Here is a 54537-nt window from a genome sequence, read left to right as displayed (position 1 = left end):
AGCGACCGCGGTGCGGACTCGGAGTACAACTTCGAGAACCCGGCCTACCAGCCGGCCTACGACAAGGACGAGCAGAAGAAGAACGGCGCGTCGAAGCTGGTCTTCTACCCCCGCGTCCCGGCGCTCGTCTGACGAGAACCGAGAGCAACCAGCCCGCGCAGAACCGTCTGCGCGGGCTGGTCTCGTCTGAGGAGAACCCATGACATTCACCCCTGAGATCGGCCAGATGGTCTCCGGTGCCGCCTGGTCCCCGACACCCACGCCCGACTACGTCACCGACGGCCTCGAACGCCTCGATGCCGCGTACGCCCAGCGCCGGGAAGCGAACGTCAACCCCCACGCGCGCACCAGCAACTACGGCGGGAGCATCGAGACCGACACGTTCACCGTGACCGCGTACTGCTGGTGCGACGGCGAGCGCTCAGGCCACGAGGACGGTTGCCCGCCGAACTTCTCCCACCCCGCCAGCGGCTTCAATGCGACCTGGTACAAGCACGCCCGGCGCGGCCAGAGCTGCAACCGGCCCATCACCGAGGACGAGTGGGCGACCATCGAGGCGGACTGCCTCACCGCGATCGCCGCCCTCGAACCCGCGTACGTCGTCCTCATCACCGGCAGCCGGGAGTTCGGCCTCGACGTCTTCGACCGCAAGCGCCTACTCCCTGACTGGAAGACCGTCCCGTCCCCGCAACGTGACGCCATGGTCGCCGCGTTCCGAAGCGCACGCGATCGCGCGGGGTCTCGCCCCCTGGTCATCCGCCACGGTGCGGCCGCCGGCGCCGACAGCCTCGCCGGCGCCCTCGCATTCAACGCCGGGGTCATCACCGACGTGTGGCCAGCGCTCTGGCGTCGCCCCGACGGGGATGCCGGCACGGGCTACGACCTCGAGCTCGCTCGGCAGATGAAGAACGTCTACGACTCCTCCAAGCCGTACCGGCGGGAGGCTGGCCCCGAGCGGAACAGTGCGATGGTCGCCGCTGGCGCGGATGAGTGCCTCGCGTTCCTTGCTATCGGCGCGGGCAACCGAGGCACCCGGCACTGTGCATCCGCTGCCAGTCGCGCGGGGATCCCCGTGACATTGGTCGAGGCATAGGCCGCCTCGGGCGTCAGCACGTGAGAAGGCCCTCCGGCTTGATCGGAGGGCCTTCTTGCGTGATGGCGAACGTGGCGGGATATGCCGCCGTGACGTCCGTGACGGTGCAGTGCGCGACGAGATGCCGCGGGGAGGCGATGAGGGTGTGAGCGGGGCTGTGGGGCCCGGCCATCACTACGAATGCCCCCGGCATGTGCCGGGGGCATTCGAGGCGGGCGTGCGAGCGCAGCGAGGGCGCCCGGGGCACGCAGAGAGGGCCAGGAAGTTGCCTCCCCGGCCCTCTCAGAGGTCCGTTACCTGAGTGGCTCAGGTGTCAGACGTTGGCGTCAGAACTCGACGTCGTCCACAGCCGGGGCGGCGGGAGCCGTCGCCTGGGCGGCAGCCGCGACCGGGGCCTGAGCCTGGGCCGGGGCCTGCGCGGGGGCCGACTGCTCGACCTGCGGGCGCTCGGCCGGAGCCTGGGCGCCATCGCCCTTCGACGCGGTGCGCGTCAGGGCAGCCGTCGCGTAGCGGAGCGAGGGCCCGATCTCGTCGATCTCGAGCTCGATGGAAGTGCGGTTGTTGCCTTCCTTGTCCTGGTAGGAGCGCTGCTTCAGGCGGCCGGTCGCGATGACCGCCGTACCCTTCGTCAGCGAACCAGCCACGTGCTCCGCGTACTCACGCCAGATCGACGCGCGCATGAAGAGCGCCTCGCCGTCCTTCCACGAGTTCGACTCGCGGTCGAACGTGCGCGGGGTGGACGCGATCGTGAAGTTCGCGACGGGCAGGCCGTTCTGCGTGTACCGGAGCTCCGGGTCCGCGGTCAGGTTGCCCACGACAGTGATGATGGTTTCGCCAGCCATGATTGGTTCCGTATGTCTTTCCGTGTGTGCCCTTGCGGGCGGCGAGTCCGTCCGGGAAAGGTTCCCGTCCGGGGTGTTACAGGCCCCGGTTGAGGCCTGCAGGTCTTCTATGCGCGGTGCCGAACTTTTCGTGTGACACCTGCATCCCGTCCGCTTCTCGCGGTCGGTGATGCCTCTATGCGCGAGGGTTCGGGGTTAGTGAACGCCTCAGCGAACGTCCGCACTGGCTTCCAGGAGCGCCCCGCGGACCCCTGCGACGACGTCGGAGGGCAGCACGTCCTGGCTGGCTGCCAGCAGGCGCACGAGCTGCTCGGCCATGGACGCGAACCCGGCGACGACCTCGATGGCGGGGACGCCTTCCAGCAGGGACTGGATGACCTTCGGGGGCGCGACGGTGAGAACCTCGTCGCCATCGCCGTTGAGGAACGTGTCGTGCTGGATGTACTGCTCGGTGATGGCCAGGGCCAGCAGCTGCCGGGCGACGGGGTCGGTCGTGCCACCTTCGGTGATGGCGCCGGCGTAGAGGTTGTCGAATGCCCGCTGGTGACGGATGTCGTCCTCGACGTCGGCGATCGCACGGTGCGTCTTGGACGGCTTGGGCGGAACGATGGGCATGCCGACGATGTGCTGGTAGCGCTTGCGGGCCGAGGAGATGTCCTGCTCGTCGTAGGTGAGACGTGCGGCCAGGCGCTTCATCTGCACCTGCACCTGCGGCTTGTCGTAGCGGGCGACGCCGGTGCCGGCGATGGTGACTTTCTGGCCTTCCGGCAGGCGCTCGTCCAGCAGGGCGAGGACGCCTGCCTCTGCCTCGTCGAGGGTGGGGAGCAGGTGAGCGTCGGGGCCGGTGAGGACGTCGTACAGGCCGCTGGCCTTGTGCATGTCGAGGACGAACGGGATGGCGCGAAGCTCCTCGAGGGCTTCCTCCGTCGGACGCACCACCGTCTCGTATCGGCCGAGCTCCTGGCTGAGGTCTGCGGTCATGAGGATGGCACCCACCTCGAAGATGGCGGAGTTGGCGACCTCGGTCGGGCCGTCGGTGTCCTTGACGCCGGGGCCTTCGAAGTCGATGTAGAGGAGAGGGGTGCTCATGGGAGGGGTTCTTTCGTGTGGTTCGGGGGCAGGCTGACGCTCACCTTCGCGGGCGTCCTCCCCTACATGCGCGGGCGGGGGCGGGTGGAGTGACCATGCGGGTGCCGCCAGGGCGGAGTAGAGTCCGGCCATCACAACGACGTGATGTCGGGGACACGAGCTTGGGGGCTCAGATGGACGAGGTCATCGCAGAAGACAGTGGGCTGCGCACACGGCTGACGCCTGCGGACTGGGCGGCGTACGACCGGTGGAGTGCAGTGGCCGACTCGCCGCCCCGCGAGATGCTCCCGGGCTTCCTCCTGGCGCGGCAGATCGCATGGGTGATCGCGACGCTGTACGGGGCGGGGCTCGTCTTCAGCCTTGCGCTGGGCCTCACCGACGGGCTGAACGCGGAATGGGTTGCCGCAGTCTCAGCCGTCATCTTCGGAGGTGCGTGGCTGGTGCCTGAGTGGGTCCGCCACCGGGAAGAGAGCGCGGTTCGCGCTGGGGCCGAGATGCGGCGCGACGAGGTTGCGTCGGCGGCTGAGGCTGCGGGACCTTCGGAGCAAGAACAACGGGAGGAGCATCTTCGGCGCGTCCTGCCACGTCTGGCTGCCGACCCCGGTGAGCACGATCGCGGGCGAGGCCGCTTCTTCATGACCGGGGACTATGACCCCGGCCTGTACATGGCACGTGGAGGGCGACAGGAGCAGGACCGGCTGATGTCTCTCGGCTATTCCTCATACGACGAGTACGAGGCCAACCACCCCGATTGAACGGCGACGGGCACCTGTCCGGTGGATCAGGTGCCCGTCGTTTGAAGCAGGTATCAGGCGTGCTGGGCCTGACGTGGTGCGTTGTGCACGGACGGGCAGCGGTGCTCGGCGCCGGCGTAGAAGTAGTTGCCGCACTCTTCGTGCTGGGTCACCTCGAACTTGGGGGCGACCTTCTTCACGAGCGCGTTGTAGGCGGCGCCGATGGAGTACGACGACATCATGTCCTCGTACGTCTCCCGGTCCACGCGGTAGCCGTAGAACCGGCCCTGCAGGTTCATGACGAGCTGCTCGTCGTTGGGGTTGTAGCCCACGCCCTGGATCCAGGAAGAGTCCACCGCCTTCATGCGGACACCCTGGGAGGCGAGGCGTTCCCGGCGGCGGAGGAGGATGTCGCGAACGTCGCTGAGCGCGCGGGACGGCCGGCGAGCTTCGAGGGACGCGAGAACGGACTCGGCGACGTACTCGGCGTGCTCGGCGGGCATGCCGACGGCCGAGACGGAGTATCGGCCGTTGCCGTTATGGGTGACACGGACGTGGCCGGTGATCGGGCCGTGAGGCGTGACGGCTTCGACAGGGACGTCGAAGGTCTGGCCGCTCGCAGCATGACGGCGGACGGCGCTGACCGACGGCATCCGGACCTTGGTGTCGGTGCCCTCGTAGGTGCGAAGACGAGCGGATTTGCCTGTCTCGTCTCGACGCGGCATGAGGTCGTATCGGCCGCCTTCAGCGATGGACTCGGTGCGCTTCCACCACAGGTCTGCGCTTTCGGTGTCGGCGAGCTTCATCTGCGGCTGCGCGGGAACGAACCCGAGGGCTGCGAGCTGGGCCCGGCGGGACTCGAGGAGGGACTCGGTCGTGACGGGGAGCACGGCCTCGGGGGCGGAGTGCTGCTGCCCACCGAATCGTCCGGTGGCTCGGGAACGAGCAGCCTCGCGGGACTGCTCCGACTGCGCGCTGATGATGTGCGTCATGCCGTCCATGTACGCGGCGATGCGAAGAGATGGTGGGACGGGCCTCTCTCCTTGCCCGCCCCACCGGGTCACCTACACGACCTCGAACTGGGCGATGACGCGCCCGTCGGCCGCGGCGTAGGTGAAGTGGGTGTTCCCCTGGACTCGGCCGGGGGTGAACGTGGCGTTCTTTTCCTTCCACGATTCCGGCATCAGGAACAGCAGGTCGCTCTGCCTGCGGGCGTGACCGCGCTCGATAGTGAACGTGCGAGGGGCGTGCTGCTCCGTCTCCGGCGCCTCGTCGGCGTAAGGGTCGGCCGGGACGTCGAAGTCGGGCATCTCGTCCTGCGCAAGGAGCTCTTCGAGGGTGAGGGGCGCCTCAGGCACCGGCATGTCGAGCGCTTCCGGCGCGGCCGGCACCTCGAGCACGCGGTTGAGGACAGGGACGACGACATTGGCGGGAAGGCCCCCGGTGATGGGGTCGTCGAGCCGGATGGTGTCGATGCGGCGAACGGTGAGCTGGCGGACCTTGACGATGGTGATGTTGCCTTCGTCGTCTTCCTGCTCGTACTCGCGGATGCCGACCTTCGCGGTCACAGCGACCGGCCAGCCGATGGGCGGGATGCCGATCTCTCGCTGTTCGGTGAGCTCCTTGTCCCACATGATCCCGTCCACGCGCTCCTTCGAGCCTTCGAGGACGATGGACGCCTTGCGGCCGCCCTTGTAGGAGCCCTCGGAGAACGCGGCGAGCAGGCCGATGACGGTCACGACAGCGCCGGACTCGTTCGGGATACGGCCGATGGGGATGCCCTTCTCCTCGACGACGCCGTACGGGGTCTCTACGACCTTCGACCAGTTCTTGATCTGCCCAGCGAACACCACCAGCGGGTGGGTGCCCAGGCTCACGCCGAGGCGGTGACGCTGCCGTGCGGAGCGTTCGATGACACCCCACTCCATGGCAGGCACGGGCCCGGGCAAGGCGGGCGAGGCGAGGCGAGCGACGGTGGCAAGGCCCAGCCGGGGGCCGAACGCATCCATGGCGCCGGACTCGATGAGACCTGCGACCTGGTTGGCGGGCAGTCCCTTCCCCTCGACGTCGACCCGGCGGACGAGGTCGGTGATGTTGGCGAACTCCCCCGATTCCTTCCGCGCGCGCACGACGTACTCCCCGGATCCGGAGACCCCCGCGACCTCGGCCAGGCCGATGCGGACCTTGTCCATGCCCTCAGGCTTGGAGTGCACGTCGGAGAGGTTCACGTCCGGCGGGAGGACCTCGATGCCCTCTGCGGGCAGGGCCAGGAGCGCCTCGACGCGGCGGTCGTTCTCGGTGGTGTTGGCGAGGATGGCGGCACCGTACGCGCCGGGCCAGTTGGCCTTGAGGTATGCGGTGTAGTAGCCGATGTACGCGTAGGCCATCGAGTGCGACTTGTTGAACGCGTAGGAGGCCGCGCCCTCGAACATCGCCCAGATGCGCTCGGCGGTGTCCTGGCGGAAGACGGGGCTGATGAGCGTGCCGTGCTCGTCGTGGAACTCCTTGGGCGCTCCCTCGAGGAAGTCGCCCTTGATGGAGGCCATCTTCTCCTTGTCCTTCTTGCCGATGGCGCGGCGCAGGGTGGAGCGCTGGCCCGCGTCAAAGCCCGCGATCGTCGTGCCCAGGAGCATCATGGATTCCTGGTAGGCGAGGATGCCGTACGAGGCGCCGAGCCGGGTGGCCAGCCATTCCGCTTCGGTGGCGTCGGAGGTGTACAGGTCGTACGAAACCGCTTCCTTGCCGTTCTTGCGCAAGCCGTAGTGCTCGGGCATGCCGGCGGAGATGGGGCCGGGGCGGAAGAGGGCGTAGATGGCGCCGAGGTGCTCTTCGTTCTCAGGCTGCACGTCCTGGATGAGCTGGGTCATCGCCGCACCCTCTGCCTGGAAGATGCCAGCGGTCCGGCCGTCGCGCAGCAGCGCCCAGGCCTTCTGCACTCGCGGGTTCGTCAGGTCGGACGGGTCAGGAATCGACGTCATCGTGATGACCTCGCCGGTCTGCTCGGCGATGTAGTCGAACGCGGTGTGCATGATGTCGAGGTTGCGGAGAGCGAGGACGTCGAGCTTGAGGAGACCGAACTTCTCGCAGTCCTTCGAGTCCCACTGCGTGACCAGGCGCACACGCTCGGTCCCGTCGGGGAGGGTCTTCTTGTTCTGACGCAGCGGGATGAGGTCGGGGAGGTAGCGATCTGAGACGACAAGGCCGCAGGCGTGGATGGACGCGCCGTTGATGACCATGTCGAACTGCATCGCGAGCTCGACGACTTCGAGGGCTTCCGCGCCTCCCTTGTCGAGGATGCGACGGAACTCGGCCGACTGCGGGTTGTCGACGTCGAGGAGGTCGTTGAACCCCATGGGGTTACCCATCTCGACCGGGATGACCTTCGTCAGCTGAGCGCCGATGCGGCCGGCGCCCAGCAGGCGTGCGGCGTCCTTGACGGCGCGGCGGCTCTTGGAGACGCCGTAGCTACCGATCTGGGCGACGTGGCCGACGCCCCACTTGTACTCGAGGTAGTCGATGATGTCGTCACGGCGGTTGCGCTCGAAGTCGATGTCGAAGTCGGGCCAGTCGGAGCGACCACGCTCGATGAACCGCTCGAACAGCAGGTCGTGACGCAGCGGGTCAAGGCCCGTGATGCCGAGAGCGTACGCGACCATTGAGCCCGCTCCCGAGCCGCGGCCGGGGCCGACGAGGATGGGCGCTTTCGACCCGTCGCAGCCGTCCACGTCGCACGTGACGGGGCCGGCATCGCGGACCTTCATGTGGATGCAGGCAGTGGACTTCGCCCAGTCGCAGAGGTCCCAGACGATGAGGAAGTAGTCCTCGAAGCCCATGAACGCGATGACCTCCCACTCCTCGTTCAGGCGGTCACGGACCTCCTGCGGGAGCACGTCACCGTAGATGACCTTCGCTCCGTTCAGGACCTTCTGCTTGAGGTAGCGGCCACTGTCGGTGATGCCAGCGGGGAGGGGGTAGACAGGCAGGAGGGCGTTGCCGTCGGGGACGACGTCTTCGGCGACGCGGTCGGCGATGACCTGCGAGTTCGTGCACGCCTCCGCCCACCACTTGCGAGGGTGGTTCTCGGTAACGGCGGGGCGGCCGAACGTGTTCAGGTAGAACGCTTCGCGCTCGACGCGGAGGATGAACTCTTCCACGGCGGGGTCGTCGATGTCGCCACCCTTGAGTGCCCAGTTCAGGGCTACGGTGATGTGGTCGGGGTCGACCTCGGCCGGGGCGAGCATCTTGGGCAGCAGGGGGTTCTCGAGCGCGTCGCGGAGAGCGACCAGTTGCGTACCGCTCATGGTGAGCGTTCCGTGGCCGGGGCGGTCCGGCGCGAACAGCCCGTACATCTCCTCGGTGGTGCGCAGGTGGTACCCGGTGCCGGTGAAGCGGTAGCGCTTGGGGTCGTCGAGGGGGCGCACGCCCTCTTCGGCGGTGGCCTTGCCGCTGAGGGTGCGAAGCGCCAGCCACGCATCGTGGGCGTGCGCGTCGCAGTCGTTGGTGAAGTGGGAGTCGTTGGTGGCGACGAGGGCGACGCCGTGCTTCTTCCCCAGGTCGTACATCTTCGGGAGGGCGGCGGTTTCCACGCGGATGCCGTGCTCCATGACCTCGAGGAAGAGGTTGTCCTTGCCGAACGTCTCGACGAGCGTGGTGAGGTTGCGCTCCGCCAGGTCGATGTTGCCGCCGGCGACGGGTCCGAGGATGGGCCCCCCGAGGCAGCCGGAGAGGGCGATGATGCCCTCCGAGTGCTTGGCGAGGAGCGCGATGTCGGCCATGGGGTACTTCGACCAGCGCGTCTGCTCCGACGCGTTCGTGATCTTCACCAGGTTGTCCCATCCAGCGCGCGAGGTCGCCAGGAGGGTCAGGTGGTAGTAGTTTTTCCGCTTGACGGCGCCTTCGTTCTCGTCGGAGTCGTCTGCGAGGTCACCGCTGGTCTCCATGTAGGAGCGCTCGAAGCGGTTACCGAACGTGCCGTCCGCGGCGACGGAGAGGTAGATCTCCACGCCGGGGGCGAGCTTCACGCCTGCGGCCTTGGCTGCTTCCTTCGCCTTCCAGAGGCCACCCATCGAGCCGTGGTCGGTCACGGCGAGGGTGTTCTGTCCGTTGGCGGCCGCGACCTTGAAGATGTCCTTCAAGCGCGCGAGGCCGTCGAGCAGGCTCGCTTCGGTGTGCACGTGGAGGTGCGAGAACTGAGTGTTCATGGTCGTCATCCCATTCATCCGCGGAGGAGAGAGGTTCCGCGGGACAGTGCCTCTATGCGCGGTGGCTCGGAGTGCGAAGGACCGTGTACCCGCAGGCGACGAGGTCGGTGAGGGTGGCGTAGCCGCCGTAGGAGTTCGTCCAGAACACGTCCCCGAGCTCGCCGTCGTAGATGAACGACGGTGCGTACGTGAAGGTCTCAGGACCGTGCGGGCCGTTGAGGCGGATGACCGTTCCCTCTTCCAGTACGTCCTCGATGTCGAGGTCGGGGTCAGTGGCGGGGATGGTGTCGGCGAACAGTTCGGGGTTCGCGCCCAGGATCGCCTCGGCGGTGAAGATGTTCGCCTGGTCGTCCGGATGGTCGATGGTCGCCGATGCCCACACGGCGTCGTGGACGATGCCGGCGTCGTCGACGTGCCCGGCGATGAGGGTGGCGACAGCTCGGTAGCGGATCCCGTCGCTGTCCTCGGGGAGGTCGAAGGTGACGATCGCACCGAGGGAGGTGGGGAGCGTGTTCATGGGGTCAGGCCTTCAGGTCGCGGAGCGTGCGGGCCCTTCCCGTATGCGCGAGAACGCCCCACGTGATTCACGTGGGGCGTTCTGGTGTCGGAGTCAGGCTGCGCGGCGGCGCGCTTCCGTGGCGACGTTGTCCGCGTCTTCGAGCATGGCGACCAGCCGCTCAGCGGTGGAGGTGCTGTACTCGGCGATCGCTTCCTGCATCCCGGAGAACGACCCGAAGTGCTTGCGGACGACCATCTCTTCCAGCTCGCCCCGAAGGCGAACGGGGAGGACTGCCCGGAGCGGACCGCGGACCGCACCGACGTTCGTGGTCGCGGAGCGGACCCGGCTTTCGATGTAGCTCTCGAGCTCGTCGGCGTCAGCACTGTCGGTGCGGCCGAACTCGGCGGTCGCGATGGAACGCCAGCGCGCCTCCCCCGGCTTGGGCTGGTAGGCGAGCAGCTTCTCGGCGAAGGCGGCGTCCGCCTGCGTGCCGTGGTGGTCTCGGAAGTCCTTGTGGGCGTCGAGGGCGGCAGCGTGTTCCGATGTGCCACCGTTCTGGACCCGGCGCCGGCGGGTTCGCTCGGCCTCCAGGGGTGCGAGGTTGCCGGCGATCGTCTTGGCCAGGGCGTCGGCGTCTTCCATCTCTGCGACGTTCTGGGCGTACTCCGGACCGTATCGGTGAGAGCGCTTCTCTGCAGCACGTCGCCTGTCGGACTCGACATTCCACTGGGAGCGTGCCTCGTCGATGCACTCGTCCAGGTCCTCGTCGTAGAGGTACGGCGCGCCGTCTTCTACTTCCTGCGGGGTGAGCTCAGCGAGGGGCTTGGAGAAGTGGAGGAAGATGCCGTTCTGCGCGTCGGCGCGCTCGGCTTCGGCTGCAGCGAGGTCGAGGAGACCGCTGTCGGGTGCGCTGTGAGCCTGGTTGCCGAACTGGCCGTTGCGCCGGCGTGCGGCTTCGCGGTTCTGCTCGTCCAGGGCGTTGATGTCTGCCATGACCGCTATGTACGCGGCATGGCGCTTCAGACCCAATCGCGCCTGGTTAGCTCGGCGCGAAGCGCCCCGATGATGAAGCCGATGTGGTCCTGCCTGTCGCCGGTGGCGTCACGGTGAGCGGTGCTGGCTTCGTGGATGCAGTCGTGGATGTCCTCGACGGCAAGATTGCGCGCGATGGTCAGCACGTCCGCCACGGCGAGCTCGCTGAGGGGCTTGTCGAACCCGAGGAACACGTGGGGGTTGGCTCTGGGCTGCCCCCAGGCGTCGAAGGCGGCCGCACTGTCAGCGAGGAAGTCCGGGGTGCTCAGCTGGCTGCTCTCCTCGCTCATACCGTCAGATTATGCGACCTCAGCAATGTGAGCGGGGCCGCCATCGAGCCTGAGCCGTCGCGAAGTGGCACTGCCGCCCTCATCTCAACAGACGAGAGCACCCCGCGGATATCCGCGGGGTGCTCTCGTTTGGACGCTGTAGTCAGCGGACTTGAACAGCTGCCGAGCGCAGAACGATCGCCTGGAACGCCTTGTGACTGTAGCGGACATCGACCAGTACAGCCTTGCCCTTGTCGGCGTCTCGGCTCTTGTACGTGGCCGCGGTCGCTCCCTTGATCAGCTTGCCCCCGGAGTACCACTGGTAGGCCAGGTCGGTGCCCCCGGGCTGGGATGTCTTGGCCGACAGCACGCGGCCTGCCACGGCGGTACCTTCGATGCGCGGCGCCTCGGGGCGGAACGTGCCCTTCCCGATAGTGACCGCGGCGCTGGTCGTGGTTGAGACGTTGGAGTAGCCCGGGTGGCGGTGGCTGACCTTGACGGTGATCTTCTTCGTGAAGTGGGCGACCTGCGGGGTGAACTTCGCCCCGGTTGCACCGTCGATAGCCTTGCCGTCCGCGAACCACTGATACGAGTGCGTCATACCGGCGACCTTCGTCCGAGCCGTCGAGGTGAGGGTCTTCCCTACCGCGGGAACCCCGCTGACTGTGGGCGCTTCCGCCTGCAGTGTGCCCTGGCCGACGGCGACGGGTGCACTGGTGGCGTACGACGCGTTCACGTATGCCGGGTGCCCGTGGCGGACCTTTACCGTGACGGGCTTGCCGAAGTCGTTGAGCTTCGGAACGAAGGTCGCCGAGGTGGCCCCGGTGACGTCTCGCCCATCGACCTGCCACTGGTAGGCGTAGGTCATCCCGCTCATCTTCGTTCGGGGAGTGGCGCTGAGCGACTTTCCGACTGTCGCGGATCCCGCGACGACGGGTGCCTCGGCCTGCAGGTTGCCCTTGGCGACGTCGGACCCCGCTTTCACGCCCCTCTCATTCGGGAGCCACGCGCGGTTGCTCACGAGCACCCTAGCCGAGATGCGCTTGCCGAGGTGATCAGGGGTGAGACGAAGCCGCTCCCCCGTCCCGACCACCGTGGAGTTCGCGTACCAGGTGCGAGAGATGCTGCTTCCCGCGGGTGCGCCGGCGACCTCGATGCTGAGGTGTTCGCCGACCTTCATCGTTCCGACGAGCTTCGGGGCGTGGAAGCTCAGCGTCCCGTAGGTGATGTACTCCGTGGGTTCGGAGGTCACCGTGACGGGCCGCTTGCCAGGTTCTGCGACGGTGACGGCGACAGTCAGCCTCTTACCGGCATCCGCGTCGCGGGTCCGGTAGTCCTTGCCGTCGGCAAACGCGGTGACCTCGGTAGTGCCCGCAAACCATCGGTAGGTCACGAGAGCGTCGAGGGGCCACAGCCTGGTGATGGCGGTGAAGGTCCGATCGACCAGAGGAACGCCGTAGGTCTCGACGGCAAAAGCTGTGCCGGCTGCCTGTGTTGCCGGCGTGGCGGGCGTCGCGGCGTGGGCGATGGTCGGGACGGCGCTGAATGCGATCGCGCTGGCGGCGATAAGTGCGACGGCGCGCGCAGTGCGGGTGCGGGGGTGGACGATGGGACGTTCGGTCATGTGATGCCTCCGCATTCTCACCCTGCGGTCTGCGGGGTATGCAGAAGGGCCCGCCCCGGGTTATGACGACCGGTGGGGCGGGCCCTTCTGTGTTCTCTTACTTACTCATCCGCGCCGTGAACGGCAGCGAAGAGCTTCTCCGCGAGCACCGGGATGCCCGAGATGCGCTGCGAAACCTTGTCGGTCCCGGCGCTGTCGCCGAGCGTGGTGCGCAGCGCCAGCGAGTCCTTGCGTGCGGGCTTGCCCAGGGCGAGCTCCTCGGCGTACACCGACAGCCACGACTGCTGCGCGGTCTGGCCGTGCGGGATGAGCTCGGGGTACACGCGCTGGGCGGCCTTGAACGCTGCGGACGTCTCGAACAGAGCGATCTCCTGGTCGTCCTTCTTCCCGAAGTACCCGATGGCGTCACCACGCGGCACCCAGGTGGACTGGCGCAGGTCGTACTCCCAGCCGAGCGCCTGGTTGAGGCCGGCGACGTCGACACCGCCGACGTCGGCGGACCCGTCACGGACCGAGAACGGCGGAGCGCCGGGGGTCGTTGCGTTGCGCAGGTGCGCCTTGCCGGTGCCGAGCAGACCGCCGAGGGCCTTGAGCAGTGCGGAGCCGGGCGTGGTCGAACGGGCGCGGGTGATGCCTTCGGCTGCCAGGGCGTACAGCTCGCGGATGTAGCCGTCCTCGCCGCCGAGGCTGTCGAGGATGGAACTCGACTGGTCGATGCCAGCCCAGCGCGCGAGTTCGTACATGATGCTGAGCGTCAGCCCGAGCGAGGAGATCTGACCGACGAAGCGGCTGGCCTCCCCCGCGGGGATGTCGTGCTCGTCGCGCAGGACCGTGAGGGCGTTCTCGCGCTCTTCCTTCCAGGTGCGCTCGAGAGCGTCCTGGCGGTCGGCCCACGACCCACCGAAGCCGGTGTCGTCCTGGTGCCAGAAGCGGATCATCGCGGCCGACAGGCGGGCGGGGGCGCCGTCCTCATCGCAGAGGTCCACGAGCGCCTTCTCGCGCCACCGCTCGGCGGGGCCACCCTCCGCGGTGTCGTTGAACGCGCCCTTGGGGACGTTGAACACGAGCGTACGGTCCTGGATGGAGGGCACCGTCGGCGGGTTCTCCGCGGTGACGGCGAGCATCGCGATGGGGTTAGCGACCTCGCGCTGACCCATGGTGCGACCGTCCAGGCGGCGCTTGGCGGAGTTGTTGAACATGGCCCGGATGATGTTCTCCAGGTCCGATGCCTGCTGCTCGGCCTTGCGGCGGTCCGACTGCGGGGCGAGGTCGTCGATGATCCAGATGGGCGCCAGCGACACCGAGCTCTCGTGCGCACCGAAGGTGTCACCGGCCGAGCCGGGGAGGGCGGTGCCGGTCCACGTGCCCGGCTTCTGCTGCCAGGCGCGCATGATGAACGATGCGGAGTACGACTTGCCCGCACCCTTGGGGCCGACGAAGTACAGCGTCGTGCCGGGGTGCTTGGGGATAGTGGGTCGGTACATGGCGCAGAGGACGGCCACGGCGGTCGCGCGGTTGCGCCAGAAGCCGTTCTCGACGAACACCTGCAGCACGTCGGTGATGTCCTTGCGCACCTGTGCCTTGTAACCCTCGATGTCAGAGGCGTCGTAGTCGTCGATGACACCGAACTTCGTGGCTCCGGGGAGCACACGCTCGGTGACGCCGAGGCGGGTCTGCTTCGCGTCCTTCTCGTTGGCGGCGAGGATCTGGTTGCCGACGATGAAGGCGGGCTGGCCGTCGGGGACGGGCACCCATCCCATCGTGTTCCACGCGACGGCCGTCTCGACCTGGTCGCGCTTGTTCGCCTTGATGGCGCCCAGCCACTCGCGACCGTTGCGCGGGGGCCAGTCGGGGTGGGCAAGCACCTCGTTGGGCAGCTGCACCGCGTGGCGGGTCCAGTCACGGGGGTCTACGGCCATGAGGGTGGCGGGGCCGAACACCCGGTAGGTGGTGGGCTCGTCGTCGATGTCCTGGTTGCGGTCCAGGAGAGCGATTTCCACCTCGCAGGACGAGTCCTCGAGGAGGAGCTGCTGTCCGGCGTCCACGACCCCGTTGAGGATCTCGTTCTCGGTGGGGCGGCGGCTGGCGACGGTGGAGACCAGGCGTCCGCCGACGCGGGAGCGCGTGATCCAGTTGCCGCTGACGGAACCGGTGTTGGCGTTGGTGCTCTCGACGTACTCCTGCGCGATGGCGTCGTTGGAGGGGTGGATGCGCCAGTCGCCGTTGATGGCGTTGACCTCATCGGACTTCGGCTTCGCGGGCATCTGCGGGTTGGCGAGGTCGAGCAGGCTCTTCCAGTCGCCGATCTGGTCGAAGTAGTCGTCGATGCCGAGCTTGTCGTCGGGGTCCATCCCAGCCGCGAGCTGCGCCGTGGCGATCTCCGGACCGAACAGCGAGAGCAGCACCGGGGCGCCCTTGGATTCGCGGACGAACTTGAACATGTTGTTCGTCTCACGCCACACGTTCGCGTTGTCGGCGAGGTCACCGTCGAAGGCGACGACCACGCGCTTGTCGCGGAGGTTGATCTTGCGCCAGTCGGCGTCCTTGCCTGCCCAGGTGGTGACGGAGGCGGCGGACGCCACGACCGTGCGCGCCTTGGCGGGGACGCGGAGCATGAGCTGCTGGAGGCTATCTCGCGCCTCGTCGGTGGTCAGCACCCGGCCGTCGTCGTGGCGGATCTTCGAGAGCTGCTCGGTGGCATCGGCGCCGCCGTACGCGATGAGGTGGGCGGTCAGCGCGGAGTCACCCTTGAGCAGGCCCTCGGTGACGAGCACCTCCCCGGAGGACTCCATCCACTCGATGGGGGTGGCGGGGTGCACGTCGATGACCATGGGCTGGTTCGGGAAGAACTTGTACTTCGCCGGCTTCCCTCCCTCGGTGTAGACGGGGGTGGACGGGCGGTACTGGTAGACGGACGCCTTGACGGCGGACCCCTCATCGGCGACGGCTCGGGCGGAGAACCACGGCATCGCCAGCAGGTCCTCGTCCTCGGGGGCCACCAGGCGCACGAGCCCGTTCTTGATGGTCTGCACGCCGGCAGCGCCGCGGTACAGCATCGCGAAGGTTCCGGCGGATTCCTTGTCCGCGACAGTCCAGTAGCCGCGTGCGAGCGCGATGAGTGGGGCGACGCGTGAAGAGGTGAGCTTGCGGGCTCCGGAGCCGGTGATGCCTCCGTAGCTGGTCGCGTTCCAGGGGTTCGGGGTGTGGGTGTTGGTCGTCATGTGGCCGCCTATGCGCGAGCTCTGAGAGGTCTCTCGCGCGCGCGTACGTGCGCCCTGCGATGACAGGTGAGGGTCTGAGCACTTCGCGCATAGGGCGCGTATGTCCGCAACTCCCTCCCCCACCGTCGGTGTGGTCGGCGCGCCCGATGTCGCCGCCGCCCTCCGCGAGATCGGCTACACGGTCATCACCGGGGACACCTTCCGTGCCACGGCGATCGCCATCGCCAACGCCCTGAAGCAGTCCAAGTTCCACGTCGTCGTCGAGACGATGACCGAGCCGGGCCTGAGCCCCTGGGTTGCTGTCCAGCACACGAAGTCGCTCGGCGTGATCCTGCTGCCCACCGACCCGTCGGTCATCGGCCCCCAGATCCAGTCGGTCCCCCAGCTGGCCCTGCCGGCGAAGGTCAACGACCTGCTCGTGATGATGGGCGACGCGCCCGCGATGGCAGATGCCGGTGAGCGCGTCATCGCTGCTGGCATCAGCACTGCTCAGGCCCCGGTGGCCCCGGCTCCCCAGCCCGCCCCGGTCGTCTCGGCTGACCCGTTCGAGTCGCTCATCGCTCAGGCCTCCGGGTCGGGCGTCCCCGCGCCTGCTTCACCGGTCGCCCCCATCGCTCCGGTCGTCTCCGACCCGTTCGACGTCGCCGCTCCTGCAGCGGTGACGGACCCGTTCGAGGCCCCGGCCGTCTCGGATCCGTTCGACGCTGTCGCCGCCCCTGACCCCCTCGCGGTGGTCGCCGACGTCACTGACCCCTTCGACGGCCGTGACGACTTCACCTCGATGCTCGCCCAGGCGACCCTCCCGGACGCTACCCCCGGGGTAGAGGTCGCCGCGGACGCCCCACAGCTCGGCGCGCCGAACCCCGTCGCCGAGCGTGCGGAGGCGCCGGTCTTCGACCCGTTCGCCGCCGAGAGCATCACTGGCGCAGATGAGGGCGCCCCGGCCGGCGACCCCGACGTTCTGGCCGCGTTCCTCGGAGGTGCGGCCGAGCTTCCTCTCCTCGCTGTGGAGCCCGCCCCCGAACAGGTGACCGAAGCGGCGCCCGTTGAGGTGACTGCAGAGGACCCGGCCGCCCCGGAAGCCACGGACGACATCTTCGAGCTCGCTCGCGGCCTGGTCGCCACTGAGAAGCCCAAGTCGTTCGCCGGTCTGCTGCGCCGTCGCCGTCAGGTTGCCGAGCAACCCGAGACCACGGAGCCGGCAGCCGCGGATGTCCCGGAGCCAGAAGAGCCTCCCGCGCCGGCCGCTGCGCCCGTCACAGTCCCGGAGGTCATCTCCATGGCCCCCGCTGCCGTGGACGCGCTGGACGTCGCTGACCTGATGTTCAGCGTCCCGGCCGCTGAGGCTGCCCCGGCGACGCCTCCGCGGGAGCTGTTCTTCTGCGCGGCCACCGGTGGCGCCGGGACCACCACCCTCGCTCTCCTGACGGCTCAGACCGCAGCGGTCGCCGGCCTTCGTGTCCTGCTCATCGACGCGAACAGTCAGCAGGGCGACATCGCATCGGCGCTGCGAGTGTCCCGGGCGGGTTTCCCCGCCGTCGGGAAGGCCGAGGTCGGGAACCTCATCGTCTCCGCCGCTCAGCTCAACGCTGCACGCCCCGCATCCGCACCCGACGTCGCGTTCGACGTCATCCTCGCCCCCGCGCGCGGAGAGGTTGCCGTCGCGGCCTCCTCCGCTTACCGAGCCGCGATCGCTGACGCCCGCCAGGCATACGACCTCATCGTCGTGGACTCCCCCGTCCTCGTCGGCTCGGGTGAGTTCGAACGCGAGCTCATCCTGCCCGCCGTCACCGACGGCGCGTGGGCGGCAGGGCTCGTCGTCCACGACTACTCGGCCATCGCAGCCACCCGCTCCACCTTCGCGGCGCTGAACGCTCGCGGCCTGCCCGCAGAGCGCACCGTCATGCTCGGCTCCCGCTGGCCCGCCCGCGACCGCAACGCCGAGCAGTTCACCGCGATGTTCGGCGCCTACGGCATGCACGCCGGGTTCGCCTTCGACGACCCGAACGTGTCTGCGCAGAAGTCCGCCGGCAACCTCCTCGTCGGCTCACGCGCTCTCGCTCCCGCCCTCGCCGCGCTCCTGCGCCAGGTCACCGGCAAGGACGTCTTCACCGCGGGCGGTGAGGTATGAGGCACTCCGCGATGCTGACGCTGCCGCATCCCGACACCATGCGTGACCTCATCACCGAGGTCGCCTGGGGCGCCGCAGCCGCAGCCCACGAAGGCAACGGCCTGCTCATCGCCCTCCCCCACGCGGTGCAGATCAGCAAGTACGCCGCGGCGTATGTGCACTGGTCCCCGGGCATCGTCGTCACCCCCGGCACCGAGGTCACCTGGCACTACGTCGAGCGCAAGCAGAAGACCTCGGGGACCTTCATCGTCCACGACGTCGACGACATCGAAGGCGACTACCCCGCCGGCGCCGAAGCGCCCGTTGCCGCTACCCGCGGTCGCCTCATAGCGACGGGGAAGACCTCCCAGTTCACCCTCGTGCAGGCGCTCGAGAAGCACGTCACCCGTCTGCTCGAGGCCAGCAACCGTCTCGTCGCGCGCGAAATCGAAGGCCGCATCGGAGACGAAGCCGAGACGTGGGCGCCGACCCTCAACCACGGTGTCGCCGACGAGGTCGCCCTCGAGAGCCTGTCGACCGAGCTGCTGTGGGGCACCCCCGAACAGCCCGACTCCACCGTGCTGCGAATGGTCGAGCGCGCAGCGACCACCTCCATCAACAACCAGCCCCTCGGCTCGTGGTTCGACCGCAACCTCAGCGCACGCTGCGAGGAGGCCATCCGCCGGTACATCGACGACCCGCACATCGGTCGGAAGATCCGCCGACTGCAGCGCGAGCACCAGCCGGCCACCGTCGATGAGCTCATCGAGCTCTACCGCCGGGTGAACCCGAAGGAGTCCGTCGGCCGGGAGCGGGTGTTCAAGGCCCTCTCCGCGGACAAGACGCTCAACGCGGTCTCGCACTCGCTGTCGCTGGTCGTGAACGTCCGCGAAGGCGACGAGAGCGCCGATGTAGAGGTTTCCGACGAAGAGCAGGCCGCCGAGTGAGCCTCGCTTTGGCGAATGCCACGAAGAAGGAAGCTTCGCGCATCAGGGCGGAGCAACTGCTCTCTCTGCAATCGGGGCTCACCACGATCCCCGACCTCATCCTTGCGGCTTCCAGCGAGGACTCCCGCGCTCTCCGGCGCATCACCCTACGTCAGCTCCTGATCAGCCAGGAGGGCTGGGGCGAGGCCCGGGTTCACAGCGTCCTGTCCCGCACCTCCTCCCTTCTCGGACTCGATCCGACCAGCCGTCTCACCGTGGCGTGGCTCATCGACGCCCGCGCGGGTGGTCGGCGACTCCGAGCGTTCGCTGACGCGCGATCCGCGCGCGTCACGCCGTGGACCGGTTTTCCGTACGCCCCCCTGCCCGCAGGAGGGGGCAGCGCATGACCGATATCAACAACGCAGAGTTCAACGCCATCGTCATCCGTGCAATCGGATCTGACACCCCTGAGGCCAAGAAGCGGGCGGTGAACGAAGCGCTCGCGCTGCTGTACACGACCGACACGCTCAAGAAGTGGGCCCAGTCCATCTCCACCGGTCGCGGCTACCGCGACACGCACGGTGTCCACGACATCGAGCAGGTCATCGCCGAGAAGGTGCTCACGAGCCTGCGGGAAGCGACCCCGGACCGCAGCAACCGCATCACCGACTGGTTGCGGTTCCTGCACGGTCTGGCGGTGAACGCGGTGAAGGACTACCTCGCCTCGTCACAGATGACGGTGGCCTCGAAGATGAGCGGGCTGGTCAAGCGCCGCGACATCATCCGCCGCACCTCGAAGGAGCTGCTGGCCAAGACCGGGAGCGAGCCGACCCGACAGGAGATCATCGACGCCGCCAACGCGTGGGCGATCGAGCACCACAAGGACGCCCGCAAGCAGGGGCTCCTCATCAGCGAGGAGGACTTCGCTCCCGCTGGCATGCACGCGATGTCGCTGGACGAGGAGCCGTACGCCGGCCCCGCCACCGAAGGCGATGCCGAGTCCTCCGCCGAGGCGCAGCTGGCGCTGGACCGCGTCAGGAAAGTCGCCGAGGACCTCTTCCCCGGTGACATCTCGCTGCGAGCCGTCGTCGACGCGTGGGTGGGATGCATCGCGGCGGCCGAGCGCCCCTCGCAGGCCAACATCGTCAAGGTGACGGGCCTGTCGGCGACCGTCGTCCGTGGCGCGCTGGCGAACCTGAACGACGTCCTCGACGAGGTCCGCGACCTCTTCGCCTGAGGCCCATGAACGGCAACACCGCCGGCGCTCCTGCCCCGGCGGTGTTTGGTGCGCCTGCGGTCAGGTGCGAACGGGCTTGGCGAGGGCGTCGAACCAGTGCCCGTCGACCTCCACGAAGTTGCGGATGCCGTTGCCGCCCATGACCGCTTCGGTGGCGGCGTCCCAGTCGATGTGACGGTACGGCCAGCCGTCGAGCGGGATGTGCGGGGAGTCCATTCGAAACAGTGCACGAGCGAGGTCGCTGAGGGAGTCGAACTTGCCGAGGTAGCGATCCATGAGCTCGCCGTCGTCGGGGACGCGCGGGCCGATGGTCAGCTTCTCACGTGCCTTCTCGATGGTGGTGTCGTCAAGCAAAGTCGTGCACCTCCTGGGGCTGGCGGGTGGCCGGGGCGTCGAAGTCCGGCATGTCGTCGAGGTCGGGCTCCACCGTCGGCTGGACGGGGGTGACGTCGGGGAAGGAAGCAGGGGTGGGGTCCGGGGCGGGCTGATCCTCAGTGGCCAAGCCGCCGTCGTCTTCGTCCTCTTCGTCGCCTGCCATCGAGGGCAGCCCGAGCATCGCGCGGACGACGTGCTCGTCCTCTTCCGACCACTTGGAGCGGTCGCTGTTGAGGTAGGCGATGACGTTGGCGGTCTTCATGCTCTGCGCCTGCGCGAGCCGCGAGAAGATGGCGGCATTCGCGTCGTGACGTTCGGCTGCCAGAGGGTTGGCTCGACCGGCCTGGTCAAGCTCGGAGAGGGAACGGGCGACGAGGTCGGTGACCTTGATGGGGCTGCTCATGCTCGGACTCCTGCCGGGAGAAGAAGGCTGGTCGTGGGTCGGGGCGCGGGGGTCTCAATGACGGGCTCGGGCTCGGGCGTGACCTCGGGCTGAGCCGCGGCCTCGGTGGGCTCCGGTTCAGGGAGCGGGGGTGCCGCTGGGATGGGCTCCTCCTCCTCCTCCGCGAAGACGGACGGGCGCCCGAACAGCGCCTCGAGCTTCGGGTCGGGACCCTCCTCGTCTCCCGCTTCGGGGTGTGTGGCGCCGAGGGCGTCTGCGACGTCGGCCTGGGCGAACTGGTCGCCCTCTTCGTGGTTCATGAACACCAGGCGGGTGACCTCGTGGGCCGCCAGGAGCGCGCCGATGGGGGCGACTGCGGCCATGGCGATACCGCCGTAGACCTCCGGCATCCCCCACTGCCACTGCCATCCGCTGCCGACGTGAAGCGTGTTGACCGAGACAGACAGCCCGGTGAAGAAGATGAGCACTCGCATGGCGTGGTGAGCGAACTTGTCGATGCCGCGCCAGCGCCAGATGGCGTAGGAGGCTGTGTAGACGAGGATGGGCCCGTCGATGATGACGGGCGCGAGCCACCAGAAGTCCTGCGGGTTGTGGGTCCACTCGGCTGCCTCGTAGAGCGCGATGAAGCTGAATGCCATCGCGGCGAGCATGACGATGAGGACGAGGACGATGACGAGGTATCCCACGAACGGCCGGTCAGGGCTGACGCGGGCACCGCGGGGCGCAGGGGGCGCTGGAGTAGTCATACGAACCCTATGCGCGGTGCGGGGTCCGGGAATGTGACAGGCCCCGCCGAAGCGGGGCCTGTGGGTCAGCCGCGGGAGCTCATCCGAAGCTGCCGGATGAGGGCATTCTCGCGGGAGTAGAACATGTCCGGCATGAGTTCTTCCAGCTGGTAGCGGTCCCAGAAGTTGTGGGCCGTCCACCGTGAACCGTCCTGGCTCTCGTGGAGCTCAGTGTTGGCTACGGACTCACGGTCGTGCTGGTCTCGGAGGTGAATCCGGTTCTGCATGATCTGCGCCGCGCGCGCAACCTTGCGTACCAGCCCACCGGGGATGCGGTCTGGTCGACCCCGCCGGAGCTCGTCCATGAATCGGTCGTGCTCGGCGAGCCGTGCTTTCCTCAGTCGATCGTTGTCACCGGCGGCCTCAGCGATCGCGGCACGCCCCTCGTTGCTGTTTCCCCACAGCTCCAGATGCTCGCGAACGATCGGCACGGCCCACGAGTCCCACTCCTGGGCATAGCAAGAAGCGAAGTTGGTCAGCGCTTCGTCGGAGATGGGCTGAGTGGTCCAGAACTCGACGTACTGCGCGGCCCCTCCGGGCCACTCGCTCGGCGGGAAGAGGAATGAACCATCGACGGTTTCAGCCAAAACGACCTCCGGGTAGCTGTGGGGCTTCTCCCCATACTGCCCGTTGTTCTCGCGTGGCTGCATATCGCTCATGTTCAGGTGCCTCTTTCAGCGTCAGATGTCACTCGCGCGCAGAACCGGCGGCGCGGCGCTCGTCATGGATGTACTCGGCTTGTTCATCTTTCGCGACGCCACGCGGGCGGTGATGATGTCGTTGAGCTGAGCCTGCTTGGCCATCTTGCGGCTGGCGGCCTGCTCGCGTGCCTGAGTGACGCCTCGCTTGGCGGCCACGGCGACCACAGCGGTGCCTACGACCGGGTTGCCGAGGGCTGCCAGGGTGACACCGGCGGCGACGGCTGCGCCCTTGGTGACGGTGCGACCCTTCTCTGTGCGGGTCTTCGCGATCGCGGCGGCCGCGACCTCGCGGGCCCGAGCGGTGCCCTCAGCCGTGCGGTGGGTGGCCAGGCGCGCAGCGTCCACGGTGGCGTGCGCAGCCTTCTGCGCGGTGGCCTTTGTCGCCTCGGCTGCCCCGAGCGCAGTGGTCGCAGGGTCAGCTCGGAACTCGAGCACCTTGGTCTTCGCTTCGGCCCATGCGAGCTGAGCGCCCGCTGCGGTCTTCGCCTTCGCGTCACCGGCTGCGGCCACGGTGGCACGGCGAGCGTTGACGTGGGTGTCGCCGACCTTCTTCACTGCGCCGACGACGGTGGCCTTGGTGCGCTCAGCCAGCGGGGGCAGCTCAGCCTTGGCGGCCGCTCGTGCTTCATTCTTCTGGCGGGTGGCGGTCTGCTTCTCCGTCCGCGCGGTCACCTTGGCCTCGCGACGCTGCGCAGCGGCGAGCTTGGTGGCCTGGACCTTGCCCTCTGGGGACAGGTCCTTCCACTCAGCCATCGGGGTCGCCGCGCCCAGGGCGCCGGCGGTGTCGCCCGGGGCGACCATGAAGTCGTCCATGGTGGGCCGGTTGATGAATCCGACCTTCCCGCGGGCCTCGGGGGTGAGCATCGACTCGCTGTCGACCTCGCCGGAGGCGACGGCAGCCTGCAGCGCCTCAGCGCCGGCGGTGTGGCGGGCTTCGAGCTTCCCGCGCAGGTTCGCGATGCCGCGGTCCAGCGCGCTCGGGTTCTCCTCGCGCCACTGACGCTTCGCGTCACGCTGCAGCTGCCGCTTCGACTCCGCGGAGAGGTACTTCGTCGCTTCGTGAGCTCGCTCTGCGGACGCCTCAGCCTGCTCCGGGGAGAACGTCACCGACTGGCGGCCCGGGGCGAGCAGGCCACCCAGCAGGCCGCCGCCGGCACCGCCGGAGGCGAGGGTCCCTGCACCACCCGTAGCGGTGGGCGCCGAGGACGAGGCAGCCGCAGACAGGGGTGCACCGGCGTCGCCAGCACCCATCCGCGGGGCGTCGACCCCGGCCGCGGCGTCGGACGCGGTCAGCTGCGAGCTCAGGATGTCGTTGCCTGCCTCGGCGGTCTCGCTCTTCCGGTCCGAACGGGTACCGGCGTTACCTGCGCCCTTGCGCTGGGGGCCCTGGCCAGCGCCGCGCTGGAACTGCGGCGGGACCATCCAGCTAGTGAAGCGGTTGCTGCCGAGGGCCTTGTTGCCGGCTGCGGACATGGCCTTGTTCTGCAGGCGGTTCATGAGGCCAGCACCGACCGCGCCGCCGATGGCCCCGCCCGCGGTGCCCCAGGCGAGTGCGCCCTTCGGGGTGACCGGGGAGGGCATCTTGAACACCTTGGTGAACAGGAAGTGCACCGCGACAACCGCGATGATCGGGGACATCGAGACCCACATCATGGCGCCGATGGATCCAGCCGAACCCCAGATTGTCGCGAGCGACGAGATGATGAGAGCGACGGTGGCGAGGATGGCCAGCAGCAGCGTCGAACCGAACGCGAAGATCGTGACGCCGAGGAAGCGCTGCAGAGGGGAACGCATCGTGTCGCCGACCGAGTCGTTCTTGAACAGGCTGACCGTCAGCAGAATGAACATGCCAGCCACGAGGATGAGCATGAAGATCTTGCTCGCTGCCACGGCGAGGGCCATCAGGCCGAAGATGCCTGCGGCGATGACAGCACCGATGACGAAGACCATGCTCGAAGAGACCGAGCCGAGCGCTGCTCCCGCGTCCCGGCCGTGCAGGGAGCTGAAGAAGTTGAGGACGGCATCGTTGCTGGTCTTCGCTCGCGCGGCGTCCATGCCGTCGATGTTGAAGGCGCCGCCGGCGACCGACTTCATCTCGTCAGCGTTCTTCGCACCGAACGCCGCCTGGCACGCCTCGGGCGTAATCCACGTCTGGCCGTCCTTACCGGAGAAACCGTTGCGGACGGTGAAGCTGGTTGCGTTGGCGTTCGCCGGGGCGCAGGCGGCCCAGGCGACCATCGCGGCGTCGTTGGCGTCGTTGTCGGTGGTGTCCTGCAGCATCGGTACGTCGAGGGCTGCGAACGGCGTGTTCCGGCTGATGTCGTTCCACGGGATCGAGTACATGTCCCCGTGAACGCCCTGGGACATCAGTCGCGCGCGGCTGTAGGGGCTGGCCGAGGTGGTGCGCTCGAGCTGGCGGCAGGCGACTTCCTTCGCGTACGGGTTGGAGTCACCGAACTGGACGACGGCGTAGGTGTTGTACGCGGTGGAGATCCACATGGAGTTCATCGCGAGGGCCACGGCCTTCGCGCCGGCGGTGGGGACCGCTTCGTCCGCAGCGCGGAAGGTGCCGCTGATGAGGGCGGCGCACGACCAGGACTTGGTGGCCTTGGCGCTGTCGGTCGAGCTCGTGAGGATGGGGACCATGCCGTCCATGACGGCGGCAACGGCGGTGGAGGCCATCCCATCGACGGTGCCGGTGACTGCCCCGGCGATCCACACAGGCGACCCAGCTCGGGGCTTGTAGCTGTCGGTGGGAGCCCCGGCGGTCCCGGCGGCAGCCTGGGTTCCCATCATGGTGATGAGGCCGAACACGACGGCGGCCTGGAAGAGCTTGCCGAACGGCCGGGTGCCCGGGCGACGCATCGCGCGCCACATGACGACGACGATGAGGAACACGATGATGAGGGCGAACAGGACGGGCTGACCGGTGATGGCCTTGCCGATGACACCGGATACCTTGTCGATCTGGAATCCGAGCTGCGAGTCGAGGGGGCTGAAGCCCATGGCCTGTCGGGACCAGTCGGAGGCGAGCTTCCAGGCTTGGTTGCCGGAGTTCATCATGATGCCGGCGGTCGCGCGGGACATGGCCGCGTTGGAGGACTCGATCGGGTTCCACGCGTTCAGGCGCGAGTGGTAGTTCATCTCCGTCCACCGGTTGGTGGGGAGGTAGGTGCTCTCCGCGTACTTCTTGTCCCGCGCGTCAGGGTCCGTGTTGAAGCACCCGGCGTAGGAGCACTGGTCGTCGGGGATGGCGCGGACAATGTCACCGGCGACGATGCCAGCGGGGGCCGCAGCGGGGGCCGCAGCGCTGACGCTGACGGCGGCCGCCTGCGGCGCCGCGGTGCCGTACAGCGCGGAACCCATCGTCGTGAAGGCGACGATGGGCAGGAGCAGGAGGATGAGCAGCTTACGCATGTGCTGTGCTGGCCTTTCCGGAGCCACCGTTCACAGGGTGGCCGTCAGGAGCGGAGAGTGACTCGACGGGCGCGGCGAGCACGTACTGGGGCGTGAAGAAGCTGACCTGCGGCTTAGGGATGGGCTGGCCGCAGATGTAGAGGGTCCGCTTCTCCTCTTCGGCGGAGCGCCGGTCGAGGATGGCGCGGTAGTTCCGCAGTTGAAGACCGCGCTTGGAGCGCTGGTCGATGAGGTAGAGCCCGGCGGCGACGCAGATGACCGGCGCGACGAGGGATGCCAGCGCGTACGCGGGCAGGAACATCGCGATGATGGCCCACAGTGCCGCCGTCACGGGGAGGCTCACCACCAGAGATGCACCGATCACATAGGACGTGAAGAGGTTCAGCTCGTAGTTGCGAACGAAGAACACGCGTTCGGCGTTCTTCTTCCTCCCCGTGAAGGAGGTCAGGTCATACGCGGCAGGCGCGGTCGTTTCCTCGGGCATGGCACGACACCGCGCCTCAGCTGAGGGTCTGGGTGACCGTCTTGAGGATCGTGTCGACGAGGCCGATGATGGCCTGGATGACGCGCAGGACCGTCGGGATGAGGAACGCCGGCGCGGTCAGGAGCAGGCCAACGCCCATCGGCCACCAGGGGAAGCCCTGCATGGCGTTGCCACCGCCGCCACCGCCGCGGGTCTTCTTCCAGAACCACGAGAACAGGAACCACGCCATGATGGCGCCACCTGCGATGGCCAGGAGCGTGCTGACTCCGGCGGAGTTGGGGACGGCGTTCCAGAACTTGTTCCAGCCGTCTACGAGCTGATTTCCCATGTGAGTTTCCTTCCTCGGTGAGCGCAAGGGCGCTCAGCGGTTACCCTGCGGCGAATGGGTTGGGGTCAGGCGGCGTCGCTGTTGCGGGCCGTGGCGCGCGCTTCGCGGCGCTTGAGTGCGCGGAACTTCTGGACGTCGACGGCTGCGGTCATGGCGGAGTCCCAGACCTTGGCGGCGTAGTCGGGGTTGCGCAGCAGGAGGCTGGTGACGTCCTCGCGGTCCTTGTCGCTGAGGTTCCCGAACGGGGCGAACAGCGCGTCGTTGACCGGGTCGTCCTCAGCCGTTTCTGCGTTCTGCCACGCGAGGGCGACAGCTGCGGGACCGCCGAACTCCTCCACGGCCGCGCGGTGAGCACGATCGTCGGAGAGGCTGCCGATGGCGACGACGGGAGCGTTGCCGTCGGCGAGGATGTTCCAGATGTTCTTGCGGGCGTCTGCGGCCTTGAACGAGCCGCCCTCTTCGAGGGCGTCGTTGGCCGCTGCGGCCTTGGAGGTGGCGGTGGCGTAGCTGGATCCGCTCTCGTCCGCTGCGAGCAGGTCACCGAGAGTGGTGTCGCCGATCTCGCCGACGGGGAGGTCGAGGGAGATCGGGACGTTCTTGGTCTCGAAGCCGACCGACGGGCGGTTGCCAGGGGCGAACGACAGGCGGATTTCGTCTGCCAGTGCCTTGCGCTCCACGGGGTTCAGTGGGCGACCGAGCTCCTGCATGAGCTCTTCGGAGCGCTCGTTGAAGATGCGCCGGCCCTTGAGGGTCGTGTGGTGAGCGTCCTTGTCGATGTAGCGCGACGAGACGGCACGGGTCGTGAACTGCTTGAACGCACCATCGTTGATGTGCTTCGTGCCTCGCTTCTGCTGGGCGAGGATGTCGACGATGGTGTCCCCGACGATGTCGTCGCGGTCATTGAACTGTCCGCGACGGGTCGCGTACATGTTGGCCGCATCCTCAACTCCGGACAGGACCTCGCCGTAGAACTGGCGCTCCTGGCGGGCGACGGAGACGGCGTCTTCGCCGCGCTCGCGGAGGTCCTCGCGGGCGTTCAGGTCATCGACGGTGAGGAGGGCGGCCTCGGGAATAGTGTTCGCGTGCGCACCGAAACGGCCGGTGGTCTTCTCGCGGGCGTCCTCGCGGCGGGCGGTTGCAATGGTGCTGATGTCGCTCATGACCGCCATGTACGAGGCGGCCCGAAAAAGTGCGCGTGGGCGTCAGCGTGCGATGAGCGTGGCGGGGAAGGCGATGTCGGAGGTGGCCTTCTCGCCCACGAAACCGGCCTCCAGCCACCCGCTCTCGCTGCGAAGGTAGACGCTGCCTTCGTCGGTTCGGAGGACGCATCCGACCCAGAGCTTCTCGGCGTCCTCAGCGGACGCTATGTGCTCCCACGGATCAGTCAGCGAGAGCCGGTCGAGGCGTTCGACGAGCTGCTCGATGCCGGATGCTGCATCCGCCGCGGTGAAGGTGCCGCCTCGCATGCTGGGGCGGTCTTCGGTGACGCTGACGTAGATGCTCGCGTAGTGGTGCGAGGAGCAGACGCCGTAGTCACCGTCGCCGATGAGGTCCAGATGGTCGTCCTTCTCGCAGACGTGGCCGATGAGGATGCGATCGTCGGCGGTCATGCGGCAGCCTCCTGCCTCGGGGTGCGTTCCATGGCGACGTCCGTGCGGCCCACGGTGCAGACGATGGCGAATCCGTAGCGGCTGTAGAGCCCGATGAGTCGGCGGATGTCGGATCCGAAGTTCGGGGTGGCCTCGAGGGTGATGGTCTCGTCGTGGCGGTCTGCCCACGCGGTGATGATGTCCAGCGCCTGCCGCGCGCATCCTCTCCCCCGAAGGTCGGCAGGAACGGAGATGAGGTCGATGCTCACTGCACCGCTGTAGTCGTCACGGCTGAGGTGCACGGTGCCGCTCAGTGACGCGAGCTCTCTGCGAAGGTCTTCCAGGGGCATGCCCGGTCTATGCGGCGAGCTGCTCCTGCGATGCGGTGGCGCGCGCTTCTCGACGCTTCTTGGCTCGGAGCTTCGCCACATCGACGGCGGCCGTCATCGCCGAGTCCCAGATACGGTCGGCGTAGTCGGGGTTTCGGAGGAGGAGCGCAGTGACCTGCTCGCGTTCCTTCTCGCGCAGCGCCCCGAACGGCGCGAACAGTGCTTCGTTGACGGGGTCGTTCTCACTGGTCTCGCCCAGCTGCCAGGCGCGCGCGGACGCGGCAGCGCCGCCGTACTGCTTAACGTGGGCGCGGTGAGTGCGGTCGTCGTCGAGGGAGGCGACCGCAACGGAAGGTGCCTGGTCGCTGGCGAGGATGTTCCAGAGGTTCTTCCGAGCGTCGGCCGCCTTGAACGTGCCGCCCTCCTCGAGGGCGTCAACAGCGGCTGCGGCCTTGGACCGGTCGGCGCTGAATCCGCTGTCAGGGTCAGCCACGAGTGATCCTCGGATGTGTTCGTGCTGTTCGTCGTCGAGGGAGATGGTCTCGACGGGGTTCTCGTAACCGATTGTGGGACGCTGGCCCGCGGGCTGAGCGAGGCGAATCCGGTCCGCGGCCTCGGTGATCTCGCGCTGGGTGGGGTCTCGGTGCTCGGTCTGCAGGAATACGTCGTACCAGGCGTCAATCTTCTTCCGCGCGGCACGGTCGGTGTGGTGTCCCTCGCCTCCGACGCGCTGGGAGGCGACCTGGGAGACCTTCATGTATGCCAGCGCCGTGTCAAGGCTGATGCGCTTGTCCCGGGCTTGCTGGTCGAGGATGGACACGACCGCGTCGCCGACGATGTCGTCACGGACACCGCTCAAGCCGTTGCGCGACTCGAAGCTGTCCGCTGCCAGTTCGGCGGCGCGGAGGAACTGAGCCTCGCGTCGCCGGTTGCCTGCTGCTTCCTCCCGGCGAGCCTGCTCGGCGTCGAAGTCGGTGCTGCCGAGGGCGACCTCCGGGGCGGTCCGCGCGTGATCGCCGAAGCGCCCGGTGTCCTTCTTTCGGGCAGCTTCACGGCGGACGTCGGTTGCAGTCTGAATGGCCATGACCTGGATGTACGCGGCCCACCCGCGCGCATAGGGCTCTCGTGCCCACTGCCTCCATCTCCCTCACCGACGCGCTCGACGGCATCCGCGAGCTCCCCGACAACTCCGTCGACGCCGTCGTCACCGACCCGCCGTACGGGCTCACCGACATCTCGGACAAGAAGCTCGTCGAGGCGCTGACGAAGTGGGCGTCCGGTGACCGGGCGTTCGTGCCGGCCGGCCGCGGGTTCATGGGGAACCCGTGGGACAAGTTCGTTCCGCCGCCCGCGCTCTGGGACGAGGTGTTCCGCGTCCTCAAGCCCGGCGGCTACCTCGTCAGCTTCGCCGGCTCCCGAACCGTGGACCTCATGGGCCTGTCTATCCGGATGGCAGGGTTCCGCGTCAAGGACACGATCGCCTGGATCCGCAGTGACAGTTTCGCCAAGACCAAGCAGAGCTTGAAGCCCGGCCACGAGCCGATCGTCATGGCACAGAAGCCCCTCGCGGGCACCATCGACGAGAACATCGCCGCCCACGGGACCGGCGGCCTCAACATCGAGGACTCCCGCACCCCGTACCGGAGCGAGGCGGATGAGGCTGAGACGAAGACGAAAAACGCACACGGGAAGTTCGGCACCCGCCACGGCGGCAACGACGTCTTCGGCAACTTCGGCGATGCGCTCCGCGACGACTACAACCCGCCAGGACGCTGGCCCGCCAACACTCTTCTCTCCGCCGACGCCGCCGACGGCTTGGACGCCGCGTACCCGGCCTCGAGGTCCCGAGCAGGCAAGCCGCGCTCGGGCGCCGCCGGGGACGGGTGGGGTATGACCAAGGGCGGCACCGAGCACAACGACGTCGGTGGACCCTCCCGCTTCTTCCCCCTCATCGAGGAGACCTACGACGAGGTGGACGACGCGTTCGAGGAGCTCCGGTTCGCCTACGCCGGCCGCGCCCCGGTGAAGGAGCGTCCGGTCGCCGAAGACGGCACGAAGCACGTCACCGTGAAGCCACTGTCCGTGATGCGCTGGCTCATCCGGCTCGTCGTCCCCCACGGTGGCACGGTCCTCGAACCGTTCGCCGGGTCCGGCACGACGCTCGAAGCCGCCATCCTGGAAGGCCGCGACGTCATCGGGTTCGAGTCACACGCCCCGTACCTGCCGCTCATCGGCATCCGCCTGGACCGCTGCGGTGCCGAGCGCGTCACGGACGCGGCCTGACACTGCGCATGTCATCGGTAGCCAGCCACGAAGGAGCCCCGATGACCAGCCGCCTCGCTGACGGATCGACACTGCCCGACTACACACCGGGTGGGAGCCTGCACCGCCTCGAAGGGCGTGGGGTCTACTACCCGCCGGCTCCCGATGACCTCGGCACGACGCGGCTTCGTGGGACACTGCCCGATGCCGCAGCCGTGGGCGGACGCATCGAGTACACCGGACGCGTCAACACCTACGAGACGAACGACGCGGAGTTCCTGGCCGACATCTGGGGAGTACTCCACGACTATGAGCCGCTGACGCACGCTCTCGGCATCCGACTGCGCACGTTCATCGAAGACCATGTCGGAGCGGACGCCGTCGAAGCGCTCTCGCTCCGATCAAGCGCACGGTACGAGAACCGCGAGGCGTCCACTCGCGAGCAGGCCGACCCGCTCCACGTGAACCGGTACGCCTACGGGCACACCGGGGTGTGATGGGGCGTCACCAGCCGTAGGCGAACTCGATGCATGGGTCCGCGTCCCCGAGGACGCGAACCTGAATCGAGTGTCCCCGCACGACGTCCTCGGTGCCGGCTGGGCGCCCCTCGATACTGGCTGACCAGACCTCGGCACCTTCGGGGTTACCCTCGCCGTTGTCGTACTGGCTAAATGAGGGCTTCACACCGTCAGCTACCTCCAGCTGGCTGATCTCCTTGTCCGCGTTGCTCTCCGCAGTGTCCTCGCACCAGTTCGGCGTCTTCCCGTTCTTGACGTCGTCCATGAAGGACGTCAGCTCTGCCTCGACCTGCTCCTCGGGAGAGGCAGGGGCGCACCCGGCGAAGGTCAGGGCCGCGAGGGCGGCGATGGCGATGGCGGCGGTGGGGCGAGCGAGATGCAAGGTGGTTCCTCCAGGTAGTGGACCCCTCAGCGTATCCAGGGTTCCGACATCTCCCCTGCGGCGGGCCGCGCATAGGGAAGGCATGACGGACTCCACGGCATTCAGCACCATCATCCGCACCGCCGCGGGCACTGAGCTGCTCCTCGAGCAGCAGGACGGCCGGCTCTTCCTGACGCGCAAGCCCGGCATGGCCAAGCCCACCGGCGGCTACCGCGAGGAGCGCCTGCCGGGTGACTTCGAGCCCCTCCCCCTCGGGAAGGCCCCGACCGTTCCGAATGTCGGGCTCCCCGCGAAGTTCCACGTCATCGTTGGTGGGGAGACCGTGAAGCGGATCACCACACCCGTCACTGAGGTCGTGGCATCGTGAGCGCCCAGGAGCATCTCCTCCGCTCCACCTTCGCCGGGGACTACGACCTGCAGCGCGCGTACGACATCGCGAAGTACGCCCACGACGGGCAGAGCCGGTGGGCTGTCGGCGGCCGCATCCCCTACATCTACCACCCCGTCGACGTCTACTTCCGCCTGCTCACGTGGGGCGTCAAGGACAAGGCGACCCTCGTCTCAGCGCTCCTCCACGACTCGGTCGAGGACGCCCCCGAGCGCGTTTACGAGCGCGCTCACTCGCCGCTTCGGAACTGGATAGACCTGGGACCCACCCGGCAGGGGTCGTTGAACGCGCTCGGCGGCGTGTTCGGCGACGACGTGCAGCTCACCCTCGACGGGCTGACAAACGAAGACGGCGTCCCCTACCTCGACCACGTCATCCCCGCCGTCCAGAGCAACCCGCGCGTCCTCATCGCGAAGACCGCAGACGTCTGGGGCAACGGGATCCGCCTGTCGCCGAAGCACCCTCGCTACGCGCACCTGTCCACGAAGTACGTGCCCCTCTACCCGGTTCTCGCCGCAGGGTTTCGGCAGAGCGCAGAAGCACAGGCGCTCTGCCCGGCATGGCCGTCTATCGTCGAGGTGCTCGACCTGAGGGCGGCTCGCGCGTAACGGGCTCTGATCGTCAGGAGGCGACCCCCATGTCCACCATCCGCCGCCTCCCCCGGAGCATCTTCCGCATCGGTACGTGCCTGGCGCTTGCTGGCGCCCTGGCCATCCCCACCACGGTTGCCCACGCGGCACCGGCAGCGCCACCGACACAGCTGGCGGCGGCGGCCGCACGGCCGCAGCCCATGTCCGCGATCGCGGCAACAGGCGGGTCGTGGACCCCCAGCGGTTCCACTGTCACAATTTCCTGGCCGAAGGTGGCGGGTGCGACGCAGTACGAGGTCTTCACCGCGCTCGACTGGCATGGGATCACCTCTGTCACCACCCCGACGATGACGGTGACGGGCACCTCCGCGAAGCTCACCCGCCTCAGCCCGGGCACGGAGTACACGATCCGGGTCTTCCCGGTCAACGACGCCGGCCGCGGCACGGTATCCGGTCGCATCCGACACGTCACCCTGAAGCAGGGCGAGCGGTGGTACGCGGCCGCCCCACCGGTCACGGGGCAGGTCACCGTCGTAGATGCCGCCTGGACGAAGAGTGGGTCAAGCATGAAGCTCGACTGGGCAGACGTCGCACGCGCCAACTCCTACGACGTGTTCGTCAACACCGACCCGGATGCCGTGTTCACGATGCTGACCCCAACGAAGAACGTGGCCCGGTCATCAGCGCAGATCACCGGACTCAAACCGGGCGTGAAGTACACCGTCCGGGTCGCCGCCCGGAACAACATCGGCCGTGGCCCGAGCGCGAACCGCGTCCCCCACATCACCCGCACCCAGGCCGACATGAGGGACCCCTGGTACACGTCCCGGCCGGAGGCGACAGGCCTGGTGACCTTCGTCGGGGCGTCGCTCGAGCGTGACGGCGCGACCCTGACCATCGACTGGCCAAACGTGAAGCGAGCCACCGCCTACGACGTCTACGCCTCGACGTCGTTCGAGGGGGTGGCGAAGATGTCCAAGCCCACCATGACGGTGCGCGACTCGTCCGCGAAGATCTCCAAGCTCCGGAAGGGCCAGGACTACTTCGTGCGCGTCGTCGCGACCAACAACGCTGGCCGCGGGGTCGGGTCCGCCCGCGTCGCGCACAAGACCATCGCCGCAGAGACCACCGCCGGTAAGGCGAAGGCGTACTCGCTGATGACGTGGAACGTCTGCTCGAACGCATGCTCCGGAATCGCGAAGCGGAAGCCGATCATCGACTCCCGCATTCGCGAGCTCGCTCCCGGCATCGTGGGGCTGCAGGAGGCCTCGAAGTACACGAAGGCGCCCGCTGGCTACTCGTTCGCCGTCAACGGGCAGAACGACATCCTCGTCCGGAACGGGACATTCTCGAAGGTCACCGTCAAGGGCAAGGTGCAGACCAGCGGCAGCGGGAAGTTCCGGAGCCGGTACTCATCCGCCGGACAGGGCGTGGCATGGTCGGCACTTCGCCACAGTTCGGGGCAGCACGTCGTTGTGTTCAACACCCACCTCGTCGTCGGCAACTCTTCCGCCCGCACCCGGCAGCGTCAGTACGAAGCTGACCAGCTGGCGACCTACGTGAATCAGACGATGAGCCGCCTCGGGAAGACCTACCCCGCTCTTCGTAATGCCTCACCCGTCATCCTGGGCGACCTGAACGTCAGCAAGGGTCGGGAAGGGGACGCCACGGCATCCGTCCTCCTGCGGCGCGGATGGTCGGACGCGTTCGATCAGGCCCGAGCTCTCTCCGGCCAGCACCACAACTCCGCCAACCCGACGATGAGCACCAAGCCTGTGATCGCCGTGACGTGGGGCGCGCATGTCGACAAGGTCCTGGTCAAGCCCTCGCGCACCATCATCACGTCGTGGGCGAACGCCGGGAAGATGAAGAATGGCCGCTATGTCGCCCCGCTCGGGTCAGACCACCACCCGATTCTCGTGAAGGGCATCTTCCGCTGAGGTGGTCAGCCTCGGCGGCGGCGGGCGAGCTCGACGCGGAGGGCGGCAATCACCGCACCGATGTCCTCCTGTCGCTCCCCTGACGCCTCCCGGTGAGCGGTGCTGGCCTCATGGATGCAGTCGCGAATGTCTACCCCTGCCAGCTCCGGCACAGCGTTCAGCACGTCGATGACGCTGAGCTCGCTGAGCGGCTTGTCGAAGTGGATGAACACGTGCGGGTTGGCGCGCGGCTCACCCCATGCGTCGTACGCCGCCGCACTGTCTGCAAGGTAGTCAGCCATCGCATCCGCCCTGTCATCGCCCACGCAACCCGCCCCTCTCGTGCGCTGAAGCCTACGCGGACGACGCGCCGCGTACATCGAGGGCATGACGCAGCAGAACATCAGTGACGAGTCCGTCCAGCGCCGTGAGGCCGCCCGCATCCAGGGCCGGTTCGGCGCGCAGGAGCACACCTCCCCCGAGCTTGCGCTCGAGAACATCCACCTGACGGAGATGGCCGAGGGCACCACCCGGGTCATGCCACTGAACGGTGACGGTGACCGGGTCTGGTTCAGCGAGGTGATCCTCGACACAGCCGCAGCGATCGCAGAGCGCCACGATGTGCGCGGCATGGTCACCCGGCAGCACCTTCCCGAGGAGGTTGCTGACCCGGCAGCCCGTTACGCCGTGACCCTCAGCGCCAGTGAGGCCGGCGTCGGTTTCATCTACGAGACCGGCAACCAGGACTTCGAGCTCCAGACGCCCTCCGTCAACGAAGTGCTCGCGCAGGCAGGCTTCGAGGCGAACGCGCAGCGCGGCCGGGTCGGAGGCGACCCCGTCGAGACCTCCCTTGACCGTCTCATCCGCCTCGTCGGTGAGGATGACGCCCGCGAGCTCCTCGCCCTCAGCTACCTAGAGCACGGCGCCGATGCTTCGCAGCCGTCCTACGACGACACCTACACGGTGCGCACCGCCGGCGGCCACGAAGCGACGGGCATCCCCCGCTACGAGCTCGACGAACACCGTGGCGAAGGCGTGGTCATCTTCAACGAACGGACCCTCGCCTCCGCGTGACACCGCCGGGTAGTGACCCGTCGTCAGTGCACGTTGTGGCACGCTTCTGAGTGCGCACCGCGCATGGAAGAGACATGACAGGCATCGAATCGCGACTCACCGCTGGCTACCCGACCCTCATTGAGGACTACCAGGAGGCCGTCGCGACCGCACAAGCCGCTGCTGCGGCCTACTACACCGGCTCCGACTCGCCCCTCACGGACGCTGAGTACGACACGCTGCTCGACGCCATCTCCTCCGCGGAGATGGCGCTCATCCCGCCCGGCGACATCATCGAGCATGGCCTGTTCGACGCGGTCGCCGCCGGTGTCGTTGTCGCAGGCGACGTGCCGCACCCGACCCCGATGCTGTCGCTCGAGAAGGTGAAGACCGACGAGGACATCGAGAAGTTCCTCGCCCGCCTGGTCGCCGAAGGTGAGACCGAGGTCCTCGTCCAGCCGAAGCTCGACGGCCTCGCCCTCCGCGCCGTCTACCGTGACGGGAAGCTCGTCCAGGTCGTCACCCGTGGCGACGGTCGCGCCGGCGAGGACATCACCGACCGCATCACCCGCGCCCAGGTCACCGTCGCAGGTCTCCCGGAGTACGTCGAGAGCCGCTACGGCGTCCCGTCGCACAGCGACTTCGAGGTGCGCGGCGAACTGCTGATGAGCACCGACGACTTCCTCACCACGAACGCGAACCGCATCGCCTCCGGCAAGCCCGGCTTCGCGAACCCCCGCAACGCCACCGCCGGATCCGCGCGCGTCGAGACCCTCAACTACGAGGTCGAGATGTCGTTCGTCACCTACGACCACACCATCACGAACCCCGACGACACCGACGCGTTCGACTTCGCCGACGAGCTCACCGGCGCCGCCGTGGTGGACGCCCGCGACCCCGCCGCCGTGCTCGCCGCCATCGAAGCGTTCGGCGCCATGCGAGCCGACTACGAGTTCCCCACCGACGGCATCGTCCTCAAGGCCGCGACCGCCGCCGTCCGCGACGAACTCGGCACCGGGTCCCGCGCCCCGAAGTGGGCCGTCGCCTACAAGTACGAGGCCCAGACCGGTGAGACGGTCATCCGCAACATCGTCGTGGAGGTCGGCCGCACCGGCAACCTGTCCTTCACCGCGGTGTACGACCCGGTGAGCGTGGACGGGAGTGTCATCAGCCGCGCGTCGCTGCACAACACGTCCCTCATCGCCGAGAAGGACATCCGCATCGGGTCGAAGGCCGTCGTCTACAAGGCGGGCGACATCATCCCCCAGGTGCTCTCCGTCACCAACGACGAGACCACCTCCCCGTGGGTTCCGCCGACCGAGGACGCCGACGGCTACCCCTACGTCCAACGCGGCAAGTTCCTGACGTCCACGAACCCCGCCGACTCGGTCGGCGCACTCATCCGCTACGCCGCGTCCCGCGACGTGCTCGACATCGACGGGCTCGGTTCGGAGATCGCCGACGCGCTCGTCAACGAAGGCCTGGTCGGTGCGCTCGACGACCTCTTCCGCCTGGACGCCACCACGCTGACGGCTCTCCCGCTCGGCGAGACCTCGACCGGCGGCATCCGTCGCCTCGGCCAGAAGAACGCGCAGAAGCTCGTCGATGGCATCGAGGCGGCGAAGCGCCAGCCGCTCAACCGCATCATCACCGCTCTCGGCATCCGCCTCACCGGCCGCACGTTCGGTCGCCGCCTCGCCGCCCACTTCGGGTCGTTCGACGCGCTCCTGGCCGCCAGCCGCGACGACCTGCTCGCCGTCGAGGGCGTCGGCCCCGAGCGTGCAGACGTCATCCACGCGGGTGTCCAGCGCAACCGCGACGTCATCGAGAGCCTGATCGCTCTGGGTGTCACCAGCGAGGTCGAGCGTGACGAGAACGCGGGCGCCGCGGTCCTCGCGGGCATGTCGGTGGTCGTCACCGGTTCCACGAAGGGCACGAAGCTCGAGGCGTACGGCCGGAACGAGATGAACGAGCTCATCGAGCGTCACGGCGGCAAGGCGTCCGGGTCGGTGTCGAAGAACACGTCCCTGCTCGTCGCCGGTGACGGCGCTGGCTCCAAGCTCGCGAAGGCCACCGATCTCGGCATCGAGACCATCACGCCCGACGAGTTCGCGGAGCGGCTCGGCCTGTGAGCGACAGCGCGTACGACCACGCGGCATCCGAGCGCGCCACCCAGCGACTCCGAATTGAGCACCGCGCGGACATCGCGTGGCTTCCCGGCGAGGTCGCATGGTTCTGCTCCTGCGGGGCGCGCTCGGTCGTCAGCGGCAGCTACCGGACCGAACGTCAAGCCAACGCGTCACGTGACCGCCACCTGCGGGGTGAGCGGCGGCGGATCTACGACGAGGAACGCGGCATCTTCGTGCCGATCGCCATTCGACGCGATCGGACGTTCACCTACCGAGGGAAGCAGTACCGCGTCGCCCAGGACAGCACCCGCGGCACGAAGGAATGGGACGGCTACTCGATCGTCGCGGTCCTCTCTTGCCACCCAGGGCACGAGGCGGATATCCAGGAAGGCTTCTGGTCCATCGCCGACGTCCGCGCGTACCTCGCGCGGGCGCAGGCGGAGGGCTGGGAGTACCTGCCCGACGTCGACGGCGCGAATCCGCACACACGAGCGTGACCGGCCGGCGGGGGCGGACCGCGCATGGAGTAGCCATGACGACCACGGGACGCCTCCGCCGCTTCTTCTCGCGCCCTCGCCAAAGCCGCGAGCAACGCCTGTTGCACCTCGTCGGCGAGCTGTCACTGGCGCAGGGCGTGGTCGTCGGGTTCCCCGGCGAATGGCGGATCATCCCTCCCAAGGATGCGCCCGACCTCCTCTACTGCCAGAAGGCCGCTGAACACAACGTCGAGAAGATCGCCGAAACCATCCGAGAGGAGGGGTACCGGCGCGCCCGACAGGTCATCCGAAAGCTGCGACGTGAGAACACCCTCCTCGTCGCTCGCACCGCGGCTCTCGCCTCCATCGAGCAGAGCGTGCTGGCCGCTGAGCGTGGTGCCGCGCTGACCGAGCTCATCCGGCTCGACTTCGACGCGGATCCCGCGTTCACCGCCGTCGCCGCGGCGTCCACGCCCAATGAGGTCCGGCTGGCCCTTCTCGCCGCACGTCGGCGACTTCAAGAGCGCGAGCGCGCCAGTCTCATGCTGGACGCACCGTCGACGAGGTGACGACTACACGAGGCGCACCGCAGAGACGGTTTCCCGACGCTCACAGGCCGAAGCTGCATCCGTAGGACGTGTCAGCCGCCGGCGGCCGACGCTCAGTGTGTGCCGAGGCCGCGGAGGCGGTACTGCCCGGTGAGGTCGCTTCGGATCATCTCGCTGAGCCCCGGCTCGTTGATGTAGGCGGCGATGGTGTTGTAGCTGCCCCAGTCCTCGATGCAGGGCACCTCGCTGCGTCCGTCCTTTCGAATGATCGCTGCCAGGGACAGGGTGCGTGTCGCCTGGTCCCAGGCGAAGTCGAACGCTTCGATGTCCTTACCACCGTGGTTGCGGATCGCCTCGATCGCGACGCCCTGCCGCTTGGTGGCTGTCCGCTTCCACCTCTCGTACGCGATGGCCCGCTCGAGGCGTGCCTGGTTGTCGCGAAGCGGGTCGTATTCTTCCTCGCGCTCCCACCCGAAGACGTCGAGGCTGTTCATGACGAGGTCACCATCGAAGTCGACGTACGGCTCGCCGAGGAGCCGGAGCGACTCGCCGATGTGCTCGTAGCCGGTCTGCGGGATTTCGAGTCCGTAGTCTCCGAGCACCTCGCGGATGACGAGGTGGTTCGTGTCGTCCAGCTCGTAGTTGACGAAGTCGGCCTCAGCCGGCATCGTTGCGTCGATTTCGTGGACGATGGCCTCGTTCAGAGTCTGCAGCGCCTCCTCGGTGTCCACGATGAGTTCGAGGATCTCCTGGGGCACGAGGCCTGGGAGCTGCAGCTCCGGAGGTGTGCCGGGGTCGCTTCCGAAACGCCCGTCCTCCTGTCGCGCGATTTCCCGCCGTACTTCGACTTCACCGCTGCTGTCCATGCGTACGATGTACGCGGCTTAGCAACAAAGTGCTCACGACGCCAACTTCTGGCGTGTCGAATTGCTCAAATAGCGTAGGTGGGCCGGTCAGTACTGCAGGAGCGTGGCGTCCAGGAGGCGGCGGAGGGCGTCCTCCCCCTGGTCGCCGGCTTCGATTTCACGCATGGCTTTGACCGCCGGCCAGTTCGCCTCCAGCGGCACCTTCTGGACGCGGCTGCCGCCGGCCCACGCGGAGGTGACCGTTTTCCGGTGACCGGTGTAGGTGATCGTGATGGTGACGGCCACCTCGTACTCGACGTCGCCGTGACGGCCAAGCGGCGCGGTTGCGGCGAGTCGGGTTCCCGACGGTGTGCGAGCGGCTTGGAGATGGCCGGATTGGATGTGCCGCTGGAGTGTCGCGTTCAGGGTCACGACATCTCCTTCAGGAACTCGTCGAGCTGGTGAGCGCTGGCGTAGAAGGAGCCGTTGAACTTCTTCATCTGGTCTCGGAGGACAGCGTTGGTGGGCACGGACGCTGGCACGGCAGCGTGGGTGACGAAGTCGACGGTGGCGCGGCCAGGGAGGATGCGAACGGTGGCGGAGGAGTTGTGCTTCTCGCTGGCGACGTGGAACGTCGAGTCGTTCATCCGCTCGATGCGTCCGGTGCGTTCGTGCTTCTCGAGCACCACGTGGAGGTCCATGGTCGGCCTATGCGCGCGAGGTCACTGGGAGACGAGCTCGGCGACCCGCTCACGCTCCTCGTCGCGAGCTTCGACGCGGCGCCACACCTCGTTCATGACGTACGGGGAGCCGAAGGTGCCCGGGTCACTCTCGTTGGTGTGCTTCGCCAGGAGCGGGGCGATGTCCTCGAAGACGAGCGACTCGGTGAACCGCTCATACGGGACCGTGGTGCGGAGCGAGACGGAGGCGTAGCCCCAGTTCTCGGGAATGTCGATCTCAGCGTTGAACCATTCAAGGTACACCGCCCGGACGATGTCCTCGTTCTCGGTCAACCACGCGTCGTAGCGCTGTTCGGCGGCGGGGCGGTCATCGTGCGGGTCGAGGTCGCTGTCATCTTCGTACTCGTCGTCGGGGAACTGGGTGTCGGCGTTCCAGAGGAAGTTCTCATGGACGCTGACGTCCACGTGGCGTTCGCCGGTCTCCTCGTCGCGGGTGGCGTAGACGGTGGCCACGTTGTAGTCGGCGTCTCGTGCCCACTGGGCGACGTTGTTGAGGTCACCTTCGTTGTACGGGCCGAGGTCGATGAACGGCTCAACGCGAGGCGATTCAAGGTCGTCGAGGGTCAGGCCGCGCGCGTCGAGCTCCTCAGCGGCGACCGCGTCTCCGAGGTGATATCCGACGATGCGGCCCTGGTCCCCGTATGGGACGGTGACGGTCGTGCCTGCCTCGTCGGTGCGGATCTCGAACGTGGGCTTGGCCTTGTCCCGCTCGTAACGGGTCGTGTTCATGATGACGTGGGCCTGGTGCAGCGCGTCGGTCATCGTGGCGATACCAGTGGCACCGGACACGGCTGCGCCGTCCTTGAGCACGGTGTACGTGGCTGCGGGTGCATCCACCGTGGCGAGGGAGCATTCGGGTGCGCTGTGATCCTGCGTGCCGAACTGGCCGGTGGTCTTGCTGCGGGCGTTCTCGCGGGCGGCTTCGTCGGCCGGGTTCATGTGCGTCATGCCTCCCATGTACGAGGCACGCCCGAAAGGTTCGCAGCGGGAAGGTGATGCGGCACGGGAGAGCTGTGGGGCTGTCAGTCCTCTTCGGGGTCGTAGCTCTCGAAGCTGCTGGCGAGGTCGCCGAGGGCTTCCGCGACGACGCTCCGCGCCTGCATCTCGGCGTCGTTATCTCCGTAGTGGTCGTAGACGTTGGTGATGCTGTACGCAGCGTCGCGGAGCATCTTGGCGACCCGGCCGGCGGGGACGTACACCACCGGCTTAGACTCCTCGGGCTCGGCATTCTCGGGCTCGATAGTTACCGGCTCACCGGGCCACGCAGACTTCCGCACGGCGTCGCGTCGGACGAAGTACTCAACGCCGCCGCCCCGGTCGATCTCTCGCACGCTGTCGAAGGGGTACTTCGTGGACTCGACCACGTCGACCGCTCGATACTTGGAGGGCGCCACGACGGGGATGGCGCGCTCCCAGTCGTATGAGGGGACGTGCCTATCCATCCCGTCGAACAGGTCGCGGCTACCCTCCACCTCGCGAAGGGTTACGTGGGGCCAGCGGGGGTCCCGCGTGTGGATCCTGAAGATCGTGCCGACCTCGTACTGGTCGAACGGCGAGGTTGCGGGCATTCGGGCTCCTAGGTGTGCGGGCAGCGCCGCGGGCGCGGCCTAACCTACATGCGCGGCTTGGGTCAGGCGGCGGCCCGCGAACGTGACCAGTCACCTGACGCGACGCGCTCCTGGAGCTCGACGAGGGTGAACCAACCAGAGACCTGCTTGTGCCCGTGGGGTGAGTAGTTCAGCCAGAACCGGTCGACACCGTCGCGACGGTTCGGCGAGCTGAGCGCGAACAGGTACCCCTTAGCGGCGAGGGCCTTCCGGATGGGCTCGGCCTTCCGGTTCTGCTTGCGGGCGTACGCCGCGTGCGTGAGGGAAGCCTCGACGGTCTCGTTCGTGAGATCGCGCTCGTCGTAGATGGTCGCGCCGCGGTCGAAGGGGCTCGCGGAGCCGCCCATGCGAAGGTGTTTGCCGGAGCCGGCGAGGATGCGGAGGACAGCGGTGATGACGGGCCGAGCGGGCACCATGATGAGCACGTCCCCGTTGTGGAACTCCCCGATGTTCGACAGCGGGTGCTGCTCGCGGACGCGCTCAGCGAACAGGGCCTGCAGCTCGACCTTCGTGCGCGGCAGCGGCCCGGTGACGCCGGCATCGCGGAGGCCCTGGCGGAGCTCGGCGACCTTGAGGAACCGGTCCCGCCAGTGCTCGTCGCGTGCTTCCTCGCGGGAGCGGCGGAGAGCGGTCTCGATGACGCGGTAGTCGCGCTCATCCGGCTGCCAACGGCGTATGCCGCGGTCTGCGCGGAGGCCCAGGAACCAGACGCCGTCCCGCTCGCCGGAGAACACGCGGTCCTGCTCCTCGGCGCGGAGGGCTTTGGCGATCTCAGGGATGCCCCATTCCTCTTCGGCGCGGAAGTCACCGCCGTAGGAGACACCGACCAAGGGCAGGTCGCTGCCTTCCTGTCCGGCCAGCGACAGGCTGATGCGCCGGTTGTGGGCGTACTGGTCGTGCTCGGCTGCGATGTCCTCGGGAGTGAACCCGAGCGCGAGGAGCTGGTGATAGACCGTGCCGGCGCCCTGGCGGAGGTCGCGGAGGGTGCGCTGGGACTTCGAGATGTGACGGAACGGTGTCGGCATGTTCTCGCTATGCGTGGTCATCGTCCCCGTCCCGACATGAGGCGGCCTGTGATCTTCTCGAGGAGGTGCTGCTGGACGTCGCGGTTGACGGTGAGCCCATCGACCTGTCCGAGGCGGAACCGGTGGATGACCTTGGGGGTGCGGTCGGCCGTCTGGGGGTCGGTGATGAAGTCGAGCTCCCACACCCGGCCCTGACCGTCGGCGACGCCGGTGAGAGCGAGCCTGTGGGTGTGCACGCGGTGCATGAACGCCGCACGGACCAGCTGAGTCTCAGCCTTCGACCGGTAGCAAACGACCGGGCCGCTCTCCTCGTCGAACTCGAACCAGTCGGCGAACAGCTGCTCGGGTCGGGTTGCTGCGTTCAGCCACGCGTCGAACCGGGCGAAGACGGAGTCAGCGAAAGACCGGCCGATGTCCTCGCGCCAGTCCGCCTGACTGTCGGCGTAGAACGTCTCCGCGCGGTCCCCTGCGGTGACGGTGAAGTCCGTGGCGATCTCGCGCGTGTACGAGGAGTACCCGCCCTCCGTTGTCGTCTCTGTCATGGTGACGTTGTCGTCCGGCGCCGCACCGAGGCGCGCGCGAATGCGATCGGCGAGCTCGCCGGCCAACGTGTGAGTGATGACGGTGGGCTCGGGCGGCCAGGCGTCGCTGGTGTCGTAGCTGATGCGGGTGCGCTCGAACGACTCGTCGGCGTTCAGGCTCGGGTCGAGCTCGCTTGTCGGTGTGAACATGTCTCGTTCATGCGCGGTCCCAAGAATTGGCCAGCTCTTCCGCAGGGTACGGGGAGGTCGCGGGTCATCCGACACCGGCCTCCCGATCCACAGGAGATCTACGTGGCAAACCCGTACCTCGTCCTCGGCGGCATCGCTGTCGGCATCATCGTCGCCGTCTTCGGCGTCCTCGCTGTCCCCGGGTGGGTGAAGTCCGCACAGGACGCCTCTGCCGTGAACGACCTCTCCCATGTCTCCATCGGCGAGGCGGCCGCCAGCGCTAAGGGATTCGGGTACCTGAACGGTCCCGGTCTCATCGACCGCGCCTCCGACCTCGGGGTGCAGTTCACCCCGTCCAGCAACGTGAAGCTCTGCGTCACCGCCAGCACCGACGGGAAAGCGTACGCCGCCGTTGCCCTCTCCCCCAGCGGCGCGTTCTTCGCCCGTACGCACACCGCCACCAAGGCGATGGAGGCATCAACCAGCGCTGCCGCCCTCACCGCCGTCGGCGGGCTGCCCACCGGCGTCCCCAACCCCGTCGTCAGCGGCGACTGCGCGCCCGGCGCGCTCGTTCCCGGAAGTGGGACTGCCTCGGGGCCCGTCGGCCCGGCGCCCATCGTCGCGAAGCCCGCTGGCGCCGTGGTCGCCTTGAACGACCCCGCGTACGTGGCCTACACGAGCCACGGCCTGTACACGCTCGGTGCGGACAACCAGATCACGCGCATCGTCGATGGCGAGGCACGGCTCGTGTCATGGACCGGCGCCATCGAGAGCCGTTACAGCCCGATCAACTCCTCGGCGCAGATGGCTGTAGACGCGAAGGACAACCTCTACGTCGTTGCTGTCGGGCCTGACGGTGGCGGTGTCGCGCACCACACGGTCTACCGCCTCGCGCCCGACGGGACGTCAGAGGTCGCCACCCGCTTCCCGACGAGCGGCCCCCCTCCCCTCGTGGCCAGCAGTCCCGACGGCAACGTGTTCGTGGCGATGGCCGGCACGGTCTACCGGCTGGCGACAGATGGCACTCGAACAACCGTCGGGACCTACAGCGACTGGGGAGTCATCGCGATGACCGCCGACAACGCTGGTGTCGTCTACCTGAAGGGGTCGTCCGTGTACAAGGTCAAGGACGGCCAGCCTGCGGTGGCCATCCCCACGACTGCGACCATGCACACCATCGTCGCCACCCCTGATGGGACTCTGTTCGGCCAGAACAACACGGCTTGGATCGCCCGTATCTCTCCGTCCGGCGCCACGGATGAACAAGCCATCGAGAACCCGTTCGACGGAATCAAGGATCCGTACGGCCCGAGCGCTCCGCCGCGTCCGACCGCGGTCGGTCCTGACGGCACCCTGTACATGGTGTACCAGTTCACGACGGAGACGCCGATAGTCGCCTCGGTCGCCCCTGACGGGACGTTCGCCACGCTGACACCACGGAGCTGACCGCAACCTTGTAACTTTGCAAGTTGCAAGGTTGTCGGTGGGTCCCGCTGGTCACGCGGTCCGGGAGCACCGCGCATGGAAGGGCCATGACAGATGTTCTTGAGCCCACGCCCGCCGCGCCCACCCAGGGTGACCTGCCCGTGATGACAGAGCAGGAAGCCAACAGCTACCTCGACTCCGCCGTCGACACCATCATCCAGTTGCAGGACGAGCACGGCCAGTCGCTCGAGCTGACGGCCAAGGAAAAGCTCCGACGGGTGTTCGGTGACGTTGCTCCTCTGGTCGCTCACATCGCCATGTTCACCGCCGTTCACGCGTTCGAGGCCGGGCAGCTGTCCGTCGCGGCAAGCACGGACCGCACCGACATCCTGGTCAACGCGCTCCGAAAGGTGCACGTCCCCGAGATGTACGGCGACTGCGTCTCCGACGGCGACGTCTATCCCTGCACGACGGCGCGTGCACTCAACCTCGTCCAGGGGCACGACCCGCACCGGCCGTCGATTGACGACGAGCTGGCCGCGCTCCTGTCAGACGAGGTTCCGGAACTCGACGCGCCGGAGGACCCGGCGAAGGCCTGACGACGCGGCGGCCGCGGCCACCTCAGGATCGACGGGCAGCGGAGGCACGGGGACGTCCATCCCGTTTGCGGTGCAGAGTGCGTACGCGAACAGGTCGGCTCCGGCCTCTCCCCCGGCCGCTCGGCCAAGGTCTCGTGCGAGGCGCATCGCCTTGGTGCGATCGTCCTGCCCGTGGATGAGTGCGAACACTCGACGCTGCGCGGGTGCTTCGTCGCGTCGCGACTCGACGGCGTAGCCGATGGCGGCGGCGGCAGCTCGCATGTCGTCGATGAAACCATCTCGCGGCTCGATCTGCGCAATGGTCCAGGGCGTCTCCATGACGGCGCCGGCGGTCTGCGAGTAGTCGAACACGGTCGCGGGTCGGTGGCGCACTTCCTCTACGACGGGTCGCCCCCCATCCCAGACGGTCAGCCCGTTCACGCGCTTGTAGAGGACGCTGGGTCGGAGGATGGCGATGCCTCGCTCGACGGGTGTGCGCTGCAGGCATCCCCATCCGAAGTGGCTGTCGATTCGACGCGCGAGAGGGTGCTGGTCGAGGACGAGGAGCACGTTCGCTGGGCTCAGTGTCGGGAACTTCGCCAGCCCCGCCGCGAACGCCGCCCACGCGGCCGGTTCGGCAAGCCGAGCTGTCTCGGATGCGACGAGCGCGGTCATCGCGGCAAGGCGCTCGTAGCGGTCGGCGACGTCGTTGAACGAGTGCCGGGGGCGCGTGGAAAGATACTCCGCGCGCAGCGGAGAAGGGGAAATCGTCGCAGTCACATCGGTTCCGTATCACTCGTTCGTACCCTCTACCCTGCGGCGGAGGTGGTGAACGGTGATAGTAGACCGGGGTGACGACACCGTTCTCTCGCCGCCCGATTCTTCTCCGAGAAGAATTGCGCGGCGAGAGGAAAGTCAGGCTGCGGTCGGGGCGACGGCGACCTTCCCGTTCGGGAGGAAGACGGGACCGGCCTGGACGCGGTAGCTGTCGTAGCCCGCTGGCAGATGAAGCTCAGCCATCCGCATCGACGGGTACGGCTGTGCGTCCCGGTCTGTTGTGCGGGTGTTCACGATGTAGTGCCCGATGACGACGTCACCCTCGCCGCGCTCGCAGTACATCTGGGCGGCTTCCGCGGCGGTCTGCGGCGGGGTGATGAGGGGGTCTGTGGCGCCCTCGGCCAGGCGGACGTGCTCCCGAGCGAGCTCCGCCGCGTCGGCGCCGTACCTCGACTTCGTGTGCAGGTCCCAGGCGATGCGGTCTGCTCGCTCGACGAATCGTGTGGGGTCGGCGTACGCAGGCACGCGCGTGCAGAAGCTGAACGATTCGGGTTCCCCACCCTCGCGCTCCGGGTCGACCTCGATGCGGATCCGTGCGTACGGGGTGTCTTCCTCGTCAGTGGGGTCGTACTCGCCATCCTCCCCTTCGTCGAGGAAGGAGTAGTCGACGGCAACGCGACCGTGCTTCGAGTACGCGATCGTTTCGGCGAGGTAGATGGGTTCGGCGTGCTCGCCGGTCAGGGCCGTGTGCTCGCGGGCCGCGTCCTCCTCGCTACCTGCACGGACTCGGTGGACACCGGTGGCGGTGCGGAGGAAGTGGACGGGGAGCGTGAGGCTCATCTCGGGGTCGCTTTGAGGCTTGTCGGTGAACGTGCCAGACGCGGCGCGGGGGTGGTCGTCTTCGGTCCAGGTCATGAGGTCAGTCCTTTGGGGTGACGGTGGGTCAGGCCCAGCTGTCGCCGAGGTCCATGAGCTCGGACTCGTAGCCGGCCATGTACTCGTCGGCGTAGTAGCCGGGGCTCGGGGTGCGGAGCGCGCGAGCATCCGAGATGCCGCGGTCCTCGGCCTGCTCGCGGGTCTCACCGTCGGGTTCGAGTGCGAGCTCGGGCTCGGAGTGGTCGTGAGAGCCGAACTGACCCAGGTCGGTACGGTGGGCCTCACGGGTCGCGGCGGCATCAGAGATGGTCATGCTCGTCATGTACGCGGCGGTCGCTAGGTTGGCCGACGTGACGACTCCCCATCTTCCGTCAGCCGCAAACCCGTGGAGCACCTCCGGACTGTGGAAGGCGCTGGCTTACCAGGCCGTCAAGAACTCGCAGTCGACCGTGGGGGAGCTACGAAACGCGATACACGCCGCGGATGCCGGCGACCAGGACTTCCATTCGACGTTCGTGGGCCAACTCGTGTCCCGACCTGGGCTCGCTCGCGCGATCGTCGAGGGGAACGAGGACACTGCTCACCTAGTGGCGGACTCGATCAGCACGCACGGGACAGACGCCCAGTACGAAGCCATCATCAGGGACATCGAGATTGACGGCATCTGGCCGGACCTCCGCCTGCCCAGAGTGTGGCTGCGAGGCGCACTTCTCAGTTAGGCGTCGCGGTCCGCGTCGAGGATCTCGGCAACCTTCCGGAGCGCGGCGGTCGAGTAGTCACGCAGACGGCCGTAGTGGTTCTCGAACCCAAGGGTCGACAACCGCGCCAAGATGGCCTGACGCTCGAGCCGCTCCACCCAGGTCTCCTCGTTGTACATCTGGTCGGGGCTTCCGATGGCGGTTGCACGGCGGCGCTCGACGCCGGTGACGATGTCGAAGCGCATCTCCTTGCCGTGTCGCTCGATGATGGCTGACTCGCGCGTGACCTTGATGACGGTGTACCGCTGGGCGTCCTCGAGTGTCAGATTCGACCGACGCTCCATCTTGTAGCCCTCGAAGACGAAGACTTCCTGGCCGACGTGGAAACGGGGTGCGGGCTTGGCGGGCATGACGTGATCCTTTCAGGAGCGGTGTGGTTCCCCTCTCCCATGCGCGGCGGGTAGCCGCGACATGCACCACCGTCAGGCTCAGGCGTGTGCGAGCGCGGGTGTCGGGTAGAGCTCTCCGGCTCCCATCCACATCTGGCGGTCGCCGTTGCACTCTCCGTGGTGGTCGGCGTCGAGGATGCACCACTCGTCGATGGGGCAGTACAGGTCGTTGGCGTCGGGGTGGTCGGCGACTTCGCGGCGCCCGTCGTCGCGAAGGTGGGTGAGGCCGGAGAGGTCCTGTGGGCCGTACGCGCGGAGGGCGCGGATGAGTACCTCGCGGGCGAAGCGGATCTCCGGGGTGGTCCACTCCGGGTCGGGCGCCCAGCGGGGGTCGTTCTCCAACGCGGGGTTCCAGGCGGGGTGCCGGCGGACGCTCGCGGCGAACTCGTTGATCTCCTCGGACTCGGCGAACACCTGCAACGCGTCCGGGATGGGCATGTCGGGGACGAGACGGTAGCCGACGATGGCGGCGTTGACGGGGATGGCGGGGTTACCTCGGTGGTCGCTGCTGCGGAACATGGTGGGCCCTTCGTCGGGGGTGGTCACCGACTCCATGCGCGGTCAGGTCGCGCGCGGTGAACTCAGGCGCGGCCGAGGGTGAGCTGGACGTCGCAGTCGCAACCGAAGTCACCGCACGTGCCGCACATGTCGCTCTCGACGCCGGCGACCTGGTGGTCGATGCGAGCCTGCTCGCGGAGGGCCTCGATCGCGTGTTCGCTCCACGCGCGGGTGCGCTCACCCCAGTGGACAACGTCGCCGTGACCGTGCGGGGTGCCGATGATGTCGATGACCTGCTTGTAGACCTCGGGGTCGTTGATGGCTGACTCGGGGTCGTCGCTGACGCGTTCGATCGCGTCGGCCCAGGCCGCGGCCGTGTCTCCCCACTCAGCTTCGTTCTGTCGGAACGCGGCCATGAGCGGGTTGTCCTGCTCGCTGCGAGGCGCGAGGTCATCCAACGCCCGGAGATGCCACGGGGTGGCTTCGGCGAGGGTCGCCTCGGGAGCGCTCTGCTCCTTGACGGCGAAGCGGCCGGCGGACTCGCGGGGGTGGGCGTCAGCGTTCCAGGCGATGTCGGTCATGCCTCTCATGTACGAGGCGACCGGGCGCGCTCAGCGTGATGCTTCGGAGAGCTCGTCGAGGTACTCGGCCGCTTCGATGCCTGCGACGGCGCCGGATCCAGCAGCGGTGATGGCCTGCCGGTAGGAGTGGTCGATGACGTCGCCGGCGGCGAAGAACCCGGGGGTGCGATGCTGATCGCTCGGTACGCGTGCCGAGCGCCCGAGAGTGGCGATAGTGCCATGTTCAGTGAGCGACACCTGCCCACGGATGAGGTCGGTGCGGGGGTCGCTACCGATGGCGACGAACAGGCCGGTGACGTCCAGCCACTCGGGGTGGTCGTGCTCTGCGCTCTCGAACCGGACTGCTTCGAGGCGGCCTGCGGGTGCGACGAGCTCGATGGGGACGACGCTGTAGAGAATCTCGATGTTCGGGGTCTGCTCTGCCCGCGCGGCCATGGCCTTGGAGGCGCGGAGGGTCGCGCCGCGGACGAGGACGGTGACCTTCGCAGCGTGCTTGGCGAGGAAGATGGCCTCCTCCATCGCGGAGTCCCCTCCCCCGACGACGGCGACGTTCTCGTCCTTGAAGAACACGCCGTCGCAGGTCGCGCAGTAGGAGACACCCGAGCCGGTGAGCTCCGCTTCCTGGGCGAGTCCGAGCTTGCGGTGTTCGCTGCCGGTGGTGACGATGACCGCGTCGTAGGAGACCTCGTAGACGCCGTCCACGGTGATGGCCTGCCCCTCAACGTCGATGGCGGTGACGTCAGCGAACTCGAGCACGGCGCCGAAGCGGGCGGCCTGGGCCATCATGTTCTCGATGAGCTCGGGGCCCTGGATGCCTTCGGGGAAGCCGGGGAAGTTGTCGACCTCCGTGGTCGTGGTCAGGTCACCGCCGGGCTGGGCGGTACCGACGTAGACGACCGGGGTGTGACCGGCGCGGGCGGCGTAGATGGCGGCGGTGAGCGCGGCGGGGCCGCCCCCGATGATGACGAGCGCGTGCGAAGAGGACATGGTGCCCTCTATGCGCGAGCAGGTCAGGCCGCGACGTTCGCGTGACGCTCGATGGCGCGGAGGAGCTTCGGGAACCACTCGTCGAAGGAGACGCCTGGGACAGTGGGGGCCACGACGTACTGCTGTCGCCAGCGGCCCTCGTCGAGGCCCACGAGGCCATCAGCGACGAGCCGGGTGAGGACAGCGACGATGTCATCGGCGTCGTAGCGGGGGATGCTGACACCGCCGTGCGCGTAGAGGGCGCCGTCCCTCTCCTCGCCCATGAGCATGACAAGGCGCTGGACGCACTCCGCGCACACGAAGCCGCGGTACGTCCGCGCCTTGCGGTGCGTCGTCCGCCCGTCACGGCGGACGAACGCGGCCCCTCCCCTGCTGCGGAGGCGCCCGCCATGCGCACGGTTCAGGAGGCAGTACCGGCACTGGGTCATGCTGCTCCGCCGAACCGAGCACGGGCAGCGTCGATCGCGTTCTGGACCTCGGCGTAAGCGGGCAGTCGCGTGGCCCACTTCTCGAGCGAGTTCAGGAGCGCCGGCCACCACTGCTCGAACGTCTTCCACTCCTGCGCGGCGGGCGCGTACCTCTCGCGCCAACGGTCCTCGTTGAGGTCGCTCTCGCCGTACTTGATGAGGGCGGCAAGCGCATGGAGGAGGCTGCTGACGTCGTAGCGAGACTCGGTCACCCCTGTGTCGAGCTCGACGCCGTTCCGGATGCGGACGTAGCAGAGGGTCAGCTCGATGCAGTCGGCGCAGGTCTGCCCCCAATAGCGTCGCCCAGCGCGGCGATAGTTCCCGCCGCCACTTCGCAGGATGGAGATGGTGCTGGTCTCGAGGACGCGGTCGCCGCAGTCGCGGCAGACGATCTTGCGGCTCACGCGTCGTCCTCCTCGGCGAGGATGGCACGGATCGTGATGCGGGCGCGCTCGGCAGCCTGCTGATTCTCGGCCCGCTGGTCAGCGATCGAGGCGTTGAGCGCGGTCCAGAACTCCTCGAAGGGGAGGTCGTCGCGGTGGTACCGCGCGCGCCAGCGGCCCTCGTCGAGGTCGGTGACCTCGCGGTAGATGAAGGCCGTGAGGGCGCGGAGGAGACTGCTGACGCTCCACCGGTTCGAGGTGCGCGAGGTATCAAGGCGTCCGTCGCGGGTCATCGCGTGAATCAGTGCGCTCTCGACGCAGCCGACGCAGGTATGCCCACGGTAGAAGCGCCCGCCGCGGCGGTAGGTGCCGCCACCCTGCCGGGACGTGGCGTCCGCGAGGAAGTAGTGGACATGCGTCTTGCACTCACGGCAGGTGACCTTCGGTCCTCGGGGTAGCTCGCGCTCGCTCTTCGTCATGGTCCTTCCATGCGCGGCCGGCAGGTGGCGCCGTGACCAGCCTCAAGAGGAACGTCCTGGAACGACGATGAGGCCGGGCAGGTGCCCGGCCTCATCTCATGAGTGCGTGTCAGCGGATCTGGCCGCGGCGACGCTCTTCGGCGACCCAGCCGGGGTACTCGTCGAGCATCAGCTCGAACAGCTGCTCGTCGCTGAGACGGTCCACGTCACCGACCGGCTTGTAGTCCGCGTTGTCGATGTAGCGACCGTCGAGGTCATCGAGCTTCTCGAGGAACGGGATGGACTCCCGACCGATCGAGAGGAACTGCCAGAAGATGGGCGCGTACGACACGTCCGTGATGGCCTTGACGGCCGCGGCGGGGTTGTCGGGGACACCATCGGTGAGAAACAGCGCGTACACCGGCTCGCTGGCGGGTGCCGGCAGCGGCGAGACGGTGTCGACGGTCTTCTTGCCGAAGCCGAACAGGCCACGCTTCTCACCGGCGGGCGCCGTGATGTTGCCGTACCCGTAGTGGTCGGCGACGGCACGGAACGCGCCGGCGTAGTCAGTGGTGCCCATGCGGCGGCCGCGGGTGAGGCGGTCGATGCCGCCCTGGTAGTCGGCGAGGCCGAGCTCGCCGAGGTACTTCGCAGAGCTGTCGAAGACGAAGATGTCGATGGCGCCGTCGTCGTCGAACTGGGTGGCGAAAGCGAGAGCCTTCTCGGCCAGGCGCTGCACGGAACCGTTGCGGTACTGGCCGGACATCGAGCCGGAGAAGTCGAGCACCAGGGCTCCCTTCGCGGTCTGGCCGGTGAAGTTGCGCTTGGCGATGGCTTCCTGTGCGTGCTTTGCGAGGGAGAGGAGGGCCGGCGCTTCCTGCGCGACCTTTTCGAGGGAGAGACTCATTCGAGTCCGTTCTGTGAGAGGGACGGGACGGCTCCCCTATGCGCCCTGGTCAGCTGAGGGTGAACCCGAGGGCCGCGGTGTCGCCGGTGGGCTTCGCTCCGTCGGTGAGGAAGGAGATGGCTTCGGTGCCGGGGCGGCGGGCAGCGTTCATGAGCATGGTGCGGGTGCCGTGGACGGTGTACCCCGCGCGCTCGATGTTGGCGGCGGTGTCGAAGATGATGACGTCGAAGCGCGCGGCGAGCTCCCGAACCCGAGCCCAGTAGGCGTCGTAGTCGAACTGGCCGTTCTTCTGGTTGTACGGGGTGATGGTGCCCTCGTAGGGCGGGTCGAGGATGACGACGGGCCGCTCGCCCACCGCCGCGATCTGCTCGTCAGTGATGTCGGCGTACGAGCCGTGGACGATGGTGGGCGCGAGCTCACGCCACCGGGCGAGGGAGCGCTGGTAGTCCTCCTGCAGCCGCATGGCCTCGTGCGCGGGGCTGGTGCCGGGCTTGCCCTCACCGCCGCCCTTGTGGGTCGCGTTGAACCCCTTCTCGGAGTAGCGGAACAGGCCACTGAACGCCATCGCGGACAGGCAGTACGCGTACCGCCACCATTCCGGGTCACCCCGGTGGGCGTAGTAGTCGTCGCGGGTGAAGACCTCGGGGACGATGAGCTCGTCGTAGCGGGACGCGATCGTCGCGACCTGCGGGTCGAGCTCCACGAGGAGCGCCCGGTCAGCGAAGCTCATGGACACGGCTGCGGTACCGGCGAACAGCTCGACGATGTTGCGTCCGCGGAGGTGCTCGAGGCGGTGGACCCACCGGGACTTCGAGCCGTTGTAGGACGGGAGCAGGCGCGCGGGCTTGGGCGTGGGCATGCACGCCCTATGCGCCAACGACGAAGGCCCCGCCGAAGCGGGGCCCTCAGGTCAGGCGTCGGTCAGTACTCGTCGTTCTCGTCGAGCTCGGCCTGGTCCTCGGCAGTCCAGCGGCGAACCTCCTCGGCCTCGTGACCGTAGCCAGCCCGCACCGCGGCGCGCGCCGCATCTGCCGTCGTAGCGGAGATGCAATGACCGTCGACCCACCAGTCCAGCTCGCGCGCAACGCCGTTGATGGCGGCGTCCTCTTCCTCCGTGCGTGCGTACAGTTCCGCCTTGGCCCACAGCTCATCGACGTCGCCGCCCTTGGAGGCGTAGAAGCGGACGATGTCCGCGATGGCGTCGGCGGCGTTGCTGATGAGCTCCTCGTCCTCGTGACCGAAGAGGTTGACGAGCGTCTCGCCCTTCTTTGCGGCAAGAGCCTCCGTAGCTTCATCGGAGTGGTCGGTCGGCTCCGGCGCCGTCGTGGTGCGAGCAGCAATGTCGCCGAGGACTTCCTTGTTCAGGACGGCGTACTTCGCGCGCTCGACCTCATCGTCCACTGCGGAACGCACGGCCTCGAGGTATTCGAGGACTGCGTCATCGGTCGCCGCATCGAACGCGTACTCTCCGAAGTCGAGCTCGTTCAGGGTGTTCCAGCGGTCGTCGTTCTGAGCCGAGCCGCCAAGCGAGATGCGGACCTCTTCGCCGCCGGTTGCCTCGGGACCGAAGGTGATGGAAACAAACGCCCGCCCGTTCATGTCTTCGATGTCGACCTCTACCTCGCCCCCGGGAGGGATATCGGTCGGGTACGGAACCGGCGCCACCGTCGAGGGCGTGTAGCGGCCGGTGAGGACGACAGGTCGCGGGCGCACGGCGATCGTGGCTTCCGGTGCGGTGTGGTGCTGCTGGCCGAACTGGCCGTTGGAGCGGTCGCGGTGGTCTTCGCGTGCGGCCTCAGCCGCGGTGTTGATGTCGGTCATACCGCTCATGTACGCGGCGGACGCTCCCGTATTGCCGGCGACGCGTACTGGGTGAGCACGTCGATGACCGACGCGGCGACCCGTGCGCGCTCATGTCCGTGGTGGCCGATTTCCCACCAGTCGTCACTCCCGCTGGCGAGTTTCGGTGCTCT

At 67.9% G+C, this 54537-nt stretch carries 60 protein-coding genes and 1 pseudogene (2 of these 61 cut by a window edge); 18 read left to right on the top strand and 43 right to left on the bottom strand.

Annotated elements, in window-relative coordinates; genetic code table 11:
* Together BLR68_RS15305 and BLR68_RS15300 are read left to right on the top strand one after the other, a co-directional pair.
* Window positions 1-132, top strand: the 3' portion of a protein-coding gene (locus BLR68_RS15305; protein ID WP_018185931.1) for a hypothetical protein. 498 nt of this gene lie to the left of the window's left edge; only the last 132 of its 630 coding nucleotides appear in the window; its start codon lies beyond the left edge, outside the window; it ends in the stop codon at window positions 130-132.
* A gap of 67 nt (window positions 133-199) precedes the next feature.
* Window positions 200-1093 (top strand): hypothetical protein, encoded by an 894-nt coding sequence (locus BLR68_RS15300; RefSeq protein ID WP_018185930.1) that lies wholly within the window; start codon window positions 200-202, stop codon window positions 1091-1093.
* 326 nt (window positions 1094-1419) lie between these two features.
* On the opposite strand, the gene BLR68_RS15295 is transcribed toward BLR68_RS15300, so the two are convergent.
* Both BLR68_RS15295 and BLR68_RS15290 read right to left on the bottom strand, forming a co-directional pair.
* On the bottom strand, window positions 1420-1935 hold the full coding sequence (locus tag BLR68_RS15295; RefSeq protein ID WP_018185928.1) for a single-stranded DNA-binding protein: 516 nt from the start codon (window positions 1933-1935) through the stop codon (window positions 1420-1422).
* Between the two features lie 207 nt (window positions 1936-2142).
* Window positions 2143-3024, bottom strand: coding sequence for a 3'-5' exonuclease family protein (locus BLR68_RS15290; protein ID WP_018185927.1), 882 nt, complete (start codon window positions 3022-3024; stop codon window positions 2143-2145).
* Window positions 3025-3197: 173 nt separating this feature from the next.
* Between BLR68_RS15290 and BLR68_RS15285 the strand changes: the two genes are divergently transcribed.
* Complete coding sequence (locus tag BLR68_RS15285; RefSeq protein WP_018185926.1) at window positions 3198-3779, top strand: hypothetical protein; 582 nt, start codon at window positions 3198-3200, stop codon at window positions 3777-3779.
* A 53-nt stretch (window positions 3780-3832) separates the two neighbouring features.
* Here BLR68_RS15285 and BLR68_RS15280 read toward each other — a convergent pair whose 3' ends face one another.
* The 7 genes from BLR68_RS15280 to BLR68_RS15250 form a co-directional block, all read right to left on the bottom strand.
* Window positions 3833-4750 (bottom strand): KTSC domain-containing protein, encoded by a 918-nt coding sequence (locus tag BLR68_RS15280; RefSeq protein WP_018185925.1) that lies wholly within the window; start codon window positions 4748-4750, stop codon window positions 3833-3835.
* A gap of 72 nt (window positions 4751-4822) precedes the next feature.
* Window positions 4823-8968, bottom strand: coding sequence for a DNA polymerase III subunit alpha (gene dnaE / locus BLR68_RS15275; protein ID WP_018185924.1), 4146 nt, complete (start codon window positions 8966-8968; stop codon window positions 4823-4825).
* A gap of 43 nt (window positions 8969-9011) precedes the next feature.
* On the bottom strand, window positions 9012-9476 hold the full coding sequence (locus BLR68_RS15270; protein ID WP_018185923.1) for a hypothetical protein: 465 nt from the start codon (window positions 9474-9476) through the stop codon (window positions 9012-9014).
* Between the two features lie 93 nt (window positions 9477-9569).
* On the bottom strand, window positions 9570-10451 hold the full coding sequence (locus tag BLR68_RS15265) for a hypothetical protein (protein ID WP_018185922.1): 882 nt from the start codon (window positions 10449-10451) through the stop codon (window positions 9570-9572).
* 26 nt (window positions 10452-10477) lie between these two features.
* Window positions 10478-10780, bottom strand: coding sequence for a hypothetical protein (locus tag BLR68_RS15260; protein WP_018185921.1), 303 nt, complete (start codon window positions 10778-10780; stop codon window positions 10478-10480).
* Between the two features lie 142 nt (window positions 10781-10922).
* Window positions 10923-12383 (bottom strand): hypothetical protein, encoded by a 1461-nt coding sequence (locus BLR68_RS15255; protein ID WP_018185920.1) that lies wholly within the window; start codon window positions 12381-12383, stop codon window positions 10923-10925.
* 101 nt (window positions 12384-12484) lie between these two features.
* Complete coding sequence (locus BLR68_RS15250) at window positions 12485-15604, bottom strand: hypothetical protein (RefSeq protein ID WP_018185919.1); 3120 nt, start codon at window positions 15602-15604, stop codon at window positions 12485-12487.
* 100 nt (window positions 15605-15704) lie between these two features.
* Between BLR68_RS15250 and BLR68_RS15245 the strand changes: the two genes are divergently transcribed.
* From BLR68_RS15245 to BLR68_RS15230, 3 genes are all read left to right on the top strand, one after another.
* Window positions 15705-17735 carry a ribonuclease E domain-containing protein gene (locus BLR68_RS15245; RefSeq protein WP_026302780.1) on the top strand — a complete coding sequence of 677 codons (2031 nt, stop codon included), beginning with the start codon at window positions 15705-15707 and terminating at the stop codon, window positions 17733-17735.
* Window positions 17732-18661, top strand: a complete 930-nt coding sequence (locus tag BLR68_RS15240; protein ID WP_143015793.1) for a hypothetical protein — start codon at window positions 17732-17734, stop codon at window positions 18659-18661. Before BLR68_RS15245 ends, BLR68_RS15240 begins: the two co-directional genes overlap by 4 nt.
* Before the next feature lie 382 nt (window positions 18662-19043).
* A complete protein-coding gene (locus BLR68_RS15230) occupies window positions 19044-19877 on the top strand; it encodes a hypothetical protein (RefSeq protein ID WP_018185916.1) in 834 nt (277 codons plus the stop codon).
* Window positions 19878-19937: 60 nt separating this feature from the next.
* Here the strand turns inward: BLR68_RS15230 and BLR68_RS15225 are convergent, their stop codons facing one another.
* The 11 genes from BLR68_RS15225 to BLR68_RS15175 form a co-directional block, all read right to left on the bottom strand.
* Window positions 19938-20231 carry a hypothetical protein gene (locus BLR68_RS15225; protein ID WP_018185915.1) on the bottom strand — a complete coding sequence of 98 codons (294 nt, stop codon included), beginning with the start codon at window positions 20229-20231 and terminating at the stop codon, window positions 19938-19940.
* Window positions 20224-20655 carry a hypothetical protein gene (locus BLR68_RS15220; protein ID WP_018185914.1) on the bottom strand — a complete coding sequence of 144 codons (432 nt, stop codon included), beginning with the start codon at window positions 20653-20655 and terminating at the stop codon, window positions 20224-20226. Before BLR68_RS15220 ends, BLR68_RS15225 begins: the two co-directional genes overlap by 8 nt.
* Window positions 20652-21401 (bottom strand): DUF2637 domain-containing protein, encoded by a 750-nt coding sequence (locus BLR68_RS15215; RefSeq protein WP_081626414.1) that lies wholly within the window; start codon window positions 21399-21401, stop codon window positions 20652-20654. Before BLR68_RS15215 ends, BLR68_RS15220 begins: the two co-directional genes overlap by 4 nt.
* Before the next feature lie 65 nt (window positions 21402-21466).
* The gene (locus BLR68_RS15210; protein WP_040570478.1) at window positions 21467-22099 is read right to left on the bottom strand and encodes a hypothetical protein; all 633 of its coding nucleotides are present in this window, start codon (window positions 22097-22099) and stop codon (window positions 21467-21469) included.
* 21 nt (window positions 22100-22120) lie between these two features.
* Window positions 22121-25558, bottom strand: coding sequence for a hypothetical protein (locus tag BLR68_RS15205; RefSeq protein ID WP_018185912.1), 3438 nt, complete (start codon window positions 25556-25558; stop codon window positions 22121-22123).
* Entirely contained in the window at window positions 25551-26042 is a 492-nt protein-coding gene (locus tag BLR68_RS15200; RefSeq protein WP_018185911.1) for a hypothetical protein, read from the bottom strand. The genes BLR68_RS15205 and BLR68_RS15200 overlap by 8 nt, the downstream gene beginning before the upstream one ends.
* A 16-nt stretch (window positions 26043-26058) precedes the next feature.
* The gene (locus tag BLR68_RS15195; protein ID WP_018185910.1) at window positions 26059-26370 is read right to left on the bottom strand and encodes a hypothetical protein; all 312 of its coding nucleotides are present in this window, start codon (window positions 26368-26370) and stop codon (window positions 26059-26061) included.
* Between the two features lie 65 nt (window positions 26371-26435).
* Window positions 26436-27530 (bottom strand): hypothetical protein, encoded by a 1095-nt coding sequence (locus BLR68_RS15190; RefSeq protein ID WP_143015792.1) that lies wholly within the window; start codon window positions 27528-27530, stop codon window positions 26436-26438.
* Window positions 27531-27572: 42 nt separating this feature from the next.
* Complete coding sequence (locus tag BLR68_RS15185; RefSeq protein WP_018185908.1) at window positions 27573-27980, bottom strand: hypothetical protein; 408 nt, start codon at window positions 27978-27980, stop codon at window positions 27573-27575.
* Window positions 27977-28309, bottom strand: a complete 333-nt coding sequence (locus BLR68_RS15180) for an N-acetyltransferase (protein ID WP_018185907.1) — start codon at window positions 28307-28309, stop codon at window positions 27977-27979. Before BLR68_RS15180 ends, BLR68_RS15185 begins: the two co-directional genes overlap by 4 nt.
* A 7-nt stretch (window positions 28310-28316) precedes the next feature.
* Window positions 28317-29372, bottom strand: coding sequence for a hypothetical protein (locus BLR68_RS15175; protein WP_018185906.1), 1056 nt, complete (start codon window positions 29370-29372; stop codon window positions 28317-28319).
* Between the two features lie 41 nt (window positions 29373-29413).
* On the opposite strand from BLR68_RS15175, the gene BLR68_RS15170 reads away from it, so the two are divergent.
* Entirely contained in the window at window positions 29414-30571 is a 1158-nt protein-coding gene (locus tag BLR68_RS15170) for a DNA methyltransferase (protein WP_018185905.1), read from the top strand.
* Between the two features lie 41 nt (window positions 30572-30612).
* Window positions 30613-31047 carry a hypothetical protein gene (locus BLR68_RS15165; RefSeq protein WP_018185904.1) on the top strand — a complete coding sequence of 145 codons (435 nt, stop codon included), beginning with the start codon at window positions 30613-30615 and terminating at the stop codon, window positions 31045-31047.
* Between the two features lie 7 nt (window positions 31048-31054).
* Here BLR68_RS15165 and BLR68_RS15160 read toward each other — a convergent pair whose 3' ends face one another.
* Window positions 31055-31450: a hypothetical protein gene (locus tag BLR68_RS15160; RefSeq protein ID WP_018185903.1), complete on the bottom strand. Its 396-nt coding sequence runs from the start codon at window positions 31448-31450 to the stop codon at window positions 31055-31057.
* A gap of 82 nt (window positions 31451-31532) precedes the next feature.
* On the opposite strand from BLR68_RS15160, the gene BLR68_RS15155 reads away from it, so the two are divergent.
* The 3 genes from BLR68_RS15155 to BLR68_RS15140 are packed head-to-tail and all read left to right on the top strand — an operon-like array spanning window position 31533 to window position 34368.
* Window positions 31533-31817 (top strand): hypothetical protein, encoded by a 285-nt coding sequence (locus tag BLR68_RS15155; protein ID WP_018185902.1) that lies wholly within the window; start codon window positions 31533-31535, stop codon window positions 31815-31817.
* On the top strand, window positions 31814-32446 hold the full coding sequence (locus BLR68_RS15150) for a hypothetical protein (RefSeq protein ID WP_018185901.1): 633 nt from the start codon (window positions 31814-31816) through the stop codon (window positions 32444-32446). The genes BLR68_RS15155 and BLR68_RS15150 overlap by 4 nt, the downstream gene beginning before the upstream one ends.
* 29 nt (window positions 32447-32475) lie before the next feature.
* Window positions 32476-34368, top strand: a complete 1893-nt coding sequence (locus BLR68_RS15140; protein ID WP_176770694.1) for a fibronectin type III domain-containing protein — start codon at window positions 32476-32478, stop codon at window positions 34366-34368.
* Window positions 34369-34373: 5 nt separating this feature from the next.
* On the opposite strand, the gene BLR68_RS15135 is transcribed toward BLR68_RS15140, so the two are convergent.
* The gene (locus BLR68_RS15135; protein WP_143015790.1) at window positions 34374-34649 is read right to left on the bottom strand and encodes a hypothetical protein; all 276 of its coding nucleotides are present in this window, start codon (window positions 34647-34649) and stop codon (window positions 34374-34376) included.
* Between the two features lie 85 nt (window positions 34650-34734).
* Between BLR68_RS15135 and BLR68_RS15130 the strand changes: the two genes are divergently transcribed.
* From BLR68_RS15130 to BLR68_RS15115, 4 genes are all read left to right on the top strand, one after another.
* Window positions 34735-35421 carry a hypothetical protein gene (locus tag BLR68_RS15130; RefSeq protein WP_018185897.1) on the top strand — a complete coding sequence of 229 codons (687 nt, stop codon included), beginning with the start codon at window positions 34735-34737 and terminating at the stop codon, window positions 35419-35421.
* A gap of 74 nt (window positions 35422-35495) precedes the next feature.
* On the top strand, window positions 35496-37532 hold the full coding sequence (gene ligA, locus BLR68_RS15125; protein WP_018185896.1) for an NAD-dependent DNA ligase LigA: 2037 nt from the start codon (window positions 35496-35498) through the stop codon (window positions 37530-37532).
* A complete protein-coding gene (locus tag BLR68_RS15120; protein WP_018185895.1) occupies window positions 37529-38026 on the top strand; it encodes a hypothetical protein in 498 nt (165 codons plus the stop codon). Before ligA ends, BLR68_RS15120 begins: the two co-directional genes overlap by 4 nt.
* A gap of 35 nt (window positions 38027-38061) precedes the next feature.
* Window positions 38062-38574 carry a hypothetical protein gene (locus tag BLR68_RS15115; RefSeq protein ID WP_018185894.1) on the top strand — a complete coding sequence of 171 codons (513 nt, stop codon included), beginning with the start codon at window positions 38062-38064 and terminating at the stop codon, window positions 38572-38574.
* Between the two features lie 92 nt (window positions 38575-38666).
* Here the strand turns inward: BLR68_RS15115 and BLR68_RS15110 are convergent, their stop codons facing one another.
* The 7 genes from BLR68_RS15110 to BLR68_RS15080 form a co-directional block, all read right to left on the bottom strand.
* Window positions 38667-39419: a hypothetical protein gene (locus tag BLR68_RS15110; RefSeq protein WP_143015789.1), complete on the bottom strand. Its 753-nt coding sequence runs from the start codon at window positions 39417-39419 to the stop codon at window positions 38667-38669.
* A gap of 87 nt (window positions 39420-39506) precedes the next feature.
* Entirely contained in the window at window positions 39507-39830 is a 324-nt protein-coding gene (locus BLR68_RS15105) for a hypothetical protein (RefSeq protein ID WP_018185892.1), read from the bottom strand.
* Entirely contained in the window at window positions 39827-40099 is a 273-nt protein-coding gene (locus tag BLR68_RS15100) for a hypothetical protein (RefSeq protein WP_018185891.1), read from the bottom strand. Before BLR68_RS15100 ends, BLR68_RS15105 begins: the two co-directional genes overlap by 4 nt.
* Window positions 40100-40120: 21 nt before the next feature.
* Complete coding sequence (locus tag BLR68_RS15095) at window positions 40121-41086, bottom strand: hypothetical protein (RefSeq protein WP_018185890.1); 966 nt, start codon at window positions 41084-41086, stop codon at window positions 40121-40123.
* A gap of 74 nt (window positions 41087-41160) precedes the next feature.
* A complete protein-coding gene (locus BLR68_RS15090; RefSeq protein ID WP_018185889.1) occupies window positions 41161-41706 on the bottom strand; it encodes a hypothetical protein in 546 nt (181 codons plus the stop codon).
* A gap of 62 nt (window positions 41707-41768) precedes the next feature.
* Complete coding sequence (locus BLR68_RS15085; protein WP_143015788.1) at window positions 41769-42791, bottom strand: hypothetical protein; 1023 nt, start codon at window positions 42789-42791, stop codon at window positions 41769-41771.
* Window positions 42788-43501: a hypothetical protein gene (locus BLR68_RS15080; protein ID WP_018185887.1), complete on the bottom strand. Its 714-nt coding sequence runs from the start codon at window positions 43499-43501 to the stop codon at window positions 42788-42790. Before BLR68_RS15080 ends, BLR68_RS15085 begins: the two co-directional genes overlap by 4 nt.
* Window positions 43502-43603: 102 nt before the next feature.
* On the opposite strand from BLR68_RS15080, the gene BLR68_RS15075 reads away from it, so the two are divergent.
* Both BLR68_RS15075 and BLR68_RS15070 read left to right on the top strand, forming a co-directional pair.
* Window positions 43604-44926, top strand: a complete 1323-nt coding sequence (locus BLR68_RS15075; RefSeq protein ID WP_018185886.1) for an NHL repeat-containing protein — start codon at window positions 43604-43606, stop codon at window positions 44924-44926.
* A gap of 86 nt (window positions 44927-45012) precedes the next feature.
* Window positions 45013-45504, top strand: a complete 492-nt coding sequence (locus BLR68_RS15070) for a hypothetical protein (protein WP_018185885.1) — start codon at window positions 45013-45015, stop codon at window positions 45502-45504.
* Here BLR68_RS15070 and BLR68_RS15065 read toward each other — a convergent pair.
* The 3 genes from BLR68_RS15065 to BLR68_RS15055 all read right to left on the bottom strand — a co-directional run bounded on the left by BLR68_RS15065 (window position 45454) and on the right by BLR68_RS15055 (window position 47449).
* Window positions 45454-46263: a hypothetical protein gene (locus BLR68_RS15065; RefSeq protein WP_018185884.1), complete on the bottom strand. Its 810-nt coding sequence runs from the start codon at window positions 46261-46263 to the stop codon at window positions 45454-45456. The genes BLR68_RS15070 and BLR68_RS15065 overlap by 51 nt on opposite strands.
* 135 nt (window positions 46264-46398) lie before the next feature.
* The gene (locus BLR68_RS15060) at window positions 46399-47175 is read right to left on the bottom strand and encodes a hypothetical protein (RefSeq protein WP_018185883.1); all 777 of its coding nucleotides are present in this window, start codon (window positions 47173-47175) and stop codon (window positions 46399-46401) included.
* 28 nt (window positions 47176-47203) lie between these two features.
* On the bottom strand, window positions 47204-47449 hold the full coding sequence (locus BLR68_RS15055; protein ID WP_018185882.1) for a hypothetical protein: 246 nt from the start codon (window positions 47447-47449) through the stop codon (window positions 47204-47206).
* Here BLR68_RS15055 and BLR68_RS15050 point away from each other — a divergent pair.
* Window positions 47448-47855, top strand: a complete 408-nt coding sequence (locus BLR68_RS15050) for a hypothetical protein (protein WP_091362312.1) — start codon at window positions 47448-47450, stop codon at window positions 47853-47855. The two genes, BLR68_RS15055 and BLR68_RS15050, sit on opposite strands and share 2 nt — an antisense overlap.
* Here the strand turns inward: BLR68_RS15050 and BLR68_RS15045 are convergent.
* The 11 genes and pseudogenes from BLR68_RS15045 to BLR68_RS18300 form a co-directional block, all read right to left on the bottom strand.
* Window positions 47852-48244 (bottom strand): beta barrel domain-containing protein, encoded by a 393-nt coding sequence (locus BLR68_RS15045; RefSeq protein ID WP_018185880.1) that lies wholly within the window; start codon window positions 48242-48244, stop codon window positions 47852-47854. The genes BLR68_RS15050 and BLR68_RS15045 overlap by 4 nt on opposite strands.
* Window positions 48245-48322: 78 nt before the next feature.
* Window positions 48323-48829 (bottom strand): hypothetical protein, encoded by a 507-nt coding sequence (locus BLR68_RS15040; protein WP_155904696.1) that lies wholly within the window; start codon window positions 48827-48829, stop codon window positions 48323-48325.
* Window positions 48830-48864: 35 nt separating this feature from the next.
* On the bottom strand, window positions 48865-49362 hold the full coding sequence (locus BLR68_RS15035) for a hypothetical protein (RefSeq protein ID WP_018185878.1): 498 nt from the start codon (window positions 49360-49362) through the stop codon (window positions 48865-48867).
* Between the two features lie 30 nt (window positions 49363-49392).
* A complete protein-coding gene (locus BLR68_RS15030; protein ID WP_018185877.1) occupies window positions 49393-50349 on the bottom strand; it encodes an NAD(P)/FAD-dependent oxidoreductase in 957 nt (318 codons plus the stop codon).
* A gap of 23 nt (window positions 50350-50372) precedes the next feature.
* Window positions 50373-50777, bottom strand: a complete 405-nt coding sequence (locus BLR68_RS15025; RefSeq protein ID WP_018185876.1) for a hypothetical protein — start codon at window positions 50775-50777, stop codon at window positions 50373-50375.
* Entirely contained in the window at window positions 50774-51220 is a 447-nt protein-coding gene (locus BLR68_RS15020; RefSeq protein ID WP_018185875.1) for a hypothetical protein, read from the bottom strand. Before BLR68_RS15020 ends, BLR68_RS15025 begins: the two co-directional genes overlap by 4 nt.
* The gene (locus BLR68_RS15015) at window positions 51217-51678 is read right to left on the bottom strand and encodes a hypothetical protein (RefSeq protein ID WP_018185874.1); all 462 of its coding nucleotides are present in this window, start codon (window positions 51676-51678) and stop codon (window positions 51217-51219) included. The genes BLR68_RS15020 and BLR68_RS15015 overlap by 4 nt, the downstream gene beginning before the upstream one ends.
* 109 nt (window positions 51679-51787) lie before the next feature.
* The gene (locus BLR68_RS15010; RefSeq protein WP_018185873.1) at window positions 51788-52564 is read right to left on the bottom strand and encodes a VWA domain-containing protein; all 777 of its coding nucleotides are present in this window, start codon (window positions 52562-52564) and stop codon (window positions 51788-51790) included.
* A gap of 49 nt (window positions 52565-52613) precedes the next feature.
* Complete coding sequence (locus BLR68_RS15005; RefSeq protein ID WP_018185872.1) at window positions 52614-53423, bottom strand: DNA adenine methylase; 810 nt, start codon at window positions 53421-53423, stop codon at window positions 52614-52616.
* Window positions 53424-53485: 62 nt separating this feature from the next.
* Complete coding sequence (locus tag BLR68_RS15000) at window positions 53486-54385, bottom strand: hypothetical protein (RefSeq protein ID WP_018185871.1); 900 nt, start codon at window positions 54383-54385, stop codon at window positions 53486-53488.
* 5 nt (window positions 54386-54390) lie between these two features.
* Window positions 54391-54537, bottom strand: a pseudogene (locus BLR68_RS18300) (DUF4304 domain-containing protein); its annotated part runs 243 nt beyond the window's last position; the annotation flags it as partial.

Source organism: Microbacterium sp. 77mftsu3.1 (assembly GCF_900100525.1).
GTDB classification, from domain to species: Bacteria; Actinomycetota; Actinomycetes; order Actinomycetales; family Microbacteriaceae; genus Microbacterium; species Microbacterium aquilitoris.
This window is presented reverse-complemented; position numbering and strand designations above follow the sequence as displayed.

Bases quoted from the DNA above. Each gene is read 5' to 3' on its own strand.
- BLR68_RS15005 (WP_018185872.1), bottom strand. From the start codon at position 53,423: ATGCCCACGCCCAAGCCCGCGCGCCTGCTCCCGTCCTACAACGGCTCG.
- BLR68_RS15115 (WP_018185894.1), top strand. From the start codon at position 38,062: ATGACGACCACGGGACGCCTCCGCCGCTTCTTCTCGCGCCCTCGCCAA.
- BLR68_RS15015 (WP_018185874.1), bottom strand. From the start codon at position 51,678: ATGACGAAGAGCGAGCGCGAGCTACCCCGAGGACCGAAGGTCACCTGC.
- BLR68_RS15290 (WP_018185927.1), bottom strand. From the start codon at position 3,024: ATGAGCACCCCTCTCCTCTACATCGACTTCGAAGGCCCCGGCGTCAAG.
- BLR68_RS15245 (WP_026302780.1), top strand. From the start codon at position 15,705: ATGTCCGCAACTCCCTCCCCCACCGTCGGTGTGGTCGGCGCGCCCGAT.
- BLR68_RS15080 (WP_018185887.1), bottom strand. From the start codon at position 43,501: ATGTTCACACCGACAAGCGAGCTCGACCCGAGCCTGAACGCCGACGAG.
- BLR68_RS15155 (WP_018185902.1), top strand. From the start codon at position 31,533: ATGACGGACTCCACGGCATTCAGCACCATCATCCGCACCGCCGCGGGC.
- BLR68_RS15095 (WP_018185890.1), bottom strand. From the start codon at position 41,086: ATGACGCACATGAACCCGGCCGACGAAGCCGCCCGCGAGAACGCCCGC.
- BLR68_RS15250 (WP_018185919.1), bottom strand. From the start codon at position 15,604: ATGACGACCAACACCCACACCCCGAACCCCTGGAACGCGACCAGCTAC.
- BLR68_RS15165 (WP_018185904.1), top strand. From the start codon at position 30,613: ATGACCAGCCGCCTCGCTGACGGATCGACACTGCCCGACTACACACCG.
- BLR68_RS15260 (WP_018185921.1), bottom strand. From the start codon at position 10,780: ATGAGCGAGGAGAGCAGCCAGCTGAGCACCCCGGACTTCCTCGCTGAC.
- BLR68_RS15055 (WP_018185882.1), bottom strand. From the start codon at position 47,449: ATGACCATCTCTGATGCCGCCGCGACCCGTGAGGCCCACCGTACCGAC.
- BLR68_RS15110 (WP_143015789.1), bottom strand. From the start codon at position 39,419: ATGGACAGCAGCGGTGAAGTCGAAGTACGGCGGGAAATCGCGCGACAG.
- BLR68_RS15010 (WP_018185873.1), bottom strand. From the start codon at position 52,564: ATGAGTCTCTCCCTCGAAAAGGTCGCGCAGGAAGCGCCGGCCCTCCTC.
- BLR68_RS15230 (WP_018185916.1), top strand. From the start codon at position 19,044: ATGACCGATATCAACAACGCAGAGTTCAACGCCATCGTCATCCGTGCA.
- BLR68_RS15050 (WP_091362312.1), top strand. From the start codon at position 47,448: ATGCTCGTCATGTACGCGGCGGTCGCTAGGTTGGCCGACGTGACGACT.
- dnaE (WP_018185924.1), bottom strand. From the start codon at position 8,968: ATGACGACCATGAACACTCAGTTCTCGCACCTCCACGTGCACACCGAA.
- BLR68_RS15185 (WP_018185908.1), bottom strand. From the start codon at position 27,980: ATGACCGCCGACGATCGCATCCTCATCGGCCACGTCTGCGAGAAGGAC.
- BLR68_RS15215 (WP_081626414.1), bottom strand. From the start codon at position 21,401: ATGACTACTCCAGCGCCCCCTGCGCCCCGCGGTGCCCGCGTCAGCCCT.
- BLR68_RS15285 (WP_018185926.1), top strand. From the start codon at position 3,198: ATGGACGAGGTCATCGCAGAAGACAGTGGGCTGCGCACACGGCTGACG.
- BLR68_RS15090 (WP_018185889.1), bottom strand. From the start codon at position 41,706: ATGCCCGCAACCTCGCCGTTCGACCAGTACGAGGTCGGCACGATCTTC.
- BLR68_RS15295 (WP_018185928.1), bottom strand. From the start codon at position 1,935: ATGGCTGGCGAAACCATCATCACTGTCGTGGGCAACCTGACCGCGGAC.
- BLR68_RS15045 (WP_018185880.1), bottom strand. From the start codon at position 48,244: ATGCCCGCCAAGCCCGCACCCCGTTTCCACGTCGGCCAGGAAGTCTTC.
- BLR68_RS15190 (WP_143015792.1), bottom strand. From the start codon at position 27,530: ATGAGCGACATCAGCACCATTGCAACCGCCCGCCGCGAGGACGCCCGC.
- BLR68_RS15130 (WP_018185897.1), top strand. From the start codon at position 34,735: ATGACGCAGCAGAACATCAGTGACGAGTCCGTCCAGCGCCGTGAGGCC.
- BLR68_RS15220 (WP_018185914.1), bottom strand. From the start codon at position 20,655: ATGAGCAGCCCCATCAAGGTCACCGACCTCGTCGCCCGTTCCCTCTCC.
- ligA (WP_018185896.1), top strand. From the start codon at position 35,496: ATGACAGGCATCGAATCGCGACTCACCGCTGGCTACCCGACCCTCATT.
- BLR68_RS15195 (WP_018185910.1), bottom strand. From the start codon at position 26,370: ATGGGAAATCAGCTCGTAGACGGCTGGAACAAGTTCTGGAACGCCGTC.
- BLR68_RS15100 (WP_018185891.1), bottom strand. From the start codon at position 40,099: ATGGACCTCCACGTGGTGCTCGAGAAGCACGAACGCACCGGACGCATC.
- BLR68_RS15030 (WP_018185877.1), bottom strand. From the start codon at position 50,349: ATGTCCTCTTCGCACGCGCTCGTCATCATCGGGGGCGGCCCCGCCGCG.
- BLR68_RS15085 (WP_143015788.1), bottom strand. From the start codon at position 42,791: ATGACCACGCATAGCGAGAACATGCCGACACCGTTCCGTCACATCTCG.
- BLR68_RS15255 (WP_018185920.1), bottom strand. From the start codon at position 12,383: ATGACCGAACGTCCCATCGTCCACCCCCGCACCCGCACTGCGCGCGCC.
- BLR68_RS15175 (WP_018185906.1), bottom strand. From the start codon at position 29,372: ATGGCCATTCAGACTGCAACCGACGTCCGCCGTGAAGCTGCCCGAAAG.
- BLR68_RS15000 (WP_018185871.1), bottom strand. From the start codon at position 54,385: ATGACCGACATCAACACCGCGGCTGAGGCCGCACGCGAAGACCACCGC.
- BLR68_RS15135 (WP_143015790.1), bottom strand. From the start codon at position 34,649: ATGGCTGACTACCTTGCAGACAGTGCGGCGGCGTACGACGCATGGGGT.
- BLR68_RS15265 (WP_018185922.1), bottom strand. From the start codon at position 10,451: ATGGCAGACATCAACGCCCTGGACGAGCAGAACCGCGAAGCCGCACGC.
- BLR68_RS15060 (WP_018185883.1), bottom strand. From the start codon at position 47,175: ATGACCTGGACCGAAGACGACCACCCCCGCGCCGCGTCTGGCACGTTC.
- BLR68_RS15140 (WP_176770694.1), top strand. From the start codon at position 32,476: ATGTCCACCATCCGCCGCCTCCCCCGGAGCATCTTCCGCATCGGTACG.
- BLR68_RS15240 (WP_143015793.1), top strand. From the start codon at position 17,732: ATGAGGCACTCCGCGATGCTGACGCTGCCGCATCCCGACACCATGCGT.
- BLR68_RS15025 (WP_018185876.1), bottom strand. From the start codon at position 50,777: ATGACCCAGTGCCGGTACTGCCTCCTGAACCGTGCGCATGGCGGGCGC.
- BLR68_RS15270 (WP_018185923.1), bottom strand. From the start codon at position 9,476: ATGAACACGCTCCCCACCTCCCTCGGTGCGATCGTCACCTTCGACCTC.
- BLR68_RS15070 (WP_018185885.1), top strand. From the start codon at position 45,013: ATGACAGATGTTCTTGAGCCCACGCCCGCCGCGCCCACCCAGGGTGAC.
- BLR68_RS15200 (WP_018185911.1), bottom strand. From the start codon at position 26,042: ATGCCCGAGGAAACGACCGCGCCTGCCGCGTATGACCTGACCTCCTTC.
- BLR68_RS15280 (WP_018185925.1), bottom strand. From the start codon at position 4,750: ATGACGCACATCATCAGCGCGCAGTCGGAGCAGTCCCGCGAGGCTGCT.
- BLR68_RS15300 (WP_018185930.1), top strand. From the start codon at position 200: ATGACATTCACCCCTGAGATCGGCCAGATGGTCTCCGGTGCCGCCTGG.
- BLR68_RS15180 (WP_018185907.1), bottom strand. From the start codon at position 28,309: ATGCCCCTGGAAGACCTTCGCAGAGAGCTCGCGTCACTGAGCGGCACC.
- BLR68_RS15210 (WP_040570478.1), bottom strand. From the start codon at position 22,099: ATGAGCGATATGCAGCCACGCGAGAACAACGGGCAGTATGGGGAGAAG.
- BLR68_RS15205 (WP_018185912.1), bottom strand. From the start codon at position 25,558: ATGCGTAAGCTGCTCATCCTCCTGCTCCTGCCCATCGTCGCCTTCACG.
- BLR68_RS15035 (WP_018185878.1), bottom strand. From the start codon at position 49,362: ATGACCGACATCGCCTGGAACGCTGACGCCCACCCCCGCGAGTCCGCC.